This is a genomic window from Streptomyces sp. NPDC058877, assembly GCF_042742855.1.
In the GTDB taxonomy this organism is placed as follows: Bacteria; Actinomycetota; Actinomycetes; order Streptomycetales; family Streptomycetaceae; genus Streptomyces.
In genome coordinates this window covers 1-54,640 of record NZ_JBHYMF010000020.1, presented here as the reverse complement: position 1 = coordinate 54,640, position 54,640 = coordinate 1, and the positions used below count along the sequence as shown (strand labels likewise).

At 71.7% G+C, this 54,640-nt stretch carries 53 protein-coding genes, 1 tRNA gene and 1 pseudogene (1 of these 55 cut by a window edge); 24 read left to right on the top strand and 31 right to left on the bottom strand.

Features of this window, described 5'->3' with window-relative positions:
* Nucleotides 1–7 carry the 5' portion of an ArsR/SmtB family transcription factor gene (locus ACFW2Y_RS07540; protein WP_384874930.1) on the bottom strand. Its footprint begins 689 nt before the window's first position, so the window shows 7 of its 696 coding nt (coding positions 1–7); the start codon lies at nt 5–7; the stop codon falls past the left edge of the window.
* Nucleotides 8–25: 18 nt separating this feature from the next.
* On the bottom strand, nt 26–763 hold the full coding sequence (locus ACFW2Y_RS07535) for a TetR/AcrR family transcriptional regulator (RefSeq protein ID WP_384874928.1): 738 nt from the start codon (nt 761–763) through the stop codon (nt 26–28).
* Between the two features lie 70 nt (nt 764–833).
* On the opposite strand from ACFW2Y_RS07535, the gene ACFW2Y_RS07530 reads away from it, so the two are divergent.
* The 3 genes from ACFW2Y_RS07530 to ACFW2Y_RS07520 all read left to right on the top strand — a co-directional run bounded on the left by ACFW2Y_RS07530 (nt 834) and on the right by ACFW2Y_RS07520 (nt 3,102).
* Nucleotides 834–1,985: an acyl-CoA dehydrogenase family protein gene (locus ACFW2Y_RS07530; RefSeq protein WP_384874925.1), complete on the top strand. Its 1,152-nt coding sequence runs from the start codon at nt 834–836 to the stop codon at nt 1,983–1,985.
* A 61-nt stretch (nt 1,986–2,046) separates the two neighbouring features.
* Nucleotides 2,047–2,334 (top strand): YiaA/YiaB family inner membrane protein, encoded by a 288-nt coding sequence (locus ACFW2Y_RS07525; protein ID WP_384874923.1) that lies wholly within the window; start codon nt 2,047–2,049, stop codon nt 2,332–2,334.
* Between the two features lie 141 nt (nt 2,335–2,475).
* Nucleotides 2,476–3,102, top strand: coding sequence for a TetR/AcrR family transcriptional regulator (locus ACFW2Y_RS07520; RefSeq protein WP_384874920.1), 627 nt, complete (start codon nt 2,476–2,478; stop codon nt 3,100–3,102).
* Here ACFW2Y_RS07520 and ACFW2Y_RS07515 read toward each other — a convergent pair.
* Nucleotides 3,093–3,554 (bottom strand): MaoC family dehydratase, encoded by a 462-nt coding sequence (locus tag ACFW2Y_RS07515; RefSeq protein WP_384874919.1) that lies wholly within the window; start codon nt 3,552–3,554, stop codon nt 3,093–3,095. The genes ACFW2Y_RS07520 and ACFW2Y_RS07515 overlap by 10 nt on opposite strands.
* A gap of 118 nt (nt 3,555–3,672) precedes the next feature.
* Here ACFW2Y_RS07515 and soxR point away from each other — a divergent pair, with 118 nt between their 5' ends.
* Nucleotides 3,673–4,152, top strand: a complete 480-nt coding sequence (soxR, locus tag ACFW2Y_RS07510; RefSeq protein ID WP_384874916.1) for a redox-sensitive transcriptional activator SoxR — start codon at nt 3,673–3,675, stop codon at nt 4,150–4,152.
* Between the two features lie 108 nt (nt 4,153–4,260).
* On the opposite strand, the gene ACFW2Y_RS07505 is transcribed toward soxR, so the two are convergent.
* The 6 genes and pseudogenes from ACFW2Y_RS07505 to ACFW2Y_RS07480 all read right to left on the bottom strand — a co-directional run bounded on the left by ACFW2Y_RS07505 (nt 4,261) and on the right by ACFW2Y_RS07480 (nt 10,973).
* Complete coding sequence (locus tag ACFW2Y_RS07505) at nt 4,261–5,946, bottom strand: alpha/beta fold hydrolase (RefSeq protein ID WP_384874914.1); 1,686 nt, start codon at nt 5,944–5,946, stop codon at nt 4,261–4,263.
* A 71-nt stretch (nt 5,947–6,017) separates the two neighbouring features.
* Nucleotides 6,018–6,575 carry a TetR/AcrR family transcriptional regulator gene (locus ACFW2Y_RS07500; RefSeq protein ID WP_384874911.1) on the bottom strand — a complete coding sequence of 186 codons (558 nt, stop codon included), beginning with the start codon at nt 6,573–6,575 and terminating at the stop codon, nt 6,018–6,020.
* A 145-nt stretch (nt 6,576–6,720) separates the two neighbouring features.
* Nucleotides 6,721–7,436, bottom strand: a pseudogene (locus tag ACFW2Y_RS07495) (hydrolase); the annotation flags it as partial.
* 49 nt (nt 7,437–7,485) lie between these two features.
* Nucleotides 7,486–8,100: a hypothetical protein gene (locus tag ACFW2Y_RS07490; RefSeq protein ID WP_384874908.1), complete on the bottom strand. Its 615-nt coding sequence runs from the start codon at nt 8,098–8,100 to the stop codon at nt 7,486–7,488.
* 172 nt (nt 8,101–8,272) lie between these two features.
* A complete protein-coding gene (locus ACFW2Y_RS07485; RefSeq protein WP_384874905.1) occupies nt 8,273–9,499 on the bottom strand; it encodes a serine-threonine protein kinase in 1,227 nt (408 codons plus the stop codon).
* 229 nt (nt 9,500–9,728) lie between these two features.
* A complete protein-coding gene (locus ACFW2Y_RS07480) occupies nt 9,729–10,973 on the bottom strand; it encodes an exo-beta-N-acetylmuramidase NamZ domain-containing protein (RefSeq protein WP_384874902.1) in 1,245 nt (414 codons plus the stop codon).
* A gap of 142 nt (nt 10,974–11,115) precedes the next feature.
* Between ACFW2Y_RS07480 and ACFW2Y_RS07475 the strand changes: the two genes are divergently transcribed.
* Nucleotides 11,116–11,892 (top strand): SDR family oxidoreductase, encoded by a 777-nt coding sequence (locus ACFW2Y_RS07475; RefSeq protein WP_384874900.1) that lies wholly within the window; start codon nt 11,116–11,118, stop codon nt 11,890–11,892.
* An 83-nt stretch (nt 11,893–11,975) separates the two neighbouring features.
* Entirely contained in the window at nt 11,976–12,569 is a 594-nt protein-coding gene (locus ACFW2Y_RS07470; RefSeq protein ID WP_384874898.1) for a TetR/AcrR family transcriptional regulator, read from the top strand.
* Between the two features lie 80 nt (nt 12,570–12,649).
* Here the strand turns inward: ACFW2Y_RS07470 and ACFW2Y_RS07465 are convergent, their stop codons facing one another.
* From ACFW2Y_RS07465 to ACFW2Y_RS07455, 3 genes are all read right to left on the bottom strand, one after another.
* Nucleotides 12,650–13,864 carry an acyl-CoA dehydrogenase family protein gene (locus tag ACFW2Y_RS07465; RefSeq protein ID WP_384874895.1) on the bottom strand — a complete coding sequence of 405 codons (1,215 nt, stop codon included), beginning with the start codon at nt 13,862–13,864 and terminating at the stop codon, nt 12,650–12,652.
* 6 nt (nt 13,865–13,870) lie between these two features.
* Nucleotides 13,871–14,893, bottom strand: a complete 1,023-nt coding sequence (locus tag ACFW2Y_RS07460) for a phosphotransferase (protein ID WP_384874892.1) — start codon at nt 14,891–14,893, stop codon at nt 13,871–13,873.
* A gap of 200 nt (nt 14,894–15,093) precedes the next feature.
* On the bottom strand, nt 15,094–16,005 hold the full coding sequence (locus tag ACFW2Y_RS07455) for an MBL fold metallo-hydrolase (RefSeq protein ID WP_384874889.1): 912 nt from the start codon (nt 16,003–16,005) through the stop codon (nt 15,094–15,096).
* A gap of 168 nt (nt 16,006–16,173) precedes the next feature.
* Between ACFW2Y_RS07455 and ACFW2Y_RS07450 the strand changes: the two genes are divergently transcribed.
* Nucleotides 16,174–17,103 carry an NADP-dependent oxidoreductase gene (locus ACFW2Y_RS07450; protein WP_384874886.1) on the top strand — a complete coding sequence of 310 codons (930 nt, stop codon included), beginning with the start codon at nt 16,174–16,176 and terminating at the stop codon, nt 17,101–17,103.
* A gap of 3 nt (nt 17,104–17,106) precedes the next feature.
* On the opposite strand, the gene ACFW2Y_RS07445 is transcribed toward ACFW2Y_RS07450, so the two are convergent.
* The 5 genes from ACFW2Y_RS07445 to ACFW2Y_RS07425 all read right to left on the bottom strand — a co-directional run bounded on the left by ACFW2Y_RS07445 (nt 17,107) and on the right by ACFW2Y_RS07425 (nt 19,989).
* The gene (locus ACFW2Y_RS07445; RefSeq protein WP_384874884.1) at nt 17,107–17,418 is read right to left on the bottom strand and encodes a DUF202 domain-containing protein; all 312 of its coding nucleotides are present in this window, start codon (nt 17,416–17,418) and stop codon (nt 17,107–17,109) included.
* Nucleotides 17,419–17,420: 2 nt separating this feature from the next.
* Nucleotides 17,421–17,816 carry a YidH family protein gene (locus ACFW2Y_RS07440; RefSeq protein ID WP_384874883.1) on the bottom strand — a complete coding sequence of 132 codons (396 nt, stop codon included), beginning with the start codon at nt 17,814–17,816 and terminating at the stop codon, nt 17,421–17,423.
* A gap of 148 nt (nt 17,817–17,964) precedes the next feature.
* Nucleotides 17,965–18,489, bottom strand: a complete 525-nt coding sequence (locus ACFW2Y_RS07435; protein ID WP_384874880.1) for an NUDIX domain-containing protein — start codon at nt 18,487–18,489, stop codon at nt 17,965–17,967.
* 21 nt (nt 18,490–18,510) lie between these two features.
* Nucleotides 18,511–19,275 (bottom strand): glucose 1-dehydrogenase, encoded by a 765-nt coding sequence (locus ACFW2Y_RS07430; protein ID WP_384874877.1) that lies wholly within the window; start codon nt 19,273–19,275, stop codon nt 18,511–18,513.
* Nucleotides 19,276–19,359: 84 nt separating this feature from the next.
* Nucleotides 19,360–19,989, bottom strand: a complete 630-nt coding sequence (locus ACFW2Y_RS07425) for a TetR/AcrR family transcriptional regulator (RefSeq protein ID WP_384874874.1) — start codon at nt 19,987–19,989, stop codon at nt 19,360–19,362.
* Between the two features lie 84 nt (nt 19,990–20,073).
* Here ACFW2Y_RS07425 and ACFW2Y_RS07420 point away from each other — a divergent pair, with 84 nt between their 5' ends.
* Nucleotides 20,074–21,732, top strand: coding sequence for an FAD-binding dehydrogenase (locus ACFW2Y_RS07420; RefSeq protein WP_384874871.1), 1,659 nt, complete (start codon nt 20,074–20,076; stop codon nt 21,730–21,732).
* A 137-nt stretch (nt 21,733–21,869) separates the two neighbouring features.
* On the opposite strand, the gene ACFW2Y_RS07415 is transcribed toward ACFW2Y_RS07420, so the two are convergent.
* From ACFW2Y_RS07415 to ACFW2Y_RS07405, 3 genes are all read right to left on the bottom strand, one after another.
* The gene (locus ACFW2Y_RS07415; RefSeq protein WP_384874869.1) at nt 21,870–22,307 is read right to left on the bottom strand and encodes an ASCH domain-containing protein; all 438 of its coding nucleotides are present in this window, start codon (nt 22,305–22,307) and stop codon (nt 21,870–21,872) included.
* A 50-nt stretch (nt 22,308–22,357) separates the two neighbouring features.
* The gene (locus ACFW2Y_RS07410) at nt 22,358–23,755 is read right to left on the bottom strand and encodes a gluconate:H+ symporter (protein ID WP_384874866.1); all 1,398 of its coding nucleotides are present in this window, start codon (nt 23,753–23,755) and stop codon (nt 22,358–22,360) included.
* 90 nt (nt 23,756–23,845) lie between these two features.
* Entirely contained in the window at nt 23,846–24,370 is a 525-nt protein-coding gene (locus ACFW2Y_RS07405) for a gluconokinase (protein WP_384874865.1), read from the bottom strand.
* A gap of 163 nt (nt 24,371–24,533) precedes the next feature.
* Here ACFW2Y_RS07405 and ACFW2Y_RS07400 point away from each other — a divergent pair, with 163 nt between their 5' ends.
* From ACFW2Y_RS07400 to ACFW2Y_RS07385, 4 genes are all read left to right on the top strand, one after another.
* A complete protein-coding gene (locus ACFW2Y_RS07400; RefSeq protein ID WP_384874862.1) occupies nt 24,534–25,235 on the top strand; it encodes a FadR/GntR family transcriptional regulator in 702 nt (233 codons plus the stop codon).
* Between the two features lie 179 nt (nt 25,236–25,414).
* A complete protein-coding gene (locus ACFW2Y_RS07395; protein WP_384874859.1) occupies nt 25,415–26,869 on the top strand; it encodes an amino acid permease in 1,455 nt (484 codons plus the stop codon).
* Nucleotides 26,870–26,998: 129 nt separating this feature from the next.
* Nucleotides 26,999–28,084, top strand: a complete 1,086-nt coding sequence (locus ACFW2Y_RS07390) for an S-(hydroxymethyl)mycothiol dehydrogenase (protein ID WP_384874857.1) — start codon at nt 26,999–27,001, stop codon at nt 28,082–28,084.
* Nucleotides 28,084–28,713, top strand: coding sequence for an MBL fold metallo-hydrolase (locus tag ACFW2Y_RS07385; protein ID WP_384874855.1), 630 nt, complete (start codon nt 28,084–28,086; stop codon nt 28,711–28,713). The genes ACFW2Y_RS07390 and ACFW2Y_RS07385 overlap by 1 nt, the downstream gene beginning before the upstream one ends.
* Here the strand turns inward: ACFW2Y_RS07385 and ACFW2Y_RS07380 are convergent.
* Nucleotides 28,697–29,623 (bottom strand): pseudouridine synthase, encoded by a 927-nt coding sequence (locus ACFW2Y_RS07380; protein ID WP_384874852.1) that lies wholly within the window; start codon nt 29,621–29,623, stop codon nt 28,697–28,699. The two genes, ACFW2Y_RS07385 and ACFW2Y_RS07380, sit on opposite strands and share 17 nt — an antisense overlap.
* Nucleotides 29,624–29,674: 51 nt before the next feature.
* Nucleotides 29,675–29,762, bottom strand: a tRNA-Leu gene (locus ACFW2Y_RS07375).
* A 212-nt stretch (nt 29,763–29,974) separates the two neighbouring features.
* On the opposite strand from ACFW2Y_RS07375, the gene ACFW2Y_RS07370 reads away from it, so the two are divergent.
* From ACFW2Y_RS07370 to ACFW2Y_RS07360, 3 genes are all read left to right on the top strand, one after another.
* Complete coding sequence (locus tag ACFW2Y_RS07370; protein WP_384874850.1) at nt 29,975–31,300, top strand: M20/M25/M40 family metallo-hydrolase; 1,326 nt, start codon at nt 29,975–29,977, stop codon at nt 31,298–31,300.
* Nucleotides 31,301–31,428: 128 nt separating this feature from the next.
* Nucleotides 31,429–31,662, top strand: a complete 234-nt coding sequence (chpH, locus tag ACFW2Y_RS07365) for a chaplin ChpH (RefSeq protein WP_015032475.1) — start codon at nt 31,429–31,431, stop codon at nt 31,660–31,662.
* 140 nt (nt 31,663–31,802) lie between these two features.
* On the top strand, nt 31,803–32,594 hold the full coding sequence (locus ACFW2Y_RS07360) for a chaplin family protein (protein ID WP_384874848.1): 792 nt from the start codon (nt 31,803–31,805) through the stop codon (nt 32,592–32,594).
* Nucleotides 32,595–32,667: 73 nt separating this feature from the next.
* On the opposite strand, the gene ACFW2Y_RS07355 is transcribed toward ACFW2Y_RS07360, so the two are convergent.
* Entirely contained in the window at nt 32,668–32,856 is a 189-nt protein-coding gene (locus ACFW2Y_RS07355) for a DUF5703 family protein (protein ID WP_030692832.1), read from the bottom strand.
* A 47-nt stretch (nt 32,857–32,903) separates the two neighbouring features.
* Here ACFW2Y_RS07355 and ACFW2Y_RS07350 point away from each other — a divergent pair, with 47 nt between their 5' ends.
* The gene (locus ACFW2Y_RS07350) at nt 32,904–33,566 is read left to right on the top strand and encodes a hypothetical protein (RefSeq protein WP_384874845.1); all 663 of its coding nucleotides are present in this window, start codon (nt 32,904–32,906) and stop codon (nt 33,564–33,566) included.
* Nucleotides 33,567–33,654: 88 nt separating this feature from the next.
* On the opposite strand, the gene ACFW2Y_RS07345 is transcribed toward ACFW2Y_RS07350, so the two are convergent.
* Together ACFW2Y_RS07345 and ACFW2Y_RS07340 are read right to left on the bottom strand one after the other, a co-directional pair.
* Nucleotides 33,655–35,856 carry a helix-hairpin-helix domain-containing protein gene (locus tag ACFW2Y_RS07345; protein WP_384874842.1) on the bottom strand — a complete coding sequence of 734 codons (2,202 nt, stop codon included), beginning with the start codon at nt 35,854–35,856 and terminating at the stop codon, nt 33,655–33,657.
* Nucleotides 35,853–36,830: an aldo/keto reductase gene (locus ACFW2Y_RS07340; RefSeq protein ID WP_384874839.1), complete on the bottom strand. Its 978-nt coding sequence runs from the start codon at nt 36,828–36,830 to the stop codon at nt 35,853–35,855. Before ACFW2Y_RS07340 ends, ACFW2Y_RS07345 begins: the two co-directional genes overlap by 4 nt.
* Nucleotides 36,831–36,959: 129 nt before the next feature.
* Between ACFW2Y_RS07340 and ACFW2Y_RS07335 the strand changes: the two genes are divergently transcribed.
* Both ACFW2Y_RS07335 and ACFW2Y_RS07330 read left to right on the top strand, forming a co-directional pair.
* Nucleotides 36,960–38,009: an LLM class F420-dependent oxidoreductase gene (locus ACFW2Y_RS07335; protein WP_384874837.1), complete on the top strand. Its 1,050-nt coding sequence runs from the start codon at nt 36,960–36,962 to the stop codon at nt 38,007–38,009.
* A gap of 373 nt (nt 38,010–38,382) precedes the next feature.
* Complete coding sequence (locus ACFW2Y_RS07330) at nt 38,383–39,168, top strand: ferritin-like domain-containing protein (RefSeq protein WP_384874835.1); 786 nt, start codon at nt 38,383–38,385, stop codon at nt 39,166–39,168.
* A gap of 16 nt (nt 39,169–39,184) precedes the next feature.
* On the opposite strand, the gene ACFW2Y_RS07325 is transcribed toward ACFW2Y_RS07330, so the two are convergent.
* Complete coding sequence (locus ACFW2Y_RS07325; protein WP_384874833.1) at nt 39,185–40,177, bottom strand: magnesium and cobalt transport protein CorA; 993 nt, start codon at nt 40,175–40,177, stop codon at nt 39,185–39,187.
* A gap of 53 nt (nt 40,178–40,230) precedes the next feature.
* On the opposite strand from ACFW2Y_RS07325, the gene ACFW2Y_RS07320 reads away from it, so the two are divergent.
* The 5 genes from ACFW2Y_RS07320 to ACFW2Y_RS07300 all read left to right on the top strand — a co-directional run bounded on the left by ACFW2Y_RS07320 (nt 40,231) and on the right by ACFW2Y_RS07300 (nt 46,955).
* Nucleotides 40,231–40,920: a histidine phosphatase family protein gene (locus tag ACFW2Y_RS07320; protein ID WP_384874830.1), complete on the top strand. Its 690-nt coding sequence runs from the start codon at nt 40,231–40,233 to the stop codon at nt 40,918–40,920.
* 67 nt (nt 40,921–40,987) lie between these two features.
* Nucleotides 40,988–41,578: a DUF3090 domain-containing protein gene (locus ACFW2Y_RS07315; protein ID WP_384874827.1), complete on the top strand. Its 591-nt coding sequence runs from the start codon at nt 40,988–40,990 to the stop codon at nt 41,576–41,578.
* A complete protein-coding gene (locus ACFW2Y_RS07310) occupies nt 41,575–42,381 on the top strand; it encodes an SCO1664 family protein (protein WP_384874824.1) in 807 nt (268 codons plus the stop codon). Before ACFW2Y_RS07315 ends, ACFW2Y_RS07310 begins: the two co-directional genes overlap by 4 nt.
* Before the next feature lie 163 nt (nt 42,382–42,544).
* A complete protein-coding gene (gene mshC / locus ACFW2Y_RS07305; protein WP_384874822.1) occupies nt 42,545–43,774 on the top strand; it encodes a cysteine--1-D-myo-inosityl 2-amino-2-deoxy-alpha-D-glucopyranoside ligase in 1,230 nt (409 codons plus the stop codon).
* 115 nt (nt 43,775–43,889) lie between these two features.
* Nucleotides 43,890–46,955 carry an NPCBM/NEW2 domain-containing protein gene (locus ACFW2Y_RS07300; protein ID WP_384874819.1) on the top strand — a complete coding sequence of 1,022 codons (3,066 nt, stop codon included), beginning with the start codon at nt 43,890–43,892 and terminating at the stop codon, nt 46,953–46,955.
* A 62-nt stretch (nt 46,956–47,017) separates the two neighbouring features.
* On the opposite strand, the gene ACFW2Y_RS07295 is transcribed toward ACFW2Y_RS07300, so the two are convergent.
* The 5 genes from ACFW2Y_RS07295 to ACFW2Y_RS07275 all read right to left on the bottom strand — a co-directional run bounded on the left by ACFW2Y_RS07295 (nt 47,018) and on the right by ACFW2Y_RS07275 (nt 53,281).
* Nucleotides 47,018–48,031: a PAC2 family protein gene (locus tag ACFW2Y_RS07295; RefSeq protein WP_384874816.1), complete on the bottom strand. Its 1,014-nt coding sequence runs from the start codon at nt 48,029–48,031 to the stop codon at nt 47,018–47,020.
* A gap of 298 nt (nt 48,032–48,329) precedes the next feature.
* Nucleotides 48,330–49,934, bottom strand: coding sequence for an FAD-dependent oxidoreductase (locus ACFW2Y_RS07290; RefSeq protein WP_384874813.1), 1,605 nt, complete (start codon nt 49,932–49,934; stop codon nt 48,330–48,332).
* Between the two features lie 6 nt (nt 49,935–49,940).
* Nucleotides 49,941–51,467, bottom strand: a complete 1,527-nt coding sequence (gene glpK / locus ACFW2Y_RS07285; RefSeq protein ID WP_384874810.1) for a glycerol kinase GlpK — start codon at nt 51,465–51,467, stop codon at nt 49,941–49,943.
* A 35-nt stretch (nt 51,468–51,502) separates the two neighbouring features.
* Nucleotides 51,503–52,261, bottom strand: coding sequence for an MIP/aquaporin family protein (locus ACFW2Y_RS07280; RefSeq protein WP_384874808.1), 759 nt, complete (start codon nt 52,259–52,261; stop codon nt 51,503–51,505).
* Nucleotides 52,262–52,516: 255 nt separating this feature from the next.
* On the bottom strand, nt 52,517–53,281 hold the full coding sequence (locus ACFW2Y_RS07275; RefSeq protein WP_384874805.1) for an IclR family transcriptional regulator: 765 nt from the start codon (nt 53,279–53,281) through the stop codon (nt 52,517–52,519).
* Between the two features lie 244 nt (nt 53,282–53,525).
* Here ACFW2Y_RS07275 and ACFW2Y_RS07270 point away from each other — a divergent pair.
* The coding region (locus ACFW2Y_RS07270; RefSeq protein WP_384874802.1) for a homocysteine S-methyltransferase family protein at nt 53,526–54,640 on the top strand (1,115 nt) is incomplete at its 3' end.

Here is a 54,640-nt window from a genome sequence, read left to right as displayed (position 1 = left end):
CTGCCATGGGGCAAGCCTGCCCCACTCATGTTTCGGTGGCGGCCGACGTGTCCTGCGGGGCCGGGGCCGGGGCCGTCGCCCGTGGAGGTGCGGCGTTCGCCTGCGGGGCCGTTCCCCGGCGGGCCGCCGGGATCGCTTCGTACTGCAGCCGCAGTCCGTCGAGCAGGGCCCGCAGTCCCGTTTCGAAGGCGCCCTCGTCGACCTTCTGGCGGTGCTCGGCGAGGAGGTGGGCCCGTCCGAGGTGGGGGTAGTCGGTCGGGTCGTACGCCGTCTCGTCGTCGACGAAGCCGCGGGCGAAGGACCCGAGGGCGGAGCCGGTGATGAAGTACCGCATCAGCGCGCCGATGGAGGTGGCCTGGGCCGGGGGCCAGCCCGCGCGGACCATGGAGCCGAAGACGGCGTCGGCCACCCGCAGGCCCGCCGGGCGGCGGCCGGGTCCCTGGGCGAGGACCGGGACGATGTGCGGGTGGTCGGCGAGGGCGGCGCGGTAGGAGACCGCCCAGTCGTGCAGTGCCGTGTGCCAGTCCCGGCCGTCCTCCTCCGCGAACATCGACAGGTCGATCTTGGCGCTCACCGCGTCCGCGACCGCATCGAGGATCTCGTCCTTGGTGCGGAAGTGGTTGTAGAGCGAGGGCCCGCTCACCCCGAGTTCGGCGGCGAGCCGCCGGGTGGAGAGGGCGGCGAGCCCCTCCTCGTCCACGAGTGCACCCGCCGTCTCGACGATGCGTTCTCGGCTGAGCAGGGGCTTGCGCGGTCGGGCCATGGCGCACATAGTAGGCCTGCACAAGGAAAACTAGCAGTGGTAATTTAATGGTCGAGTGGGGTGGCACCGCATGGATCTGGAGCTGAGCGAGGAGCAGGAGGCCGTACGGCGGCTCGCCGAGGAATTCGTCGCGCGCGAGGTCGCTCCGCACGCCGTGGCCTGGGACCGTGCCGAGGAGGTCGACCGGGGCATCGTGAAGAAGCTGGGCGCCGTCGGCTTCCTCGGGCTCACCCTCCCGGAGGAGTACGGCGGCTCGGGCGGCGACCACCTCGCGTACTGCCTGGTCACCGAAGAGCTGGGGCGCGGCGATTCCTCCGTGCGGGGCATCGTCTCCGTCTCGCTCGGCCTGGTCGCCAAGACCATCGCCGCCTGGGGCAGCGAGGAGCAGAAGCGGGCGTGGTTGCCCCGGCTGGCGACCGGTGAGGCGCTCGGCTGCTTCGGCCTCACGGAGCCGGGCGCCGGCTCCGACGCCGGAAACCTCGCCACCCGCGCGGTCCGTGACGGTGACGCGTACGTGATCAACGGCAGCAAGATGTTCATCACCAACGGCACCTGGGCCGATGTCGTGCTGCTCTTCGCCCGCACGAACGACGCCCCGGGGCACCGCGGCGTCTCCGCCTTCCTCGTCCCGGCCGATGTCGCCGGCCTCACCCGCCGCCCCGTCCACGGCAAGCTCGGCCTGCGCGGTCAGGCCACGGCCGAACTCGCCCTGGTCGACGTCCGCGTCCCGGTCGATGCGATGCTCGGTCCCGAGGGCAAGGGGTTCGCCGTCGCCATGTCCGCCCTCGCCAAGGGGCGCATGTCCGTCGCCGCCGGCTGCGTCGGCATCGCCCGGGCGGCCCTCGACGCCGCCGTGCGGTACGCGGGGGAGCGCGAGCAGTTCGGCAAGCCCATCGCCTCGTACCAGCTCGTCCAGGAACTGATCAGCGACATCGCGGTCGACGTGGACGCGGCCCGGCTGCTCACCTGGCGGGTCGCCGACCTGATCGACCGCGGCCAGGACTTCGCCACCGCCGCCTCCATGGCCAAGCTGTACGCCTCCGAGGCCGCCGTCCGTGCGGCGAACAACGCCCTCCAGGTCTTCGGCGGCTACGGCTACATCGACGAGTACCCGGTCGGAAAGCTGGTCCGCGACGCCCGCGTCATGACCTTGTACGAGGGCACCAGCCAGATCCAGAAGCTCATCATCGGCCGTGCGCTCACGGGCGTTTCGGCGTTCTGAGTACTCCCCTGAGTATCCGGGCGGATGTGGCGGGGGCCACGTCCGCCCGATGCTGTGGGGCATGAGCGACACACCGGTCAAGCAGCAGAACACCGCCGCCTACTACGCCCAGGCCGTCGTCTCCTTCGGGATCGCGATCGCCGCCGTGACCGTCGGCATCTACCGGCTCGACGCCGACGCCTGGGTGCGGGCCTTCCTCGCCGTCTCGGTCCTCTACCTCACGACCTCCGCCTTCACCCTCGCCAAGGTCGTCCGCGACCGCCAGGAGGCCGGCCAGATCGTCAGTCGGGTCGACCAGGCCCGCCTGGAGAAACTCCTCGCCGAGCACGATCCCTTCCAGAAGCTCTGAGGGGCCGCCCCCGGGTGTCGGGCCGCCGCCCGGAACCCCGCAGCACCCCCTTCCGGGAGTCCGGAGGGGCCAGAGCCCTAAGCGCTTGCTCACCCTCGTTGTATGGTGTTGTTCTCTACGGGGTCCGAGGAGGAGTGTGGGATGAGCGCGGCGGAGGAGACGCCCGGGGGCGAGGACGTGTCCTGGGGCGAGGTCACGCCCGAGGCGGCCCGACGGCTGCTCGTGGCCGCGGTCGAGGCGTTCGCCGAGCGCGGCTACCACGCCACCACCACCCGGGACATCGCGGGGCGCGCCGGGATGAGTCCGGCCGCGCTCTACATCCACTACAAGACCAAGGAAGAGCTGCTCCACCGGATCAGCCGCATCGGCCACGACAAGGCCCTGGAGATCCTCCGGGCGGCGGCCGACGGAGACGGCACGGCCGCCGAGCGGCTCGCCGACGCCGTGCGTTCCTTCGTCCGTTGGCACGCCGAGCGCCACACGACCGCGAGGGTCGTCCAGTACGAGCTCGACGCGCTCGGTCCCGAGCACCGCGCCGAGATCGTCGAGCTGCGCCGCGAATCCGACGCGGCGATCCGTCGCATCATCAACGAGGGCGTCGCCGCGGGTGAGTTCGTGGTGCCGGACGTGCCCGGCACCACGGTCGCCGTCCTCTCCCTCTGCATCGACGTCGCGCGTTGGTTCAATGCGCAGGGGCGCCGGACGCCGGACGAGGTCGGTGCCCTCTACGCCGACCTCGTGCTCAGGATGGTCGGCGCTCAGAAGTAGTAGCGGGACACCGATTCGGCGACGCACACCGGCTTCTCCCCGCCTTCGCGCTCCACGGTCACCGTTGCCGTGACCTGGACGCCGCCGCCCACCTCCTCGACCTTCGTCAGCACGGCCGTGGCGCGCAACCGCGAGCCGACCGGAACGGTTGCCGGGAAGCGCACCTTCTCGGTGCCGTAGTTGAGGCCCATCTTCATGCCCTCGACCCGCAGCACCTGCGGGACGAACAGCGGCAGGAGCGACAGGGTCAGATAGCCGTGCGCGATGGTCGTGCCGAACGGGCCGGAGGCCGCCCGTTCGGGGTCCACGTGGATCCACTGGTGGTCCCCGGTGGCGTCGGCGAACAGGTCGATGCGCTTCTGGTCGATCTCCAGCCAGTCGCTGTGCCCCAACTGCTCGCCGACCCCCGCGCGCAGTTCCTCGGCGGAGGTGAAGATCCTCGGCTCGGCCATGTTCCTCGTCCCTTCTCGTACGGCATACCTAGTGGTCGGTATCTAAGCGCTTGCTCAGCATGTGGGGTGCGCGGGCCGCTGTCAACGCCCGGAGGGGGCGGGACAGTAGGGTCGCCGGGTGTCGCAGATCCCAGAGAAGATCCACGAACTCACCGTCGGCCAGCTCTCCGCCCGCAGCGGGGCCGCCGTCTCCGCCCTGCACTTCTACGAGGCGAAGGGCCTCATCACCAGTCGCCGCACCAGCGGCAACCAGCGCCGCTACGGTCGCGATGCCCTCCGCCGGGTCGCCTTCGTCCGTGCCGCACAGCGGGTCGGGATCCCGTTGGCCACCATCCGGGAGGCGCTCGCCCGGCTTCCCGAGGAGCGCACCCCCACCCGTGAGGACTGGGCCCGGCTCTCCGAGGCGTGGCGGGCCGAACTCGACGAACGCATCACACAACTGGGCCGGCTCCGCGACTACCTGACGGACTGCATCGGTTGCGGCTGCCTCTCCTTGGACACCTGCGTGCTGTCCAATCCCGACGACCGCTTCGGACGGAGCATGGCGGGCTCGCGCCTGCTGCCGGTTCGGCATCCGGAGGGAAGCGCCGAGGACTAGCCCGACCCTCCGGGGGCGGACGCGCTCTCGGCGCCCCTCACCGGTGGGGTCGCCGTCGAGCGGGTGCTCGGGCCGGAGGGGCACCGCAAGGCCTCCGGTGGGGCCGGGTCATCCGCCGGTCGGGACGGGGACGGCATCGAGGTGCCGTGCGACCTGGGAGGGGTGGGTCAGCTGGGGGTAGTGCCCGGCCCCGGCGATCTCGGCCACCGGGAAGTCGACGGCCGTGACCAGAGGGTCCGTCGAGCCCACGATGATCTGGACCGGGACGGTCAGCCGGTCCAACAGGGCCTGCGACCGCCGGCGCTCGGCGAGGTCCGTGCGCAAGGCCGCGGTCACCCGGCGCGCCACCCCGGGGCGGTGCAGATCGGCTGCGGCGCTCTGCACTTCCGGGCCTTCGGGGGCACCGATCGTCCGGGCCAGCCGGGCGGCGGGCATCCGGCGGAGTAGGGGCACTGCCAGACCCGAGCGGGCGAACCGCGGGGCGGGTTCCTGGAGGAAGGCCGGCGAGACGAGCACCAGCTTGCTGATCCGGTCCGGGTGGTCGACGGCGAAGCGGACCGCGGGGCCGCAGGCCAGGGAGTGCGCGACCAGCACGGGGCGGGTCTGCGTCGGGCCCAGCAGGTCCGCCAGCCAGGCGTCCGTCGCCCGGGTGGTGGCCGCCGAGCGCCCCAGGCCGGGGAGGTCGGGGGCGAGGACCGGTCCGGGGAGGTGGGCGGCGAGCCGTGTCCAGAGGTCCGCGTTCATCGGCAGCCCGTGCAGCAGGACGTGGCCGGGGCGGCGCCGCTCTCCGGCCACCCAGGTAGGGCTGCCCGCCACGGTGTGGAAACCGTACGGGCGCAGCCAGGGCGATGCGGCGCCGAAGCGGGTGGCGACCAGGTCGTCGGCCCAGGTGCGCAGGGCGTCGGCGGCCGGTGGTGTTTCCAGGCCGACGCTCGCGGCGAAGGCGCGGGCGGAGGCCGTCGGGTAGCGGTCGGTCGACAGGAAGGACAGCGTCTCGGGGTCGACGCCGGTCAACCGTCGGGGCAGCCGCCGCAGCAGACCGGTGGGAACGGTCCGGCGGGGTGCCCGCACACCGGTGTGGTCGGCGATCGTGCCGATCAGTTCGGGCAGCAGCGGGGTGTCGTCGTCCAGCACCCAGTAGTGCTCGCCCGCGGGCGACGCGGGGACCTCCGCCAGGAACCGTGCGAGGTAGTCGATCGTGGTGATCGGCAGGAAGGTGTCCGGGCCGCCCGGCAGGGCGGGGAGCCGCCCGTTCCACAGGTCCTCGACGAGGGCGGCCATGCCGATGTACTGGCCCGGCCCGATCACGGTGCTGGGGTTGGCGATGGTCAGCGGGACCGACAGCGCTTCGGCCCGGGCGCGCACCGCGAGGTCCCCCTCGAGCTTCGACGCTTCGTAGGCTCCCAGGGCGGCGTAGTCGGGGTGGTCTCCGGCCGCGCTCACCCGGTAACCGCTGATGTGCACCAACCGTCGCAGCCGGGGCAGTGCGGCGGCCCATTCGACCACGTTGAGCGCCCCGGTGACGTTGGTCGCCCGCGCCTCCTGCTCGCTCAGTCCGAAGGCGAAGCGTGCGGCGGCGTTGTAGACGTCCCGGACCTCGGGCAGCCCTGTCAGCGGTCGGGTGACGTCGGCGGTGACGACGTCGAGCCCGCCGGTGTCGACCCCCTGGGAGGCCAGCCAGGGGGTGAGGGTGTCGCGGCGCACGGCTGCTGCCACCCGCTGACCCCGGGTGAGCAGTTCGGCGACGAGGGAGCGGCCGATGAAGCCGGTCGCTCCGAAGACGATCGCGTCCATGGAATCTCCTTAGTAGATCGGTCTACATATTTTTTGGGCAGCGAAGGACCCGCCGGAACCGGCGGGTCACATCAGCTCAACAGGACGCCGATCTGGCGGGAGACCCGGTCCAGCGGCTCCCTGCTGCGGTGCGTCCGGGCCAGCAGGAGCGCCCCCTCCACGAGGGCCAGGACCGTGACCGCGAGGTCATCGGCGTCCGAGCGGTCCGCCAGGTGTGCGCGCAGGGCCTCCTCCCACGAGGCGTAGACCTCCGAGCACGCTTCCTGGAGCGGGTCGCTGGTGCTGGCCATCTCCAGCGCGACGGTGGCCACCGGACATCCCTTGCGCCAGCCCGATTCCTCCAGTCGGTCGCCCAGGTGCTGCAGCACCGCCTCGACGAACCCCGCCACCGACGGACGGGAGTCGGCCAGGCCCTCCAGTGCGTCGCCGATCGTCCGCCCGGCCCGCCGGAGGGACTCGCCGACCAACTGGTCCTTGCCGCCGGGGAAGTGGAAGTAGAGCGAGCCGCGCGGCGCGCCGCTGGTCGCGATCACCTGGTTGAGCCCGGCGCCGAGGTATCCCCCGGTCTCGATCAACTCCTGTGTCGCGTCCAGCATCCGGTCCCGCGTCTCGGCGCCCTTCAGTCCCATGGGAGCACAGTAGACCGATCTACATATTCTCTCAACCGTTCTCGTGCCGATCCGCGTCGGCCCGCCACCGTTTCGCGCCGGGTTCCGCGCGACGGTCGCCCGGTCCCTCCTGGAGGTTCCGGGCGACCGGGCGGACGCCAGCGGATCAGGAGGCCGGGGCCTCGTCCACGAAGGTCGTGCCGGCGCTGCGCAGGGCGACCGCCTCCGCGGCCACCCGGGCGGGGCCGAGGACCCGGTCCTCGACGTGCAGGACGTAGTCGACCTGCTGGCCATGGGCGCGCGGCGCGGTCGACGGCTGACCGTTGGGGTCGATCAGCCACTGGTTGAAGTTGATGGACATGGGGCGCTCGGGCAGGTGGGCGGCGGCGTGCGCGCCGAAGAGCGCCCCGTCCACGCAGGGGGTGATGGCGTTCCCGCCGATGGTGACGACGAAGTCGTCCTCGGCGTAGTCGTCGGCCACCGGCGCCTTGAGGTCGTTGATGGTGAAGAAGGTCCGGACGACGCGGTCGCCGTCGGGTCCGTGCGGGGAACGTCGGAGGGCTTCACCCGCGCCGCGTACGTTCCGTTCCGGAACGTCGTCGCCTTGGTGAGGACTTCGGTCCGGACGGTGCTGGAGCCGGTGCCGGCGCTGGAGGTCTCCGGGTTCCTCACCGTGTTGCCGCCCCGGGCGACGAGGGTGACCTTCGAAGGGTCCCAGGTGGCACCGGGAACGCCCGGGCCGCCGGAGTCGGAGCGGACGCCCCAACCGTGGGAGGACAGGACGGGATCGGTGTGCGAGGCGCACGAGAAGCCGTCGAAGAGGGTCCGGCCGGCCGGCGGGTCCGTGGGCGGGTCGGTAGGCTCGGGCCCGGGTGCCGTCCCCTGAGGGGAGCGGGTCGGACGGCCTGGAGCACCGAAGGGGAGGCGCCGCTCAGGCCGCCGAAGCGAACGGACGGCGCCGGTCCCCGCGCGCCCGTGCCAGTGCCCCGGAGGTCAGCACGGCCCGCGGGACGCCCACCCCGCAGTCCCCGCACACCGGGCCGAGCCACGGCTCATGCGGATCGCCCGGACCTGACCACTCGATCCGTGGTCCCGCACACACCGGGCACGCCTCGCCCGGGCCCCGCTCCAACGCGGCGATCAGACGCCGCAGCACCTCGGGCAACGGCTCTGCGGGGTGAACCGCCGGATTGCCGCACCGCACCACCCCGTTGCCGCCCCAGACGCGGTGGTGCCAGCGGTCGAGCGCCGCGAGCCCGCGCAGCCCCTCCTGCTTCTCGCGCCGTCGTCGGGCGGCGAACCGCTGCTCGTAGGCGAGCCACACGGTTCTGGCTTCCTCCAACTCGTCGAGCGCGGCCACCAGTCTTCGCGGGTCGAGATCCCGGTCCTCGGGTCCGAACCTGTGCCTGCGGCACAAGTGGTCCCAGGTGGCGCGGTGCCCGTAGGGCGCGAACCTCTCCAGGCACTTGCGCAGCGAGTACCTGCGCAGCGCCGTGTCGCACCCCGGATCGCGCACCTGTCTCGCAAGACTCCGGAAACCGGCCATTCCCTCGCCACCTCCGTCGCTGGTCCTTCCGCGCTATCAGGAGGGACGAACGGGAGCCCCGCTGCGTTCCATCGGCACTTCGCGGGATCCGTCCCCGAGATGCCCGCGCGGCTCGGAGCCGGGGCGGCGGGCGTGTCCGACCGGGCCCGTCGCCCCGGCTCCGGAGCCCTGCCTACCGTCCCGTCCGGGCGGCCGAAAGGATCACCCGGGCCAGGTCGGCGTGGCGGATGTCACTGTGGGAGCGGACCGCTTCCGCCGCATCCACGCTGATGCACCCCGAGCGCGGTACGCCCTCCCGAAGGGCCTCCGCGAGGGTGCGCCGGACCGTTCCCGGCACCGCCTGCACGCCGTCGTGTCCGACGGCGCCCCAGCGCGGGTCGTCCGTGCCGAGCAGCCCCGCGGTGCCGCCGGCCAAGGACGCGGAGTCGTTCGCGAGCCGGGAAGCCAGCGGGTACATCACCCCGAGCGCGGTGTCGTGCCGCGAGTAGCAGGCCAGCACCGGCCCCCGGACCCGGTGCTGGAGGTCCCGCAGCGCGCCGGACCGTTCGGGAGCGTGCGGCAGGCGCGCGGCGAACGCGTAGTGGGAGAAGGCGCCTTGGAGCAGGGTCACGGAGGCGACCGGTCGCGCCCCGGCGGGCAGGCCCCGCAGGGCGTACGCGACGAGCCGGGCGCCCATGCTGTGGCCCACGAGGTGGACCCGCAGCCCCGGGGCGGTGCGTGCGACCTCGCCGAGCAGCGGTCCGAGCCCGTGCTCGCCGACCTGACCGGCCCGCTTCTTCATCACGTAGTACGTTGCTTGGCGCAGTGCTTCCTTGGCACCCTTCCAGTACCGCTTCAGCCCCTCGCCGAAGCCCTCCGCCGGCTCCGCGTCCGGGCCCTCGACGGCGTCCGTGAACAGCGCGCACACGGCCACCGGGTCCGCGACCAGGAACTCCGGCACCGGTGTCGAGGTGCCGGCGCCACCACCCGCGAACCCGGCCGGACCCGCCCCGGGGACATCCGCCAGGGCCCGCAACAGGTCCCCGAACTCCGCGAACGCGGACTCCGAAGCCGGTGCCGCGGCCAGGAGTTCGGTGAGCCGGCCGATGACCGGTTCCTTCTCGGGGAGGGTCGTCACGAGGGCCCGGTAGTCGGGGACCGGCTCGTCCGTGAACATCATCGAAGGCCAGATCACCCCCGCGTAGCCCGCCTCGACCCCGGGCGCGAGCAACCCGGGGAAGGGGGCGAAGAAGTCGGAGTAGAGACGGGTCGCGCCGGACGGGGAGTTGTTCCACCCGTGTGCGAACACCACCAGGTCGTCGACGCCCTGCCGCGCCAGCGCGGCGAGGGCCGATGCCTGGCCCGGCGGCCCGTCGCCGTCCTTGTCGAAGGTGATCTCCCGGTACGGCTCCACACTCATCCCGGCCACGGTCCGACCGTCCCTCCACGTCGAGGGGCCACAGCGCCGATGCGCCCCGTGCGCGGGCGGCGGCTCCCCGGCCAGCATGCCCACGTACGGTCCCGTCCAGACGTGCGACGGGGGGGCGGCAGGGCAGGGCCGTCGAAGCCCCCGGCAAGGAGGGGCCCAAGGGACGAGCGCGAGGAGCGGGACGCCCGGGAACGCCCGGCCCGCCTCCACCCGGTACGGGTCAGCGGTAGAGCAGGTGGGCGCTCCGTACCGCCCGGAAGGCCGCCAGGTCCGTCTGCCAGGCCCCGACCACCTCGTCCACGCCGGCGCCCGCGTCGATCAGCGTCCGCACCCGGGAGGAACCGGTCAGCTTGTCGATCCAGTGGTCCGGGCGCCAGGCGAAGCCGGACCACGAGGTGCGGGCGGTGACGAGGAGCCCGATTCCGGTCCGCACCGGGTCGAAGGCGTCCCGATCGTGGACGTGCAGTTGCACCCCGCCCACGGTCCTTCCCCGGAACTTGGAGAAGGTCGGGGCGAAGTAGGCCTCGCGGAAGTGCACCCCGGGCAGGTCGAGCGCGTTCGCGGCCCCCGCCCACCGACGGTCGATCCCCTCGGCGCCGAGGAGTTCGAAGGGGCGGGTGGTGCCGCGCCCTTCGGAGAGGTTCGTGCCCTCGAAGAGGCAGGTGCCGGAGTAGACGAGCGCGGTTTCGGGCGTCGGCATGTTCGGGCTGGGCGGTACCCAGGGGAGCCCGGTCGCGTCGAAGAACCCGGTCCGTCGCCATCCCGTCATCCGCACCGTCTCCAGGGGGACGGGCGAGGGCAGGAAGGCGTCGTTGAAGAGCCCGGCCAGCTCTGCCACCGTCATGCCGTGCGCCTGTGCGATCGGCTCCCGCCCGACGAAGCTCGCGTACTCCCGTTCCAGTACGGGGCCGAGTGCCGCCCGCCCGCTGACCGGGTTCGGCCGGTCCAGGACCACGAAGCGCTTTCCGGCGAGCGAGGCGGCGGCCATGCAGTCGTACAGCGTCCAGACGTACGTGTAGAAGCGCGCCCCGACGTCCTGGATGTCGAAGGCGATCACGTCCGCCCCGGAGGCGGTGAAGACGTCTGCCAGCGACTGCCCGCTCTTCAGGTACGTGTCGTAGACGGGCAGCCCCGTCGCCGGGTCGTCGTGCCGTCCCTCGGAACCGCCGGCCTGGGCGGTTCCCCGGAATCCGTGCTCGGGGCCGAAGACGGCGACCAGGTCGACCCGTTCGTCGGCGTGCATGACGTCCACCACGTGACGTGCGTCCGGGGTGATGCCGGTCGGGTTGGTGACGATGCCGACCCGATCGCCCGCGAGCAGGGCGTACCCGTCCGCCGCGAGCCGCTCGAAACCCGTGCGCACCCGGCCGTGCCCGGGGGATGGTGCGGCAGCGGCCGGGGCGGTGGCCGCCGCCGCCCCGAAGGCGCCTCCCGCCGCCAGTAGGTTCCGTCGGGACAGGCTCATGCGGGACCTCCTCGGAGTGGCACGGGCCCGCACGCTAGCGTTTCCGGCCGTCCTGCGGAACGAGGCGTGCGGGGCGGGTCTTCCGTCGCTCCATACCGACTGGTTAGTCTGTCCTGGTCGTCACAGCCGAGAGGGTGGGTCCATGACCGCGGACACGAACGAGCTCCGGGGCGCCGGCATCGTCGTCACCGGAGCGGGCGGCGGCATCGGAGCCGCGCTCGCCCGCCGCTTCGCCGCCGAGGGTGCCAGGGTCGTCGTCAACGACCTCGATCCGGGGCGCACCAAGGCCGTCGCCGAGGAGATCGGTGGCGTTCCCGTCCCCGGTGACGCCTCCGCCGTCGTCGCCGAGGCCCGTGAGGCACTCGGGGGCACCGTCGACGTCTGGTGCGCCAACGCCGGACTCTCCTCGCCGGGGGACGCCCTCGTCGACGAAGACGTCTGGGCCGCCGCCTGGGACGTCAACGTCATGGCCCACGTCCGTGCGGCCCGCGCCCTGCTCCCCGAGTGGCTGGAGCGGGGCCGTGGCCGTTTCGTCTCCACCGTCTCCGCCGCCGGACTGCTCACCATGATCGGTGCGGCGCCGTACAGCGTCTCCAAGCACGGCGCGTACGCCTTCGCCGAATGGCTTTCCCTCACCTACCGCCACCGCGGACTCAAGGTCCATGCCATCTGCCCGCAGGGCGTCCGCACGGACATGCTCACCGCCGCGGGGTCCGCCGGCGAGCTCGTCCTGGCCCCCACGGCCATCGAGCCCGAGGACGTCGCCGACGCCCTCCTCGACGCCATGCGCGCCGACCGCTTCCTCGTCCTCCCGCACCCCGAGGTCGCCGGCTACTACCGCAACCGTGCCACCGATCCCGAGCGGTGGCTCGACACGATGAACCGCGTCCAGCAGACCTGGGAGACGGGCACCCGTTAAACGGGGCGCGGACTGATGGGAAGATCTCCTGGCGGGAACGAGTTCCCCTGACTGAAAACGATCACTAAGGAAGGTGGCGGAGCATGGCCAGGACGACGGACGAGAGCGGCGCCCCCGTCCCCCAGAGGCTCCTCGCCGCCGCCACCCGGCTCTTCGCCGAGCGGGGCTACGACCGCACCTCCGTCCAGGAGATCGTCGAGGCCGCCGGAGTCACCAAAGGGGCCCTCTACCACTACTTCGGCTCCAAGGAGGACCTCCTCCAGGAGGTGTACTCCCGGGTCCTGCGCCTCCAGCAGGAGCGGCTCGACGCCTTCGCGGACGCCGAAGCGCCCGTCGAGGAGCGACTGCGGGCCGCTGCCGCCGACGTCGTCGTCACCACCATCGAGAACCTCGACGACGCCGCCATCTTCTTCCGCTCCATGCACCACCTGAGCCCCGAGAAGAACAAGCAGGTCCGGGCCGAGCGGCGCCGCTACCACGAGCGCTTCCGGGCCCTGGTCGAAGAGGGGCAGCGGTCGGGCGTGTTCTCCGACGCGACCCCCGCCGACCTGGTCGTGGACTACCACTTCGGCTCGGTCCACCACCTCTCCACCTGGTACCGCCCGGACGGCCCGCTCGCTCCCGAGCAGGTCGCCGGACACCTCGCCGACCTGCTCCTCCGGGCCCTGCGTCCCTGATCGGCCCGCGGGCGTGCCGGCATCGAGCCCGAGCCGCCCCCTCTTCCCGGAGGGGGCGGCCGGTCGTCGGGAGGGACCGCCTACCGGTACTTCTTGAGTTCCCGGCGCGCCAGCGACCTCTGGTGCACCTCGTCCGGTCCGTCCGCGAGCTTCAGCGTCCGCGCCGCCGCCCACAGCTCGGCGAGCGGGAAGTCCTGCGAGACGCCGCCCGCCCCGTGCGCCTGCACGGCCCTGTCGATGATGTCGACGACGGCGCGCGGGGTCGCGATCTTGATGGCCTGGATCTCGGTGTGGGCCCCCCGGTTGCCGACGGTGTCCATGAGCCAGGCGGTCTTGAGGACGAGGAGCCGCAGCTGCTCGATCGTCACCCGGGCGTCGGCGATCCAGTTCTGCACGACGCCCTGCTGGGCGAGCGTCTTGCCGAAGGCGGTACGGGAGACGGCGCGCCGACAGGTCAGTTCGACGGCCCGTTCCGCCATGCCGATGAGCCGCATGCAGTGGTGGATGCGGCCGGGGCCGAGCCGGGCCTGCGCGATGGCGAAGCCGCCGCCCTCCTCGCCGACGATGTTCGCGGCCGGGACCCGGACCCCGTCGAAGACCACCTCGGCGTGACCGCCGTGGTAGTGGTCCTCGTAGCCGTACACCCGCATCGCGCGCCGGACCTCGACGCCCGGGGCGTCGCGCGGCACGAGGATCATCGACTGCTGGCGGCGGAGGTCGGCCCCCTCCGGGTCCGTCTTGCCCATGACGATGAAGACCTTGCAGTCGGGGTTCATCGCCCCGGAGATGTACCACTTGCGGCCGTCGACCACGTACGCGTCGCCGTCCCGCCGGATCCGGGTCTCGATGTTCGTCGCGTCGGAGGAGGCGACCTCGGGTTCGGTCATGGCGAAGGCCGACCTGATCTCGCCGGCGAGGAGCGGCTCCAGCCACTGCTTCTTCTGCGCCTCGTCGCCGAACTGGGCGAGCAGTTCCATGTTCCCGGTGTCCGGGGCGGCGCAGTTGAGGGCGGTCGGGGCCAGCTGCGGGCTGCGACCGGTGATTTCGGCGAGCGGCGCGTACTGGAGGTTGGTGAGCCCGGCGCCGTAGTCCGCGTCGGGCAGGAAGAGGTTCCAGAGGCCCTGTCGCTTGGCTTCGGCTTTGAGGTCCTCGACGATCGGAGGGGTGTCCCAGGGGGAGGCGAGCAGGGCGCGCTGCTCCTCGGCGACGGACTCGGCCGGGTGGACGTGTTCGTCCATGAACGCGAGGAGCCTGGTCCGCAGCTCCTCGGTGCGGGCGTCGTAGGAGAAGTCCATGACGGTTCAGCCTTCCTGAAGGGTGGTCAGGCCGTGCTCGATGAAGACGGGGACGAGGTCGCCGATGCGGTCGAAGCCGGCGCCGACCGTCTGGCCGAGGGTGTAGCGGTAGTGGATGCCCTCCAGGATCACGGCGAGCTTGAACCAGGCGAAGGCCGTGTACCAGGAGAGGGCGCTGACGTCCCGGCCGGAGCGGGCCGCGTAGCGCTCGACCAGCTCGGTGGCGCTCGGATGGCCGGGGGCCGCCGCGGTCGTGGAGACGGGTGATTCCGGTAGGTCGAGCGGCGTGCTGTACATGACGAGGAGGCCGAGGTCGGTGAGCGGATCGCCGAGGGTGGACATCTCCCAGTCGAGGACGGCCCGGATCCGGTCGTCCTCGCCGATGAGGACGTTGTCGAGCCGGTAGTCGCCGTGGATCACGGTGGGCGGGGGAGAGGCGGGCAGCGCACCGCCGAGGGTCGCGTGGAGCTGCTCGATGCCGGGCAGTTCCCGACCGCGTGAGGCGTCGAGCTGCTTGCCCCAGCGGCGCAGCTGTCGGTCGAGGAAGCCCTCGGGCCGCCCGAAGTCCCCGAGCCCCACCGCCTCCGGGGCGACGGCGTGCAGATCGACGAGCGTGTCGACCAGGCCGAGGACCGCGGCGCGGGTGCGCTCGGGGCCGAGCGGGGCGAGTTGGCGGGCCGAGCGGTACGGCGTGCCCTCGACGAACTCCATGACGTAGAACGGTGCGCCGAGCACCGATTCGTCCTCGCTGAGCAGGACCGTCCGGGGGACCGGCACGTCCGTCGGGTGGAGGGCGCTGATGACGCGGTGCTCGCGCCGCATGTCGTGGGCGGTGGCGAGGACGTGTCCGAGCGGGGGGCGGCGGACGACCCAACGGTCGGTGCCGTCGCTCACGACGTACGTCAGGTTCGACCGGCCGCCCTCGATGAGTCGGGCTTCGAGGGGGCCGGACACCAGGCCCGGCCGCTCGCGGTCGAGGAACCGGCGCAGCTGTTCGGGGTCGAGGCCAGGCGGTGGGGCGGAACTCATGCGGGCGTACCTCCGGATCGACTTCGGTCGCCGTTCATGATGACCGACCAGTCGGTATGTCGTCCAGAGGGGTGGAGAAGCACACCCGCGCTCCGGTGGCGCCGCGCCCCCGGCGGGAGGCGCGGACGGCACCGGAGGGAGGCGCGGACGGCACCGGAGGGAGGCGCCGCCCGCTGCCCACCGGGGGTCGCGGGCGGGCCTCAGGCGTGGCAGGCCACCGGCATCCCGCCGTTCATCGCCGCCATGTCCCCGAACACCGCCACCGGGTCGAGCGGGTGCCCCTCCGGCAGGCCCTCCAGCTCCGCGTACGCCCGGTGCAGGTTCGCCACCAGTCGCTCGCTCTCCCGCCACGCGGCGAACTCGCCCAGCTCGGTCCGCCGTGCCGTCTCCAAGGGGGTCGCTCCCCTGGCGTACCCCTCGGCCGCCACTTCCCGCACCCAGCGCAGGTACCGTTCCGTGGCCTCGTACACGGAGGGGTCGGTCACCCGCCCGTGCCCCGGCACCACCGTCGGGGCGTCGAGGGACCGCAGCAGGTCCAGCGCACGCAGCGAACCCGCCAGCGAGCCCATCGGGAGGAACGGCGTCCCGCCGTGGAAGACCAGGTCGCCGGTGAAGACCACGCCCTGCTCCGGGAGGTGCACGATCGAGTCGCCCGTGGTGTGCGCGGCACCCGGGTGGAGCACCCGCACCTCCGTGCCGCCGACGTGGAGCGTGAGCCGCTCGGCGTAGGTGACGGAGGGCGGCAGGATGTCGACGTGCCCGAAGTCGGTCCGGGGCCACAGCAGGTGGAGCTGGTGCCCGGCCGCGAGCTGCTCGGCGCGGCAGTTCTCGTGCCCCACGATCCGGGCCTCCGGCCGGAAGACCCCGTTGCCGTAGGTGTGGTCGCCGTGGTGGTGGGTGGAGACGATGGTCCCCGGCAGCGGCAAGCCCTCGGCGAGCACTGCTCCGCGCAGCAACCGCGCCCGCCGTTCGGTGGCCGCGGTGTCGACGAGCAGGGACTCGTCCGCGTCGCCGAGGAACCCGGCGTTGTTCAGGCACCAGCCGCCGTCCGGCTGGACGAAGGCGTGCACGTTCGGAGCGAGCTGGACCACGTAAGGGTCGTTGACGGACAAGGGATTCCCCCCGGATGAGAGCCCGACTGGACAGGGGAAGGGTGCCAGTTGCCGCACCCCGGTGAAAACCGGTGGGCCGGCCCGTCCCCGCACCCGGGAACCGGCTTCCGGCCCGGCCCGGGTCCTCCCGGCTTGCGGGTGGGCCCGGACGCACCGAGGGTCGAGGGTATGAAGGCGATCAGCTACAGCCGGTACGGCGGTCCCGAAGTCCTGGAGTACGGCGAACTGCCCGACCCCAAGGTCGGCCCCGATGACGTCCTCGTCAAGGTGCGGGCCGCCGCGGTCAACCCCGTCGACTGGAAGGCACAGGCGGGTTATCTCGACGGCATGCTCGACACCGTGTTCCCGGTGGTCCCCGGCTGGGACGTCTCCGGGGTGGTGGTCCGTCCGGGCGTCTCCGTCACCGAGTTCGCCGAGGGCGACGAGGTGATGGGGTACGTGCGCGAGGACTTCCTCGCGCACGGCACCTTCGCCGAGTACGTGGCCGCGCCCGTCCGCACCCTCGCCCGCAAGCCCCGTGCCTTCGGGTTCGAAGAGGCCGCCGCGCTGCCGCTCGCCGGCCTCACCGCGTACCAGGTGCTCCGCCAGGCCCTCGCGGTCGGCCCCGGGGACACCGTCCTGGTGCACGCGGCGGCCGGCGGCGTCGGCTCGATGGCGGTGCAGATCGCCCGTCACTTCGGCTGCCGGGTGATCGGCGCGGCCAGGGACGCGGGCCTGGAGCGGGTCGCCGAACTCGGCGCGGAACCCGTCCGGTACGACGAGGACACCTTCGCCGACCAGGTCCGGGCCCTTGCCCCGCTGGGCCTGGAGGCCGTGCTGGACACCATCGGAGGGCCCTTCCTGAAGCTCTCCGCCCAACTCCTCGCCCCACGGGGGCGACTGGCCTCCATCGCCGACGGCGAGGTCCTCGCCCTCGGCGGTCGCTACTTCTGGGTCCGTCCCGATGCCGCCGACCTCGCGGCCCTCGCCGACCTGGTCGACGAGGGCGCCCTCACGGTACGGGTGGCCCGGACCTTTCCCCTGGAGCGGGCGGCCGACGCCCAACGCGTCAATGCGGCCGGCGGCCTCAACGGCAAGGTCGTGGTGACGGTCCCCTAGGACTCACCAGATCACCGCGACCCCGAAGGCGGCGAGCGCGATCGTGCACCCCGCCGCGAGCAGCGCCCCCCGGTGCGAGAGCGGGAGCGGCCGGGCCGTCCCCAGCGAACGGATCCGTTGGTGGGCCACGCCGAGGAAGGCGATCCACACCAGTGCCGAGAGTGCGAGTCCGGTCAGTTCCTTCGCCGTGAGCTCGTCGCTGACGGTCAGCTTCACGGCGAGCACGGCGACCACCGTGCACGACAGGGTCGTCCGCCGCCAGGCGAGCCTGGTCCGTTCCGGCTGGAGACCGGGATCGCGGGATCCGTCCGCCACGCTCACCGTCCGGCCCGGCCGAAGACGACGAGGAGCACCATGGCGAGCGCCACCGCGGCCACCGCGAGGCTGAGGACCGCGGGGAACCGGGAGGCCGGCAGGTCTTCGCCGCGTCGCATCGCCCGCTCGCAGCGCACCCAGTGGTTGACCGCCCGCAGGGAGCACAGCACCCCTGCGGCGAGCAGCGCGAGCGCCAGCCCGACCCGTACCCCCCATCGCAGGTCCGGCAGGAACTGGTCGACGGCGAAACCGCCACCGACCAGGGCGAGAGCGGTTCGGAGCCAGGCCAGGAAGGTCCGCTCGTTGGCGAGGGAGAAGCGGTAGTCGGGGGTCTCGCCCTCGTCCCGGATCTTCTGCGGCGCGAACCACAGGCGCAGACTCTGCACGAAATCGCTCACCCGTGCACCCTAGCCGCCAGTCGAGCGCCCCGCCCGCACGGAGCCAGGGGCTCCGCCCGGTGGGCCGACCCCCGCCGCGTCCTTCCGGCGGTCACCCCGGCCCCGGCTCCTGAGGACCTCCTGCCCTCCCGGAGGAGCCGAGCCCGCTTCACGCACCGAGCGGAGGCATCATCGCGTGCGCGGCGAGGCCGTCCGGAACCCACTCCCAGGCGCCCTCCGCCCCGGGCAGTCGTTCCGCCAGCTCCGCCTCCGTCAGGAAACCGTGCCAGGCGACTTCTTCCGCTTGAGGGTGGACCGGCAGCTCGCAGCGGACCTCGTAGACCGCCGACCACCACTTACCGGCCACGCCTCCGGAGTCGTACAGGAACCTCAGGACCGGTTCGGGGCGGGGCAGCCCGGACACCCCGAGCTCCTCCTCGGCCTCCCGCAACGCCGCCGCGTCGTAGGACTCGCCCGCGCCGACCACCCCGCCGACGAACATGTCGTACAGGGAGGGGAAGAGCAGTTTCGTCGGTGTCCTCCGGTGGACGAAGAGCCGCCCCCGGGCGTCCCGCACCCGGACGAAGGCGCACCGGTGGATCAGACCCCGTGCGTACACCTCACCGCGCGGGGCCCGACCGACCACCCGGTCGTTCTCGTCGACGACGTCGAGCAACTCATCAGCAGGGTCCATGTCTCCATGAGAACACCGGATTCACTGCCCCATGACGTACTTCACGGTCGGACCGGCCGTCCAGCCGCCGTCCACGGCGAGCTCCGCACCCGTCACGTACGCGGCGGCGTCCGAGAGCAGGAAGACGACCGCACCGGCGATCTCGTCGGCCTCGCCGACCCGGCCCATCGGCGTGTTCGGGTACTTTCCTTCGCCGCGCTCGATGCCGACGGCGGCGGTCATCGGGGTGTACGTCATGCCGGGGTGGACGGAGTTCACGCGGATCTTCGCCGTGCCGAGCTCCACCGCACCGATCTTCGTCAGACCGCGCACGCCCCACTTCGACGCGCCGTACCCGGCGGTGAGCGCCAGGCCCATCAGGCCCGCGGCCGAGGAGACGTTGACGATCGAGCCGCCGCCCGCCTCCCTCATCGCGGGGACCGCGGCCTTCATGCCGATGAAGACCCCGGTCAGGTTGACGTCGAGGACCTTGCGGAAGTGTGCGACCGACTCGCCCTCCAGGAAGGCGCCGGTGGAGATCCCGGCGTTGTTCACCAGTCCGTGCAGGCCGCCGAACTCCGCCACCGCGAAGGCGACGGCCGCCGCCCAGTCCTCCTCGGAGGTCACGTCGTGGTGGAGGAAGCGCGCCCGTTCCCCGAGTGCGTCGGCGGTCGCCCTGCCCTCCTCGTCGAGGAGGTCGGTCACCAGGACGTTGGCTCCGGCCGCCACGGCTTGCCGGGCCGCCTCGGCACCCAGGCCGCGGCCGCCGCCGGTGATGAGCACGGTCTTGCCGGTGAGGTCGTTCAAGGGGGTTCCCTTCGAGGTGTGCGGGGTCCGCGGGACGAGGGAGGTCCGCGAGGCCTTCCGGAGCGTGCGGCCCTCCGGACCCCCTCAGGAGGCCCGGGGGCGTGCGGCGCGGAGGAGCGCGGTGGTGGTTCCGACCAGGTCGGCGAGGAAGAGCCCTTCGTCGATGATCGGCTCGACGCCGTCGAGGTACTGCCGGGCCCGGTCCGCCATGGCCGCGCCCACCACGGTCAGCGCCAGGTCCAGTCGCTCCAGGAGGAGCGGTTCGGGGAGCCCGCCTTCGGCCAGGCGGTCGGCGATCCGTTCGATCAGATGCCAGTACGCGGTGCCGGCGAGCGTCGGATGGGGGGTGCGGGTCCGGATGCCGCTCTCATGGCTGAGCTGTGCGGAGATCCGCAGACAGCGCCGGCCCCGGTCGGTGCGCAGTTCGCTGGCCTCGGCCGTGACCAGGGCGCCGACCAACTCCTCCAGCTCGCCGCCGGCGGGCGGGAGGAGGTGGGCGAGCACCTGCTCGGTGCGGGCCTGGCGGCCGGCCATCACCGCGTCGAGCAGTCCGGCGCGCGAGCCGAAGTGGTACTGCACCGCGGAGGGGTTGGCCTGTCCGGCCAGCGCCACGACGTCACGCAGTTGGGCTCCGTCGACGCCGTGTGCGGCGAAGAGTTCCTCCGCCGCGCGGATCAGCTTCTCCCGGGTCTCGGGGCCTGACGTCCTTGCCATGCGTTCATATTAATGTCTGGCATTAAAAATCGGAAAGGGTGCGGACGGTTGACTCGATACATCCGTGTATCCAAGATGCGGTCCATGTCCTACGACGCTGATGTGATCGTGATCGGAGCGGGCCTGGCGGGTCTCGTCGCCACCGCCGAGCTGGTCGACGCCGGCCGCACCGTGATCCTTCTCGACCAGGAACCCGAGCAGTCCCTCGGTGGCCAGGCGCACTGGTCCTTCGGCGGTCTGTTCCTCGTCGACTCGCCCGAGCAGCGCAGGATGCGGGTCAAGGACAGCCGTGACCTGGCGCTCCAGGACTGGTTCGGCACCGCGGGGTTCGACCGCGAGGAGGACCACTGGCCGAGGAAGTGGGCCGAGGCGTACGTCGACTTCGCGGCGGGGGAGAAGCGCGCCTGGCTCCACTCGCGCGGGGTGCGCTTCTTCCCCGTCGTCGGTTGGGCCGAGCGCGGCGGCTACGACGCGAACGGCCACGGCAACTCCGTGCCCCGTTTCCACATCACCTGGGGAACCGGCCCCGGCCTCGTCGCCCCGTTCGAGCGCAAGGTGCGCGAAGGGGCCGCCCGCGGCCTGGTGGACCTCCGCTTCCGCCACCGCGTCACCGCGCTCGGCCGTACGGCCGGAGCGGTCGACACGGTCTCGGGCGAAGTGCTGGAACCCTCCGACGCCGCCCGGGGCACCGCGTCGGGGCGTGAGGTGGTCGGCACCTTCGACCTGCGGGCCCAGGCCGTGATCGTCACCTCCGGGGGCATCGGCGGCAACCACGACCTCGTCCGCGCCCAGTGGCCGGCCCGGCTCGGCACCCCGCCCGCCACCATGCTCTCGGGGGTCCCGGCCCACGTCGACGGCCTGATGCTCGGCATCGCCGAGAAGGCGGGCGCCCACCACATCAACCGCGACCGGATGTGGCACTACACGGAGGGCATCGAGAACTGGAACCCCATCTGGGCCCGGCACGGCATCCGGATCCTGCCCGGCCCGTCCTCCCTCTGGTTCGATGCCACCGGCAAGAGGCTCCCCGTACCGCTCTTCCCGGGATTCGACACCCTGGGCACCCTCGAACACATCATGCGCACCGGCCACGACCACACCTGGTTCGTCCTTGACCAGCGGATCATCGGCAAGGAGTTCGCCCTCTCCGGCTCCGAGCAGAACCCGGACCTCACCGGCAAGTCCGTCCGTGGCGTCCTCGGCCGCGCCCGAGCCGATGTGCCGGCCCCGGTCCGGGCCTTCATGGAGCACGGCGTCGACTTCGTCGTCGAGAAGGACCTCCCGGCCCTCGTCCGCGGCATGAACGCGCTCACCGACGAACCGCTGATCGACGAGGCGGCCCTGCGCCGCGAAATCACCGCGCGCGACCGCGAGATCGCCAATCCCTTCACCAAGGACCTCCAGGTCACCGCGATCCGAGGGGCCCGCAAGTACCTGGGCGACAAACTCATCCGCACCGCCGCCCCGCACCGCATCCTCGACCCCGGGGCCGGCCCGCTCATCGCGGTGCGCCTCAACATCCTGACCCGCAAGTCCCTCGGCGGCCTGGAGACCGACCTCGACTCCCGTGTCCTCACGGACCGCGGCGAACCCCTGGACGGCGTGTACGCGGCCGGAGAAGCGGCCGGCTTCGGCGGCGGCGGCGTCCACGGCTACCGCTCGCTGGAAGGCACCTTCCTCGGTGGCTGCATCTTCTCGGGCCGTGCGGCGGGGCGGGCGGCGGCGCGGGCGATCGGCGGTTGAGGCCTCCGGGGCGGACACCGGTCGGCCCGCGCCACAAGGGCCGGGAAGGAACGCCCGGCTCCCGGGAGGCGGCGGGCCGCGGCCTCCCGGTGTCGAGGAAAGGGGACGGGATGCGTCGGCCGCCCCTGCCGGGGCCGTCAGTCGGCGTCGTGCGGGAGGACCTCCACCACCCGGAACCGCTCCACCACCAACATCGTCCCGTCGTCCACGGTGAACTCCGGGTCCCCGATGCCCTCCCGCACCTCCTCGCCGTGCCAGAAGCGTTCATGGGCCTCGCGCCACTCCGCGACCGACCGGTACCCCTCGCCCTCGTCGAGGGCCAGGCGCAGGTCCGCCTCGCCGAGGGGGAGGACCCGGACCTCGGTGATCTCCACGACCGCGACCTCGCGACCGTCCGAACCGATGACGGCCGAGCGCTCGCCGACCTCCGGCAGGTCCTCGTCCTCCACCTCGTACTCCACGAGGAGCCCGGTCGTGGCCACCTTCTCGCCGGAGAGCACGGCGGCGACGAGTCGGTCCCGGAGCGGGCCGGGGAAGGCGAGGAGGAACGGCTTGAGCGCGTGGGGGCCGGTCATGGCCGACAGTCTGTCAGCCCCGACCGGCCCCGCCGCCCGTTTCGGCGCGGCTACAACACCAGCGACAGCAGCAGGACGAAGACGATGCCGACGACCGAGATGATCGTCTCCATCACCGACCAGGTCTTGACGGTCTGGCCGACGGACATGCCGAAGTACTCCTTCACCAGCCAGAAACCGGCGTCGTTGACGTGGCTGAAGAAGAGCGAACCGGCGCCGATCGCGAGGACCAGCAGCGCCGTCCCGCTGGTCGACATGCCCTCTGCCAGCGGAGCCACCAGCCCCGCAGCCGAGATCGTCGCCACCGTGGCCGAGCCCGTCGCCAGCCGGATCGCGACCGCGATCAGCCAGGCGAGCAGCAGCGCCGGTATGGACCAGCTCCGGGAGAAGTCCAGGATCATCCGGCCCACGCCGAGGTCGATGAGGGTCTGCTTGAAGCCGCCGCCCGCTCCGACGATCATCAGCACGCCCGCGATCGGGGCGAGGGACCTCTCGACGGTCGACGACAACCGCTCCTTGGTGAAGCCGGCGGCCCGCCCCAGCGTGAACAGGGCGACCAGCACGGCGGCGAGCAGCGCGATCAGCGGCGACCCGATGACGTCGGTGACCTTCTGCAGGCCGTTCGCCGGGTCGTCCACGACGATCTCGACGAGTGCCTTGACCAGCATGAGGACGACGGGCAACAGCACGGTCGCGACGGTGGCGCCGAAGCCGGGACGCCTCTCCAGCTCTTCGGAAGGGCGCGTGGGGACCATGTTCTCGGGGGCCGGGACGTCCACCCAACGCGCGGCGTACCGGGAGAAGAGCGGTCCGGCGATGATGACCGTGGGGACGGCGACGACGAGGCCGAGGGCCAGGGTGACGCCGAGGTTGGCGTCGACCGCGTCGATCGCGACCAGCGGTCCGGGGTGCGGCGGGATGAGCCCGTGCATCACGGAGAGGCCGGCGAGGGCCGGGATGCCGATGCGCATCAGGGAGTAGTCGCCGCGCTTCGCGACCAGCAGCACGACCGGGATCAGCAGCACGATGCCGACCTCGAAGAAGAGCGGGAGACCGATCACGGAGGCGATGAGGACCATGGCCCAGGGCATGGCCCGACCGCCGGCCCGGGCGAGGATCGTGTCGACGATCTGGTCGGCGCCCCCGGAGTCCGCGAGCAGCTTGCCGAGGATCGCGCCGAGGGCGATCAGCACGCCCACGCCCGCCACGGTGTTGCCGAGGCCGGTGGTGAAGGAGGTGATGGCGTCCGCGAGCGGTGCGCCGGCGAATGCGCCGAGCGCGAGCGATCCGATGGTCAACGCCAGGAACGCGTGCAGTTTGAACGTGGTGATGAGCAGGACGATGAGGGCGATGCCGGCGAGCACGGCGATCCCGAGCTGGGCGTTGCCGGCCGAGGTGATCGGTTCGGCGGCGTCCGCTGCCAGGGCCTCGACACTGAGACTGGTCACGGTGGTGTCCTTCGTACGGGCAGGAAGGGGGACGGGGCGCGGCGACGGGACGCGCGGCGGTGCGGGAGGGGCGGAGGGGAAGCGGAGGGGTCAGTCGGTCAGGGCGCGCAGTGCGGCAACGGCCCGGGCGCCGATCTCCTCGGGAGTGCCGGTGACGTCGACGGCGACGCCCGCCTCGTCGTCCTGTAGGGGTTGCAGGACGGCGAACTGCGAGTCGAGGAGAGCAGCGGGCATGAAGTGGCCCTTGCGCGCGGCCATCCGCTCCTCGATGAGCTCCCGGTCACCGGTCAGGTGCAGGAAGACGACCCCGGGAGCGGCGGCACGCAGCCGGTCACGGTAGATCCGCTTCAATGCGGAGCTGCTCACCACTCCACCGAGCCCGGCCCGGCGCTGCGCCCACGCCCCGATGGCGTCGAGCCAGGGCCCCCGGTCCGCGTCGTCCAGGGGGACGCCGGCCGACATCTTGGCGACGTTGGCCGCCGGGTGGAAGTCGTCGCCCTCTGCGTACGGGAGGGCGAGCGCCTTCGCGACCAGCGGACCGACCGTCGTCTTGCCGGTTCCGGCGACGCCCATCACGACGACGACGGGGGGAGTGGTGCCGGGGGTGGTGCTCATGGGGTGCCTCGCTGTCTTCATCGACATCGATCCGGTGCGTCGGTGGATCCGTCGCGCTCATGAAACCCATTGAGTACGACGTATTCAAGAGCCTGTGACATAAAAGTCGTACTTTTAATTCCCGGCTGGGGGAGCGGGTCGGAGCGCGCATAGGCTGATCACCATGACGACACCGGCCCAGGGGCTCCACTCGCACGTCCTCGCCGCCCTGGGTCTTGCGATCACCGCCGGGGAGTGTCCGCCGGGCACCGTGCTGCGCACCGATGAGCTCGCCCAGCGCTTCGACGTGTCCCGCACCGTGGTCCGGGAGGTGGTGAGGGTCCTGGAGTCCATGCACCTCGTCGAGTCACGTCGGCGCGTCGGCGTGACCGTGCTCCCCGCGGCCAGCTGGAACGTGTACGACCCCCAGGTCATCCGCTGGCGCCTGGCGGGCGCCGACCGCCCCCGCCAACTCCGCTCGCTGACGGTGCTCCGCTCGGCCGTCGAACCCGTCGCGGCCGGACTGGCCGCCGCGAACGCCACTCCGGAGCAGTGCCGCGAGCTCACCGAGCAGGCCCTCGGGATGGTCGCCACCTCGCGCGGCCGGCGCCTCGAGGAGTACCTCGTCCATGACGTCGCCTTCCACCGGGTCGTCCTCAACGCCTCGGGCAACGAGATGTTCGCCCGCCTCGGCGACGTCGTCGCCGAGGTCCTGACCGGTCGCACCCACCACCACGTGATGTTCGAGGATCCCGACCCGGCCGCCGTGACCCTGCACGTCCAGGTCGCCGAGGCCGTGCGGGAGCGGGACGCGGTCCGCGCGGAGGAGCTCACCCGTCAGATCGCCGTCGGGGCCCTCCGGGAGTTGGACGTCCTCGCCCCCTAGGGGCCGTAGATCGCCCTTCAAGCTCTGAACTAGCTCAAATGTGGGCGTTCAGTGACATGCGCCACAGTCAGTTGCACGTCGTTGCCGTGAGGATGTGCGCTGGTCGTGCCGGGGACACCCCCCTGCCAGGTGCACGGCCGAGCACCGCACAGCTCCCCCTCACGAAGGCGAACAACTCCATGAGTGACCGCGTCATCGCGGCCGAGCCGCCGTCCGCCGCACCGGCGAACCCGGCTGCTTCCCCCCACGTGGACGCCGGCGACGCCGGATACCGCAAGGACCTCAAGTCCCGGCACATCAACATGATCGCCATCGGCGGTGCCATCGGCACCGGGCTCTTCCTCGGTGCCGGTGGCCGCATGTCCCAGGCCGGCCCGTCCCTCTTCATCGCGTACGCCGTCTGCGGCGTCTTCGCCTTCTTCGTGGTCCGCGCCCTCGGCGAACTGGTGCTCTACCGTCCCTCCTCCGGCGCCTTCGTCTCCTACGCCCGTGAGTTCATGGGCGAGAAGGGGGCCTACACGGCCGGCTGGCTCTACTTCCTCAACTGGTCGACCACCGCCGTCGCCGACATCACCGCAGCCGCCACCTACGCCCACTTCTGGGCCATGTTCAGCGACGTCCCGCAGTGGGTGCTCGCCCTGATCGCCCTCGCGGTCGTCCTCGCCGCCAACCTCATCTCCGTCAAGTACTTCGGCGAGATGGAGTTCTGGTTCGCGATCGTCAAGGTCGCCGCCCTGGTCGTCTTCATGCTCGTCGGCGTCTTCCTCATCGTGACCTCGCACGAGATCGGCGGCCACACCCCGGGCCTCGCCAACATCACCGACAACGGCGGCATCTTCCCCCACGGCGTGATGCCGATGCTGCTGCTCGTCCAGGGGGTCGTCTTCGCCTACGCCTCCGTCGAGCTCTGCGGCGTCGCCGCGGGCGAGACCGAGAACCCCGAGAAGATCATGCCGAAGGCGATCAACTCGATCATGTGGCGGGTGGGCCTCTTCTACGTCGGATCGGTGGTCCTGCTCGCGCTGATCCTCCCGTACACCGTTTACTCGGGGGACCAGAGCCCCTTCGTCACCGTCTTCGACAAGCTCGGCATCCCCGGTGCCGCCGGCGTGATGAACCTCGTCGTCCTCACCGCCGCCCTCTCCAGCCTCAACTCGGGCCTCTACTCCACCGGACGCATCCTGCGCTCCATGTCGCTCGCCGGCTCCGCGCCCAAGTTCACCGGCGTCATGAACAAGGGGGGCGTGCCCTACGGCGGCATCCTGCTCACCGCGGGCTTCGGCGTCCTCGGCGTCGTCCTCAACTACGTCATGCCCGGCGAAGCCTTCGAGCTGGTCCTCAACTTCGCCTCGATCGGCATCATCGGCACCTGGGCGATGATCATGATCTGCTCCCTGCTCTTCTGGCGCAACGCCGAGCAGGGCAAGGTCACCCGCCCCGGCTACACCCTGCCCTGGGCCCCGTACACCCAGGTCGTGACCCTGGGCTTCCTCGCGTCCGTCCTCGTCCTGATGTGGATGGACGGCGGCGTCGGCCGCACCACCGTCGCCTGTCTGCCGCTCATCGCGGCTGCCCTGACCGGCGGTTGGTTCCTGGTCCGCCGCCGGGTCCGCGAGGACGCTGCGGCGCAGTAGGGCCGAGACCCCCCCCACGGGGTGTGGCGGGACCCCCACGGGCACGGCCTGCGGGGGTCTCGCCTTTTGTCGGGAGATAGTGGTACGCAGGAGCCTTACAAGATCCGTTCGGAGGAAGGGAAGTTCGCGATGCCACAGCACGTCCAGGGGGTCGTCGCCCCGGGCAAGAACGAACCGGTACGGGTCGAGACCATCGTGATCCCCGATCCCGGTCCCGGCGAGGCCGTCGTGAAGGTCCAGGCCTGCGGGGTCTGCCACACCGATCTCCACTACAAGCAGGGCGCGATCAACGACGACTTCCCCTTCCTCCTCGGACACGAGGCCGCCGGGATCGTCGAATCCGTCGGCGAGGGCGTCACCGACGTCACCCCCGGCGACTTCGTGATCCTCAACTGGCGCGCCGTCTGCGGGAACTGCCGCGCCTGCACCCGCGGTCGCCCCTGGTACTGCTTCGCCACCCACAACGCCCAGCAGAAGATGACACTGCTCGACGGCACGGAGCTCTCCCCGGCACTCGGCATCGGCGCCTTCGCCGAGAAGACCCTCGTCGCCGCGGGCCAGTGCACCAAGGTCGATCCGGCCGTCGCCCCCGAAGTCGCGGGTCTCCTCGGCTGCGGCGTCATGGCCGGCATCGGCGCCGCCCTCAACACCGGGAACGTCGGTCGCGGCGACACCGTCGCCGTCATCGGTTGCGGCGGGGTCGGCGACGCAGCCGTCGTCGGCTCCCGCCTCGCCGGAGCCGCGAAGATCATCGCCGTCGACATCGACGACCGGAAACTGGACAAGGCCCGCGAGATGGGCGCCACCCACACGGTCAACTCCCGTTCCAGCGACCCCGTCGAGGCCGTCCGCGAGCTCACCGGCGGTTTCGGCGCCGACGTCGTCATCGAGGCCGTCGGCCTCCCGGAGACGTACCGGCAGGCCTTCTACGCCCGCGACCTCGCCGGCACCGTCGTCCTCGTCGGCGTCCCCAGCCCCGAGACGAAGCTCGAACTCCCGCTCCTCGACGTCTTCGGCCGGGGCGGCTCCCTCAAGTCCTCCTGGTACGGGGACTGCCTGCCGTCCCGAGACTTCCCGATGCTCGTCGACCTGCACCAGCAGGGCCGCATCGACCTCGGGGCCTTCGTCACCGAGACCATCGGCCTCGGTGACGTCGAGAAGGCCTTCGCCCGCATGCACGAGGGTGACGTCCTCCGCTCGGTGGTGGTCCTCTGATGGCCGCCCGCATCGACCACCTGGTCACCTCCGGCACCTTCAGCCTCGACGGCGGCACCTGGGAGGTCGACAACAACGTCTGGATCGTCGGCGACGACACCGAGGCCGTCGTCATCGACGCCGCCCATGACGCCGAGGCGATCCTCGCCGCGCTCGACGGCCGATCCCTGCGCGCGATCATCTGCACCCATGCCCATGACGACCACGTCGGAGCGGCGCCCGCCCTCGCTGCCGCGACCGGCGCCCGCATCCTGCTCCATCCGGCCGACCAGCCGCTGTGGAAGCTGACCCACCCCGACCACAGCCCCGACGGCGAGCTCGCCGACGGTCAGGTCCTCACCATCGCGGGCACCGACCTCACGGTCCTCCACACCCCGGGGCACGCTCCCGGGGCGGTCTGCCTGTACGCCCCCGACCTCGGCACCGTCTTCACCGGAGACACCCTCTTCCGGGGCGGCCCCGGGGCGACGGGCCGGTCCTACTCGGACTTCCCGACGATCGTCGACTCGATCCGCGAGAAGCTCCTCACCCTGCCGGCGGACACCGTCGTGCGCACGGGCCACGGCGACACCACCACGATCGGAGCGGAGGCCCCGCACCTCCAGGAGTGGATCAACCGGGGCCACTGAGCGTCGAGCGGCTCTCGAAGCGCACCGCTCCACCCGTGAACGGGTCGGTGAACTCCAGCGTCCGCGCCAGCAGGTGCAGCGGACGCGAGAAGTCCTCCGGCCCGTCCGGGCGGACCCGCGGGTAGATCGGGTCGTTCAGGATCGGCAGCCCGAGGCCGTTCATGTGGACCCGCAGCTGATGGGTCCGTCCGGTGACCGGAACCAAGCGGTACCGCCCGATCCCGTCGGCGTGCGCGAGCAGTTCGATCCGGCTCTCGGCGTTGATCTCACCGGGCACCTCCCGGGCGGCCATCACCCCGCGCTCCTTCTCGATCCGGCTCCGCACGGTCACCGGAAGCGCCACCGCCGGGTCGTGCGGCGCCACCGCCTCGTACTCCTTCCGCACGGCCCGGTCCCGGAACAGCGTCTGGTAGGCACCCCGGTCGCCGGACCGTACGACGCAGAGCACCAGCCCCGCGGTGAGTCGGTCGAGCCGGTGCGCGGGTTGCAGCTCGGGCAGCGCCAGCTCCCTGCGGAGTCGCGCGAGCAGGGTCTCGGTCACGTGCCGGCCCCGTGGCATGGTGGCCAGGAAGTGCGGCTTGTCGGCCACCACGATCCGTTCGTCCCGGTAGACCACGCCGATCCCGAAGGGGACGGGCCGCTCGGCGGGGAAATCCCGGTGGAACCAGACGTACCGCCCCGCAGCGTACGGATCGTCCCCGTTCACCGGCCCGTCCGTCCCCACGAAACGGCCGCTCTTCAGCATCTCCTCGACCCGCTCGGTGCCGATGGCGCCCGCGTACCGGTCGATCAGGTGCTCCCGCACGGTCTTCCAGAGCCGCTCGGGGTCCTCGGGCAGCCGCACCCGCACCGGGTCGACCCCGTCCCGTTGGGGGAGGGGGGAAGAAGGGGCCTTGGTTCTGCGCCGCACCGGTCCTACCGACGTAACGAGAAGGACCCCACGAGACGTGGGGTCCTTCGCTGGTGTCCGAGGGGGGACTTGAACCCCCACGCCCGATAAAGGGCACTAGCACCTCAAGCTAGCGCGTCTGCCATTCCGCCACCCGGACAAGGTGTCTGTCTTCCCGGCCGCTGGGCCCTTCCGACGAGGAAAACCATAGCAAACATTCGGACGGGTCGATCACCATCCCCGTTCATCCCCCCGTGGCCGTACGACAGCCGGATGCCGGTCGACCGGCGCCCTTGGGGGTCGAGGGGGCCGCGCGGGAGGATGGGGGCGACCACCAGTCATCACGTGGGGCACGTAGTGGGAGGAAGTAGCGTGAGCGAGTCGAAGACCGCCCGGAGCATCAGCGGCGAGGACGAGGTGGTGGACCTCTGCCGTGACCTCATCCGCATCGACACCAGCAACTACGGAGACCATTCCGGCCCGGGGGAGCGGGCGGCGGCGGAGTACGTCGCCGAGAAGCTCGCAGAGGTCGGGCTCGAACCCAAGATCATCGAGTCGCACAGGGGGAGGGCCTCCACCGTGGCCCGGATCGAGGGCGAGGACCCGTCGCGCCCGGCCCTCCTCATCCACGGCCACACCGACGTCGTTCCGGCCAATGCCGAGGACTGGACCCACCACCCCTTCTCGGGGGAGGTCGCCGACGGCTGCGTCTGGGGTCGCGGTGCGGTCGACATGAAGGACATGGACGCGATGACCCTCGCGGTCGTGCGGGACAGGTTGCGCAGCGGGCGCAAGCCCCCGCGTGACGTCGTCCTCGCCTTCCTCGCCGACGAGGAGGCCGGCGGCACCTACGGCGCCCGGCACCTGGTCGACAAGCACCGGGACCTCTTCGACGGGGTCACGGAGGCGATCGGCGAGGTCGGTGGCTTCTCCTTCACGGTCAACGAGAACCTGCGGCTCTACCTGGTCGAGACCGCGCAGAAGGGCATGCACTGGATGCGGCTCACCGTCGAGGGCACGGCCGGCCACGGCTCCATGACCAACGACGACAACGCCATCACGGAGCTCTGCGAGGCGGTGGGCCGCCTCGGCCGCCACCAGTGGCCGGTGAGGGTCACCAAGACCGTGCGGTCCTTCCTGGACGAGCTCTCCGACGCCCTGGGCACCCCGCTCGACCCCGAGGACATGGACGCCACCCTGGCCAAGCTGGGCGGCATCGCCAAGATGGTCGGGGCCACCCTCCGCAACTCGGCCGCCCCCACCATGCTCGGCGCCGGATACAAGGTGAACGTGATTCCCGGCCAGGCCACCGCGCACGTCGACGGCCGCTTCCTGCCCGGGTACGAGGAGGAGTTCCTGGCCGACCTCGACCGGATCCTCGGCCCCCGGGTGAAGCGCGAGGACGTGCACGGCGACAAGGCCCTGGAGACCAGCTTCGACGGCGCCCTGGTGGACGCCATGCAGTTGGCGCTGCGCGCCGAGGACCCGATCGCCCGTGCCGTGCCGTACATGCTTTCCGGCGGTACCGACGCCAAGTCCTTCGACGACCTCGGCATCCGCTGCTTCGGCTTCGCCCCGCTCCAGCTGCCGCCCGAGCTCGACTTCGCGGGAATGTTCCACGGCGTGGACGAGCGCGTCCCGGTCGACGGCCTCAGGTTCGGCGTCCGCGTCCTGGACCGCTTCCTCGACGCCTGCTGAATTCGACCACGCGTTTGTGCGTGACCGGAAAGGGTGAATGCGCCGGGGGGCTCGTAGCTCCCACCACTCCCCCTCGTTACAGGTGATGCGGTCCGCGGCTGGGACCGCATTGCCAACTAGGAGGAATAATGATCAAGAAGGTCGTCGCTGCTGCGGCTGCCACCGGCGGTCTCGTTCTCGCGGGCGCGGGCATGGCCGTTGCCGACGCGGGTGCCCAGGGTGCCGCCATCGGTTCCCCCGGCGTGCTCTCGGGCAACGTCGTCCAGGTTCCCGTTCACGTCCCCGTGAACGTGTGCGGCAACACGGTCTCCGTGATCGGCCTGCTGAACCCCGCCTTCGGCAACACCTGCGTCAACGCCTGACGTTGTGCCTCGCCCCGTGAGGGTGTGAGCCGGCCCGGCCCCGGAGTGCGTGCCATGCACTCCGGGGCCGGTGGCCATTTCCGCCCCGGGCGCTTCGCCCGGTGGCACTCTTTCGAAGCCGAGCAGGCAGGAAACGAACTATGCGACAGGTCACACGCAAGGGTCTCATCACCGTCGCGGCAGCCGGAGGCGTCTTCGCCGCCGTCGGCGGCTACGCACAGGCCGACTCCGGCGCCTACGGTACGGCCACCCATTCCCCGGGCGTCGCGTCCGGAAATTCCGTCCAGGTCCCGGTGCACGTGCCGGTGAACGCCTGCGGGAACACCGTCAACGTCGTCGGGCTGCTCAACCCGGCGATGGGCAACAGCTGTGCCAACACCTCCCCGTCGGGAAGCGGTTCTTCCGCCGGAGCGCACACCGGTGACTCTCCCGGCGTGGGCTCCGGCAACAACGTCCAGGTGCCGATCGACGTGCCGGTGAACGCGTGCGGCAACAACGTCACGGGAGTCGGCCTGGGCAACGCCGCCGCGGGCAACGACTGCACGAACGGCGGGGACACGGGGTACGGGGAGGAGACGCCGGAGACCCCCGGGAACCCGGGCACCCCCGAGAATCCGGGTACTCCCGAGAATCCGGGTACTCCCGAGAACCCCGGCACCCCGGGCAACCCCGGCACCCCGGGCACCCCCGAGAACCCCGGCACCCCCGAGAACCCGGGCACTCCAGGGAACCCCGGCACCCCCGGACAGCCGGGCACCCCGGGCAATGAGAGCGGGCCGAACGCTCCCGGTGTGCAGGTCGTCACCCAGCCGCGTGCCATGGAGGAGCTCGCCGACACGGGCGCCGGTCCGCTCGGCCTGATCGTTCCCGCCGGTGCAGGGCTGCTGCTCGCCGGTTCGCTGATCTACCGCCGGGCCCGCGCCGCGGCCTGAGCCCCGCCGGACGCGTCCGCCACGCACGGGGGCCCCGCACACCGCGGGGCCCCTGCTCGTGGAATGGTTCCCGCTACCAGGTCGCCCGGACCTGGCGGATGATCCGCCGCTTCAGCCGTACTCTGCGGCTCCCGTCCCGGTGCAGGCTCAGACGGTCCAACTCCCAGTGTCCGTACTCGGCATGGTCGGTCAGCAGCCGTGCGGCCTCCTTGCGGGAGACACCGCGCGGCACGTACACGTCGACGAATTCGTATTCCGGCATCGCATCTATTGTGCGGGCACCGGCCCGGTACGGATAGCGTCTGTCCCATGTCTGATGCTGCGCAGCCCACCGCTGCCGAGGTACGTGCCGCCGCAGAGGCGGTCAAGACCGCACTGGACCGTCACCTCGCGGCGGTCGAACGCCGCACGGGGGACGACGACACGGCCGTCTACGAAGCCTTCAACGACCTCGCCGCTGCCGCCGAGGCCTACGACGAGATCCTCTACGACCGCTACGACGAGGTCACGCCCTTCGAGATCCCCGGAGCCGACGGCGCCCTGCCGCCCTACGCCGGGCCTGACGAGCCCCATGCCGTCAGCCTCCTGATCCGCCGCGACTACGCCGTGGCCGAACCACAGCGGCTGCTCGCCCAGGCGCGTCGCGTCGCCGCGCTCGACGGCGACGAAGCCGCCGCCCGGGCGGCGAACCGGGCCGGTCTCTCGCCGCTGGCCGCGCTCGGCGTGCTCTTCAACGAGTACGAACCGGACGAGATCGCCTCCCGACACAAGGACTTCGGTCTTGAGGAGGGCGACTCCACGCTTTGGGTCACCGCGGCCGAGGAACTCCCGGAACCGGGGGAGTGGCTCAACGCCCCCTTCGACCAGGCCGATCCGGAGCGGATCGTCTGCCGCTTCGACGTCAGCTCCGTCTTCGATGAGGACGACGAGCCCGAGCCCGAGCCCGTGGTGGTCCGCGGCGCGGAAAGCTGACGGAACGAGACGAGACGGGGCGAGGGGGAGGAGGGGCGGGGCGCCAGGTCTGGTGCCCCGCCCCTCCTTTCGTTCTCCCCTCCGGCCGCTAACCCTCCTCGGCAGCCAGCAGCCCCTCCAGAAGGGGGCGGAGCCGTGTCGTGGGCTCCGGGGCCACCCCCTCGGCCACCGCACGCACCAGGGCCTGCTCCACGCCGTGCACGACCGACAGATGTCGCTCCGCCCGCCCGAAGGCCGTGTACACCCACGGTCGGCTCAGGCCGCCCACCGCGTCCCCGGGCAGCACCACGACCACTGCGGGCCAACGGGTGCCGCCCGCCTGGTGCGCCGTGAGAGCCCAGCCGTGCCGCAGCACGGCTGCCACCCGTTCCACCGGCACGAGGAGCTCCTCGTCCCCGCAGCGCAGTCGCAGCCCCTCGGCACCGGCTGACAGGACCGTGCCCGTCACCGTCCGTCCCGGCGCGGGCGTGTACGCCACCCGGTCCCCGGGGTCGTAGCCGCCGAACCGGCCCGGCCCGGGGTTGAGCCGCTGCTTCAGGGCGGTGTTCAGCGCACGCGTTCCGGCGGAACCGCCGTGGCCGACGGTGACCACCTGCGTCTCCTCAGGCGGTACCCCGATCACCCGCGGCACCGAGTCCGCCACCAGCTGGACCGCACGGTGCACCGCTTCGCCCGCGTCCCGCACCGGCACGATCACGACCTCCTTGCCGGGGGCCTCGACCTGGTTCAGCTCGCCGATCCCGATCCCCGACACCAGTTCGCCGAGCGGCCCCGGATCGGGGAGGCGCGAGGCGACCCGCGGGCACACCCGCGCCGCCAGCAGGTCCGCGAAGACCCGGCCGGCCCCCGGCGCGCCGAGCACCTCGGGATCGCCGCTCAGCACGAGACGGCAGCCATCCGGCAGGGACTCCACGAGTCCGACGCCGGTCTCCACGTCCAGCTGGGGCGCGTCGAGCACCACGAGCAGGTCGAGGGCGAGGGCGCCGTCCTCGTCCCGGCCCGGACCCGCGGCCCCCGACAGCACGGCGGCGACCGTCACCGCCTCCGTGCCCGCAGCGGCCAGGGCGCGTCGCGCACCCTCGCCGTGGACGGCGACCAGGGTGCGCAGTCCACGGTCACGGGCGGTCGCCGCCAGCGCCACCGGCTCGGCACGGGCGGCCTCGCCGCCGGTGTGCAGCACCAGGCCGTGCGCACCGGTGGCGCGTTCCAGTTCGCCGCCCTCCCAGACGTCCGCCTCCACCGTCCGCACCAGCCGGGCGAAGCCCTCCGCGAGGCTCTCCTCCGCCAGTGCGTACCGGTCCAGGCCGAGCAGTACGGGTTCGCCCGGCTCCTCCGGCGCGGCGGACCCCTCCGTCTGTTCCTCGGCGTGCTCGGCGCCCTCGGCGCCCGGGGCCGTCTCGTCATCCTCCTGGAAGAGGAGGACCGCACCCTCGGAGACCGCCGTCTCCACGGCCCGCTCGGGATCGGGCACCGCGTGCTCGGCGAGCCCGGCGCACACGGCCCGGACCTCCAGGGCGGTGTGCCCCTGGAGGGCGGCCCGCTCCAGCAGCCACACGGTCAGGGAGACCGTCCGGCGCGGGTCGTCGGGACCGCAGGCAGGACCGAGCAGCGCCCGTGCGAAACCGTCGGCCCGTTCCGGCCGGACCCCGGGCACCGCCAGCAGCTGCCAGGGGTCCTCGCGCAGCGCCGCGGCTGCGCCCTCGCCGAGCGCGGCGGCGGCCCGGGCCGCCAGCGCCTCCGGAGCGCCCCCTTCGAGGAGCACCGCGCGCACCGCGGCCGTGGTGGTGGGGGCAGGGTCCGCGGTGCGCTCCGGGGCGGAGGGGCGCACGGTCGTCGTGGGGGGCGTTCCGGCGGCGGGGCGGCGGGGCTCGGGCTCGGGCTCGACGGCCCCGTAGAACGTGCCGGCCGGTGCGGTGCCCCCCTCCACGGCCCGGACCGCCGCCAAGAGGTCGGCCGCCGTGCCGCTGAGCTTGGCGCCGCTCGCAACCGGGCCGTCCCGCCCGGCCTTCCGCGCCTCGATCTTCGCCCGTAGTTCGCGCTGCGCGGCCAGTTCGGCCTGGGCCTCGCTCACCCCGGGCGCGTCGGAGCCGTCGGCCGCACCCGACTCCTCGGCCGCACCCGACTCCTCGGCGGAATCCGGTTCCCCGGCGGAATCCGGTTTTCCGGGCGGCGTCGCCCGTGCGGCGGGCTCCTCGTCCGTGTCGGTGCCCTGCGCCTCGACGGCTCCCTCCTGCTGGTCCTCGGCGGGCTCCACGGCCTCGGGCGCGGTCTCCCCGGAAGGCTCGGTCACAAGGTGCTCCAGTCGTGATCCGGATAACGGTGCACGGGCGCCGACACGTCGTCCAGCGCCCGACAGATCTCGTCAGGAAGACTAAGGGTCTCCACCGACAATGCGGCCGTGAGCTGCCGTGCCGTGCGCGCGCCGACGATCGGTGCGGCCACTCCGGGGCGGTCCCGCACCCAGGCGAGCGCGACGTGGAGCGGGGTCGTCGCGAGCCCGTCGGCCGCCGTGGTCACCGCGTCGACGATGCGGCTCGCCGCCTCGTCCAGGTACGGCTCCACGAACGGGGCCATGGTCTCCGAGGCGCCCCGCGAGTCCGCCGGGGTGCCGCTGCGGTACTTCCCCGTCAGGACCCCGCGCCCGAGCGGGGAGGAGGGCAGCAGGCCCATCCCCAGGTCCAGCGCGGCCGGCAGCACCTCGCGCTCGACGCCCCGTTGGAGCAGCGAGTACTCCAGTTGGGCACCGGCGAGCCGGGTCCGGTCGCCGCCGAGCTGCCAGGTGCCTGCCTTGGCGAGCTGCCAGCCGCAGAAGTTCGCCACGCCCGCGTACCGCGCCCGGCCGCTGCGCACCGCGATGTCGAGGGCCTGGAGCGACTCCTCCAGGGGCGTGTACGGGTCGAAGGCGTGCAGCTGCCAGAGGTCCACGTGGTCGGTGCCCAGCCGGGCGAGCGAGGCGTCGAGGGCGGCGAGCAGGTGGCCGCGCGAGCCGTCCGTGCGCCGGTCGGGGTCCGGGACGCTGCCCGCCTTGGTGGACAGGACGAGATCGTGCCGGGGCACCAGGCGCTCCATCAGGCGCCCGAGCAGGTGCTCCGCCTCGCCGCCGCCGTACACGTCGGCGGTGTCCACGAGCGTGCCGCCCGCGTCCCAGAACGACTTCAACTGCTCCGCGGCGTCGTGCTCGTCGGTGTCCCGCCCCCAGGTGAGGGTGCCGAGTCCGATGCGTGACACGCGCAGGCCGGTCCGTCCGAGATGCCTCTGCTCCATGGCCGCGAGAGTACTGGCCATGACAGCACGCGGAGAGAACCCGTGGGCAACGGCTTCCTGACGGATGCCCGGTGCGCGCGCTAGAGTCCCGCACACAGGGACGTTACCGATGGGTAAGGGGTGCGTGGAATGCGGCTCGGCATCAACCTCGGCTACTGGGGCGCCGGCATGGACGGCGACAACCTCGCCGTCGCCCAGGAGGCGGACCGCCTCGGCTACGACGTCTGCTGGGCCGCCGAGGCCTACGGCTCCGACGCCCCCACGGTCCTCTCCTGGGTGGCTGCGAAGACCGAGCGGATCGACGTCGGTTCCGCGATCATGCAGATCCCGGCCCGTCAGCCGGCGATGACGGCGATGACGGCCGCCACCCTCGATTCGCTCAGCGGCGGTCGCTTCCGCCTCGGCCTCGGGGTGTCGGGGCCCCAGGTCTCCGAGGGCTGGTACGGCGTGAAGTTCGACAAGCCGCTCGCCCGGACCCGTGAGTACGTCGAGATCGTCCGCAAGGCGATGACCCGGGAGCGGCTCAGCTACGAGGGCGAGCACTGGACCCTGCCGCTCCCCGGCGGCCCCGGCAAGCCCATCAGGCTCACCGTCCACCCGCAGCGCGAGCACATCCCGCTCTACATCGCCGCGATCGGCCCCAAGAACCTGGAGCAGACCGGTGAGATCGCCGACGGCGCACTGCTGATCTTCCCCTCCGCCGAGCACCTGGAGGAGACCGCGTTGCGGCACCTGCGCGCGGGCCGGGAGAAGGCCGGACTGACCATGGACGGCTTCGACGTCTGCCCGACCCTGCCGCTGGCCCTCGGCGAGGACGTCGACGCGCTCGCCGACGTCTTCCGCCCGTACACCGCGCTGTACGTCGGGGGCATGGGTAGCCGCAAGCAGAACTTCTACAACCAGCTCGCACAGCGCATGGGGTACGAGAAGGAGGCCTCCGAGATCCAGGACAAGTACCTGGCCGGCGACAAGGCGGGGGCCGCTGCCGCGGTGCCCCAGTCCCTGATCGACCAGACCGCCCTGTTGGGGTCCGTCGAGCGGATCGCCGAGCGGATGACGGCCTACGCGGAGGCCGGCGTCACCACCCTCACGCTCGCACCTGCCGGCTTCACCCTCGACGAACGGCTGGCCGCCCTGCGCGCCGGCGTCGAGGCCTCGGAGCGGGCCGGGCTGGCCTGAGCACCGTCCCGCCGTCCCCGGTGGGCGCACCGCTGCGGCACCCCGCCAGGGACGGCGGGACGGGCCACCTGGATGCGCCCGGTACGGGGACGGTCCTCCGCCGTGCGGTGCACCGCACGGCGGCCCCGTGTGCCGGTCCACCGCGGATGACGGGGCGCTCCTCGGGAAGCCTGCGGCCGTGGTGGGGGCTCGGGGGTCTTCCCCGCCACGGCCGTCATGCAGCACAACGCGCCGCCGGGCCTTCGGTTACGGCCCCGCGCCTCACTCCTTCGGCCGAGCGCCCGGGCGCTCGTGTTGCCCATCGCCCGGGACCCCACTTGACTGACTTCCTCGGGCGTACCGGAGTGTGGACGTCCGCACGGAGGTGGCGGCGATGCTCACGGCCAAGGGGCTGTTCCAGGAAATCATCGACAACGACGAGTCCTTCCGGCTCTTCTGCTCCATCGCCGCGAGCGGCGAGTCCCAGGGCGGCTGGGAGAACGCCCGGATCGCGGCCCTCGTCGCACCCGGCATGCGTGCGCTCGCGCCCAAGATCACCCGGCACGGCGCAGACGAGGACAAACACGGTCGGATCTTCAACGCCCTGATGAAGAAGCGCGGTCTCGAACCCGTCCCGGTGCCTCCCGACACCGACTACACGATGCTGCTGGAGCGGCGCGGCATCGGCCTGGCGCACGAGAAGCTCCGCGCCGACCGGCCGCTCACCGAGGAGGACGTCATCGTCTACCTCGCCCACAGCCGGGTCACCGAGCAGCGCGCCGCCGACCAGATGGACATGCTCGTCACGCACTTCGGGGACCACCCGGAACTGGGCAAGGCCATCCACATGATCGACAACGACGAGGCCAACCACCTCGCCTACTGCCACGAGGAGCTGCTCGGGCTCGCCCGCCAGGGCCACGGCCGCCTCATCCAGAGGACCCTGCGGGAGTCGGCCCTCGCCGAGATCCGGGTCTACCGTGACGTCAGCCTCGCCGTCATGCGCCACATGGGCCGGATCCTGGGCTGGTCCAAGCCCAAGGCGTTCGCCCTCGCCGCTGGGATCCACGGCATGTACGTGTGGGAGCGGGCCGCGGGCTGGCACCGGATGGTCGACCTGAAGATGCCCGACCGCCGGAACGCCCTCGGCGGCGCCGGGGCCCCCGCCCCCGCCCTCTGAGGGCCCGGGGCCGGCGTCACATCCAGCCGCGTCGCTTGAACACCCGGTACAGCGCGGCGACGATCCCCGCCATCAACACGATCACCACCGGGTACGAGCCGGCCCAGTGCAGCTCCGGCATGTGCGTGAAGTTCATCCCGTAGATCCCCGCGACCATCGTGGGGACCGCGGCCATGGCCGCCCAGGCGGAGATCTTCCGCATGTCGTCGTTCTGCCGCACCCCCATCTGTGCCAGATGGGCCGAGAGCACGTCGGAGAGGAGCCGGTCGAGCCCCTCCACCTGTTCGTTGGAACGCAGCAGGTGGTCGTTGACGTCCCGGAAGAACGGCTGGGAACGTTCGTTCACGAACGGCACCGAACCTGCCGTCAGCCGGGCCATCGGCCCCGCCAGCGGACCGCTCGCCCGCCGGAACTCCAGCACCTGCCGCTTCGCCGTGTAGATCCGCTCCGCGGTGTTGGCCGGATTGCCCCCGCTGGGTGCGAAGACGTCCGCCTCCAACTGCTCCAGGTCAACCTGGAGTTCGCCCGCCACGTCCAGGTAGTGGTCCACGATCGCATCGCTCACCGCGTACAACACCGCCGTGGGGCCGTGCTTCAGGACCTCCGGATCGGCTTCCAGGCGTCGGCGCACCTCGGCCAGCGGCGCGCCCTCGCCGTGCCGGACCGTCACCACGAACGAGTCGCCCATGAACACCATCAGCTCGCCGGAGGAGACCCGGTCGCTCTGCGGCTCGTACACGATCGGTTTGAGCACGACGAAGAGCGAGTCGTCGTAGACCTCCAGCTTGGGTCGCTGGTGGGCCTTCAAGGCGTCCTCGACGGCCAGCGGATGCAGCGCGAACTCCGAGGCGACGTGGTCGAACTCCGCCGCGGAGGGTTCGTGCAGCCCGACCCACAGGAACGCGTCCCCCGCCGCCCGTGCCTCCGCCAGGGCGTGGGAGAGGTCGGCGGGGCCGTCCGAGCGGCGCCCGTCCCGGTAAATGGCAGAGTCCACGATCACGCGGCGCATTGTCCCCCGTACGGCAGCGCGCCGCACGTGTGCGGCGCTCTACGCTGGCGCCCATGGCCACGTTGATCCTCGTCCGGCACGGACGTTCCACCGCCAACACCTCCGGGGTCCTCGCCGGGCGCCTGCCCGGGATCGCGCTCGACGAGCGCGGCGCCGGGCAGGCCGCCGCGCTGCCCGGGCGCCTCGCGGACATCCCGCTCGCCGCCGCCGTCACCAGCCCCCTCCAGCGCTGCCGGGAGACCCTGGGGCCGCTCCTGGACGCCCGCCCGGACCTTCCGCTCCACGTCGAGGACCGGATCAGCGAGTGTGACTACGGAGACTGGTCCGGTCGCAAGCTGTCCGAACTCAACGAGGAGCCCCTGATGGAGGTCGTCCAGGCGCATGCCTCCGCCGCCGCCTTCCCGGGCGGTGAGTCCATGCGCGCCATGCAACAGCGCGCCGTCGAGGCCGTACGGGAGTGGAACGTCCGGATCGAGGCCGAGCACGGCGAGGACGCCACGTACCTCATATGTTCCCACGGCGACATCGTGAAGGCGATCGTCGCCGATGCGCTCGGCCTCCACCTGGACCTCTTCCAACGTCTCCACGTCGACCCCTGCTCGGTCAGCGCGATCCGCTACACCCGGGTGCGCCCCTTCCTCCTCCGCCTCGGCGACACCGGGGACTTCGCCGGTTTCGCGCCACGCGAGCACCCCGATGGCAGGGGGACGGCCGAGGTCGGTGGCGGTGCGGGCGCACCGTGATCCCTTTGCGCAGTAGGGTGGACGCGCCGTTGTCGTACGACCGTCGAGAGCCAAGGGAGCCGGGAACGTGTCCCGTCAGGTGTACCTCTACGACCCACCGGAGCGTTTCGTGGCCGGCACGGTCGGGCTGCCTGGCCGCCGTACGTTCTTCCTCCAGGCGTCCGCCGGCGGCCGGGTCACCAGCGTCGCCCTGGAGAAGGCGCAGGTCGCGGCCTTGGCCGAGCGCATGGACGAGCTCCTCGACGAGGTGGTCCGCCGCACCGGGGGCAATGCGCCCGTACCGGCCGTCGCGCCCGCCGAGATCGCGGACACCGCACCGCTCGACGTGCCGGTCGAGGAGGAGTTCCGGGTCGGCACCATGGCCCTCGCCTGGGACGGCGAGGAACAGCGCATGATCGTTGAGGCGCAGGCGCTCGTCGAGCTCGACGTGGACTCCGAGGAGGACCTCGCCGAGGCCGAGGAGCGGCTGCTCCAGGACGAGGAGAACGGTCCGCCGATGCTCCGCGTCCGGCTCACCGGAGCCCAGGCGCGTTCCTTCGCCAAGCGCGCCCTGGACGTCGTCAACGCGGGCCGGCCGCCGTGTCCCCTGTGCAGCCTGCCGCTCGACCCCGAGGGGCACGTCTGTCCCCGCCAGAACGGATACCGCCGCGGAGCATGAGCAGCAGCCCCTCGACCCCGTCGGACGCCGAACTGCTCCTCCACGGTGAGCTGACCGTGCGCGGTCGGGTCCGCGAGGCGTCCAACGCCGTGCTCTACTGCTCCCTCGCCCACGGGGGCCGTGAGGCCGCCTGCGTCTACAAACCGGTTGCGGGAGAACAGCCGCTCTGGGACTTCCCCGACGGCACCCTCGCCCAGCGCGAGGTCGCCGCGTACGAGGTCTCGGAGGCCACCGGCTGGGGCCTGGTCCCGCCGACGGTGCTCCGCGACGGCCTGTACGGACCGGGCATGGTCCAGTTGTGGATCGAGGCGGACCCCGGGGCTCCCTTGCTCGCCCTCACGGACGAGGACGAGCCCGGCGACGGGTGGCGGGCGGTCGGACCCGCCGAGGTCGGCGAGGGGCGCACGGCGCTCCTCGTCCACGCCGACACCCCCGGGCTCCGGAGGCTCGCCGTCCTGGACGCCGTCATCAACAACGGTGACCGCAAGGGCGGCCACCTGCTCCCCGCGCCCGGCGGACGCCTGTACGGCATCGACCACGGGGTCAGCTTCCACGTCGACGACAAGCTGCGGACCCTGCTGTGGGGCTGGGCGGGCGAGGAACTGACCGCGGAGGCCCTGGAGGTCCTCGACGGGCTCCACCGTTCGTTGGCGCCCGAGGAGCCGCTCCTCACCCGTCTGGCCGAGTTGCTGACCGGCGCCGAGGTGGACGCGCTGCGGGCCCGTGTGGGGGCGCTGAGGGAGAGCGGACGGCATCCGGAGCCGTCGGGGCACTGGCCCCCGATCCCGTGGCCTCCCGTGTGAGATCCCGCTCACGCCCGCAGCCGTGCGTTTTCGGTCGGATCCCCGGCCGAGGCGTGCACCCCTGGGGGTATGCACGGACACGGCCTTCCCGCAAGAGCACCTAATCGGTCAAGATCCCTGATCCGGTTCGTATCCGGAACACCTGTCCGGTTACGCTCGGCTCATGCATGCCTGGCCCGCTTCTGAGGTCCCCGCCCTTCCCGGCAAGGGCCGCGACCTCCGGATCCACGACACCGCGACCGGCGGACGAGTGACCCTCGCCCCCGGCCCCGTCGCCCGCATCTACGTCTGCGGCATCACGCCCTACGACGCGACCCACATGGGTCACGCGGCGACCTACAACGCGTTCGACCTCGTGCAGCGCGTGTGGCTCGACACCAAGCGGCAGGTCCACTACGTCCAGAACGTGACGGACGTCGACGACCCGCTCCTGGAGCGCGCGATCCGGGACGGCATCGACTGGGTCGGCCTCGCCGAGCGCGAGACCGCCCTCTTCCGCGAGGACATGACCGCCCTGCGGATGCTGCCCCCGCAGCACTACATCGGTGCGGTCGAGGCCATACCGGGCATCGTCCCCCTCGTCGAGCGCCTCCGGGACTCCGGAGCCGCCTACGAGCTCGACGGTGACGTCTACTTCTCCGTCGAGGCGGACCCGCACTTCGGACGGGTCTCGAACTACGACACCGAGCTGATGCGCCACCTCTCCGCGGAGCGGGGCGGCGACCCGGACCGTCCCGGCAAGAAGAACCCGCTCGACCCGATGCTCTGGACGGCCGCGCGCGAGGGCGAGCCGAGCTGGGACGGCGCCAGCCTCGGCCCCGGCCGACCCGGCTGGCACATCGAGTGCGTCGCCATCGCCCTCGACCACCTCGGCATGGGCTTCGACGTCCAGGGCGGCGGCTCGGACCTGATCTTCCCGCACCACGAGATGGGTGCCTCCCACGCCCAGACCCTCACGGGCGAGTACCCGATGGCCAAGGCGTACGTGCACGCCGGCATGGTCGCGCTCAACGGCGAGAAGATGTCGAAGTCCAAGGGCAACCTGGTCTTCGTCTCCGCGCTGCGCCGCGAAGGCGTCGACCCGGCCGCCATCCGGCTGGCACTCCTCTCCCACCACTACCGCGCTGATTGGGAGTGGACCGACCAGGTCCTCCAGGACGCCGTGGAGCGGCTGGGGCGCTGGCGCGCGGCCGTCTCGCGCCCCGACGGGCCGCCCGCCGACGCGCTCGTCGAGGAACTCCGCGAGGCGCTCGCCGACGACCTGGACGCCCCCGCCGCACTTGCCGCCGTCGACCGCTGGGTCGCGCTCCAGGCGACCGAAGGCGGCACGGACGAGTCCGCGCCCGGTCTCGTTTCGCGGGCCGCCGACGCGCTCCTCGGGGTCGCCCTGTAACGGACGGCCGGGAACAACTCCCTTCTGCCCAACCGCCCTCGGACTTCAAGACGAAGTCCGAGGGCGGTTCCTTTTTGTCCTGTCGCAATGCTCGAAACTGCGCTAAAGAAGCCACATGCAATCATCAATGCGCATGAGAGCTGCAGTTGCCGGTGCACTGCTCGGGTTGCTCACCGCCTTCGCGGGACCCGGTGGCAGTGCCACGGCAGAGCCCATCGACAACCCGGACACCACGGTCGGAGAGGTCACCGGCTTCGCCGCCGACGGAGCCGTCTACCGGCTGACCGCCGGCCGTACGGAGGCCCGCGTCTCCTTCGTCACCGCCGACACCTTCCGCATCGAACTCGCCCCCGACGGCACGTTCACCGACCCCACCGGCACCGACATCACGCTGCCCCAGGGGCCGCCGCCGACCACCCACTGGCGCGACCTCGGCGACCGCTACGAACTCGGCACCGCCGAAGTGACCCTCCGCGTCACCAAGTCACCGCTGCGCTTCGCGGCCGTGCGCTCCGACGGCACCCCGCTCTGGAACGAGACCCGGGGCCTCAGTTGGAACCGGGACCGCACCGTCCAGACCCTCGCCCGCGGCGCCGACGAGCAGTTCTACGGCGCCGGCATGCAGAACGGCCGCGGCAACACCTCCCACCGCGGCAGGACCGTCGAGGTCGGCGTCGACTACAACTGGAACGACGGAGGCCACCCCAACTCCGTCCCCTTCTACCTCTCCTCCGCCGGTTACGGCGTCTACCGCAACACCTACGCCCCCAACACCTACGCCTTCACCGAGCCCGTCACCACCAGCGCCGAGGAACGACGCTTCGACGCCTACTACTTCACCGGCAGCGGCCGTGACGCCCTCAAGGACGTCATCGGCCAGTACACCCGGCTCACCGGCAAGCCCTTCATGCCCCCCGTGTACGGCCTGGAGATCGGCGACGCCGACTGCTACCTCCACAACGCCAACCGCGGCGAGCGCCACACCCTCGACGCCCTCGAGGTCGCCGACGGCTACGTCGCCCACGACATGCCCAACGGCTGGATGCTCGTCAACGACGGCTACGGCTGCGGCTACGAGAACCTCGCGGAGACCTCTGCGGGACTCGGCGAGCGGAACATGAAGCTCGGGCTGTGGACCGAGGACGGCATCGCCCGCCTCGGCGAGCAGGTCAGGGCCGGCCAGCGGGTCGCCAAACTCGACGTCGCCTGGGTCGGCGAGGGCTACAAGTTCGCCCTCGACGGCTGCAAGGACGCCCACGCCGGCATCGAGGCCAACAGCGACGCCCGCGGCTTCACCTGGGCACCCGAGAGCTGGTCGGGAGCGCAGCGCTGCGGCGTCCAGTGGTCCGGCGACCAGTCCGGAAGCTGGGAGTACATCCGCTGGCAGATACCCACCTACGCGGGCGCTTCCATGTCCGGACTCGCCTACACCACCGGTGACGTCGACGGCATCTTCGGAGGCAGCGCCAAGACCTACGCCCGCGACCTCCAGTGGAAGACCTTCCTGCCGGTCACGATGACCATGGACGGCTGGGCCGCCAACGACAAGCAGCCCTTCCGGTACGGCGAGCCCTACACCAGCATCAACCGTGCCTCCCTCAAGCTCCACGAGGCCCTGCTGCCCTACATCTACAGCCACGCCCACCGGGCCACCGAGACCGGCATCGGCCTCGCCCGGCCCCTCGCCCTGGAGTACCCGGACGACCCGAAGGCCGCGACCGACGCGGCGAAGTACGAGTTCCTCAGCGGCGAGGACTTCCTCGTCGCCCCCGTCTACCGGGACGCCGTCGAGCGCGACGGCATCTACCTCCCGGAGGGCACCTGGATCGATTACTGGAGCGGGCGCACCTACCGGGGCCCCGTCACCGTCGACGGCTACGGCGCCCCGCTGGACACCCTGCCCCTCTTCGTCCGGGCCGGGGCGGTCGTCCCCCTGTGGCCGGGGGCCATCCGGTCCTACCAGGACCGCGCCCCCGGTGACCCCGTCGCCTGGGACGTGTACCCGGAGGGGAACTCCTCCTTCGAACTGTACGAGGACGACGGCGTCACCCGCGAGCACCGCACCGGCCGGTACGCCATCCAGCGCGCCGACGTCAGCGCCCCGGAATCCGGCCCCGGCGACGTCAGCATCCGCATCGGCGCGAGCGTCGGCACGTACACCGGCAAGCCGGCCGCCCGACCGTACGCCTTCACCGTCCACACCGGCGACGCCCCCCGCACCGTCCGGCTCGACGGCGCCAAGCTGCCGGCCCTCACCTCCCGCGCCGCCTTCGACGCCGCGGACCGGGGCTGGTGGTACGACCGCGACGAGCGCGGGGGAGTGGTCCGCGTGAAGACCACCGCCCTGTCCACCGACCGAGGCTTCGAGCTGCGCCTGACCGACACCAGCGCCGTCGGCGGTGCCGTCCCCGGCGCCTCCGCCGTCCTCGCCGTCCCCAGCGGCCAGGAGCTCGGCGCCGGCACCCCCGGCACCGTCGCGGTGGACGTCACCGCCGGCACCCGGGACGCCACCGACGTACGGGTGTCCCTGGACGTTCCGGCCGGCTGGCGGGTCACCCCGCCGGCCTCCCTCGCCCGCGTCCGGGCCGGCACCACCCGCCGGGTCGAGGTCGCCGTCACCCCGGCGGCGGACGCGGAGCCCGGCGAGGACACCCTCACCGCCACCGTCCGCCACCGTGCGGCGGGCGTCGACCGCACGTCCGTCCAGAGGTTCGCCGTCGGAGTGATGCCCCCGGCGCCGATGAGCGACGCCTGGGCCAGCGACCTCGTGTGGCTCCGCGCGAGCAACGGCTGGGGACCGCCCGAGCGCGACCGTTCCAACGGCGAGTCGGGCGCCGCGGACGGCCACGTCCTCACCCTGGCCGGGAAGACCTACGAGAAGGGCATCGGCGCCCACGCCGACTCCGACATCGAGGTCTACCTCGGCGGCCGGTGCACCGCGTTCACCGCCGACGTCGGCATCGACGACGAGATCGACGGCTACGGGGACGTGGCCTTCTCCGTCGAGGCGGACGGCCGGGTCCTGTGGACCTCGCCCCGGCTCACCGGTGCCTCCGCGACGGTGCCGGTGGACGTCGACGTGACCGGCGCCCGGCACGTCAGGCTCCGCATCACGGACACCAACGGATCCAAGAGCGGTGACCACGGCGACTGGGCGGCGGCCCGGTTCCGCTGCGCCTGACCCCTCTGCTCCCCGGGCCGAACGCGTGCGGGAGGGGTGGTCGCACCACCCCTCCCGCACGCCTACTCCTCTTCGGAGCCGTTCCCGTCCCCGCCGTCCTCCTCCGCGGGACCGGACGGCTCCGCACCCGGGACCGCTTCCGGGCCCGGCTGGTCCGGTTTCGGCGGACGGGTCCGACCGCCCCCGGAATCCCGCAGGAACTCGCCGCCCTCCGTGGCCACCCCCGGGCCCGAGCCGGGCTCGCGCCGCCGCAGGTAACGCTCGAACTCACGGGCGATCGCCTCGCCCGAGGCCTCCGGCAGTTCCGCCGTGTCCCGAGCCTCCTCCAGGGTCTGCACGTACTCGGCGACCTCGCTGTCCTCTGCCGCCAACTGGTCCACGCCCAGCTGCCAGGCCCGCGCGTCCTCGGGCAGCTCGCCCAGCGGGATGCGCAGTCCGATCAGGTCCTCCAGGCGGTTGAGGAGCGCCAGCGTCGCCTTGGGGTTCGGCGGTTGCGACACGTAGTGCGGCACCGCGGCCCACAGGCTCACGGCCGGAACCCCCGCGTGCGTGCACGCCTCCTGGAGGATGCCCACGATGCCCGTCGGCCCTTCGTACCGGGTCTCTTCCAGGTCCATCGTGCGGGCCAGGTCCGGATCGGAGGTCACCCCGCTGACCGGAACCGGTCGGGTGTGCGGGGTGTCCCCGAGCAGCGCGCCCAGGATCACCACCATCTCCACGCCCAGTTCGTGTGCGAAGGCGAGCAGTTCGTTGCAGAAGGAGCGCCAGCGCATGGACGGCTCGATCCCGCGCACGAGCACCAGGTCGCGCGGCTTCTCGCCGCCGACCCGGACCACGGAGAGCCTGGTCGTCGGCCAGGTGATCTTCCGGACGCCGTTGTCCAGGAAGACCGTGGGCCGGTTCACCTGGAAGTCGTAGTAGTCCTCGGCGTCCAGTGCCGCGAACACCTCGCCCTTCCATTCCCGATCCAGATGGGCGACCGCGGTGGAGGCGGCGTCGCCGGCGTCGTTCCAGCCCTCGAACGCAGCCACCATGACCGGGTCGATCAGCTCGGGTACCCCCTCGAGCTCGATCACCCAGCGCCTCCTTTTCGAAGTTCCTGTCGTACGGCCCCACCTTACGGCTTTCCGGTGGTCCGCCCGCAGTCCCCGGACACCACCGAAAACCCGTGCGGCCTTGATCGACTACCCAGGAACTCCCCTTCGCACACGGTGCACCCGCACCTCGGGCCGCTTCCCGTCCGTTGCTCCCGGCGCACGCGGACGGCCGGGGGCGTCCGCACCCCCGACGCCTGGTGCCCGTCCGTCGGGCGCCATGCGGACGGGGCGGCCCCCCGAAGGGAACCACCCCGAACCACCCCCGTCCGCGCGGGAGTTACTTGCGCAGCATGGATTCGACCTCGGTGCGGATCTCGTCCGTCGCCAGGCCGCGGATGGTCAGTGTCGTACGGCGGCGCAGCACGTCGTCCGCCGTCTCGGCCCACTCGTGGTCACGGGCGTAGGCGACCTGCGCCCAGATCTCCGGCGCGTCCGGGTGGATCCGCCGGGCGAGCTCCGGGTCCTCGTTCGCCATCCGGGCGATGTCGAAGGAGAGGGAGCCGTAGTGCGTGGCCAGGTGCTTGGCGGTGTCGGCGGCCATCCGCGGGCCGGGTGCCGGACCGTCGACGAGCAGGCGGTGGGCGACCGCGTTCGGATTGGCGATGCCGGGCAGCGGCAGCCGCTTCGGCAGCGCGGAGACCGGCTCGTAGTCCTCGCCGAGAGGGTGGCCCGGAAGGGACTCCAGCTTCTTCATCACCGTGCGCCCGATGTGGCGGAAGGTCGTCCACTTGCCGCCGGCCACGGACAGCATGCCCCCGCGGCCCTCGGTGACGACCGTCTCGCGCTTGGCCTTGGAGGTGTCGCCAGGGCCGCCCGGGAGCACCCGGAGACCGGCGAAGGAGTACGTGATCAGATCGCGCGACAGCTGCTGGTCGCGGATGGAGAAGGCCGCCTCGTCCAGGATCTGGGCGGTGTCCTGCTCGGTCACCTCGACCTGGCCGGGGTCGCCCTCGTACTCCTCGTCGGTGGTGCCGAGGAGCAGCATGTCCTCCCAGGGGAGGGCGAAGGTGATGCGGTACTTGTCGATCGGGGTGGCCAGTGCGGCCTTCCAGGGGGAGGTGCGCTTCAGGACCAGGTGCGCGCCCTTGGAGAGGCGGATGGAGGGGGCCGCGTTCGGGTCCTCCATCTTGCGCAGGTGGTCGACCCACGGGCCGGTGGCGTTGAGCACGAGGCGGGCGTTCACCCCGAACTCGTCCCCCGTGGTGCGGTCCTTGAGCTCCGCGCCGGTGACCCGGCCCCGGGTGAAGCGCAGTCCCGTGACCTCGGCGTGGTTGAGGACGGTGGCACCGGCGTCGACGGCGGCGCGGACCGTCATCAGAGCCATGCGGGCGTCGTTCATCTGGTCGTCGCCGTAGACCGCGACGGCCTTGAGGTTGTCGGTGCGCAGCTCCGGCACGTCCTGCGCGGCCTTGGCGGGGGAGAGCAGGTGCCCGACGCCGTCGCCGAACGCCGAGAGCGCGCTGTAGGCGAAGACGCCGGCACCGAGCTTGGCCGCGCCGTGCGGGCCGCCCTTGTAGACGGGCAGGTAGAAGGTCAGGGGGTTGGCGAGGTGCGGTGCCACCTGACGGGAGACCGCACGCCGCTCGAAGTGGTTCTCCGCCACCAGCTTCACCGCGCCGGTCTGCAGGTAGCGCAGACCGCCGTGGAGCAGCTTGGAGGAGGCGGAGGAGGTGGCGCCGGCGAAGTCGCCGGCGTCCACCAGGGCCACCCGCAGGCCCGACTGCGCGGCGTGCCAGGCGGTGGAGATGCCCAGGATGCCGCCGCCGATCACCAGGAGGTCGTACGTCGCCTTGGAAAGCTGTTCCCGGGTCGCGGCACGGCTCGGCAGGGAACCGGCAGCCGGGTGCGTCCCCAGGGCAGGGACGCTCTGCAGGGTGGTCATCTCGATTTACTCCTCGTCCTCGATCCAGCCCATGGTCCGCTCGACGGCCTTGAGCCAGCTCTTGTACTCGCTGTCACGCTTGTCGGCGTCCATGCGAGGGGTCCATTCCGCGGCCCGGCGCCAGTTGGCGCGCAGGGCGTCGGTGTCCGGCCAGAAGCCGACGGCCAGGCCGGCGGCGTAGGCGGCGCCGAGGCAGGTGGTCTCGGCGACCATCGGACGCACGACGGGCGCGTCCAGGAAGTCCGAGAGGGTCTGCATCAGCAGGTTGTTGGAGGTCATGCCGCCGTCGACCTTGAGCGCGGTCAGCTCGACGCCGGAGTCCTTCGTCATCGCGTCGGTGATCTCGCGGGTCTGCCAGGCGGTCGCCTCCAGGACGGCACGGGCGATGTGGGCCTTGGTGACGTACCGGGTGAGGCCGGCGATGACGCCGCGGGCGTCGGAGCGCCAGTAGGGGGCGAACAGGCCGGAGAAGGCCGGCACGAAGTAGGCGCCGCCGTTGTCCTCGACGGAGGAGGCGAGGGTCTCGATCTCGGCGGCGGACTTGATCAGGCCCATCTGGTCGCGCATCCACTGGACCAGCGAACCGGTGACGGCGATCGACCCCTCCAGGGCGTAGACCGGCTTGGCGTCGCCGATCTGGTAGCCGACCGTGGTCAGCAGACCGCTGTAGGAGTTGATGATCTTGTCACCGGTGTTCATCAGCATGAAGGTGCCGGTGCCGTACGTGGACTTGGCCTCGCCCTCGGCGAAGCAGGTCTGGCCGAACAGGGCGGCCTGCTGGTCGCCGAGCGCGGAAGCGACCGGGACGCCGTCGAGGACGCCGCCCTTGACCGTGCCGTACACCTCGGCGGAGGAGCGGATCTCGGGCAGCACGGCCGCCGGGATCTCCATCGACGCGAGGATGCGCTCGTCCCACGCCATGTCGTGGAGGTTCATCAGCAGGGTGCGGGAGGCGTTGGTGACGTCGGTGACGTGCACGCCGCCGTTCACGCCGCCGGTCAGGTTCCAGATGACCCAGGAGTCCATGGTGCCGAAGAGGATGTCGCCGCGCTCGGCCCGCTCGCGCAGGCCCTCGACGTTGTCGAGCAGCCAGCGGACCTTCGGGCCGGAGAAGTAGCTCGCGAGCGGCAGGCCGGTCTCGCGGCGGAAACGGTCCTGGCCGACGTTGCGGCCGAGCTCCCGGCAGAGGGCGTCGGTGCGGGTGTCCTGCCAGACGAGGGCGTTGTGGACGGGCTCGCCGGTGTTCTTGTCCCACATCAGCGTCGTCTCGCGCTGGTTGGTGATGCCGATGGCCTTGACGTCGGCGGCGGTGATCTCCGCCTTCTCCAGGGCGCCGGCGACCACCTCCTGGACGTTGGTCCAGATCTCGGCGGCGTCGTGCTCGACCCAGCCCGGCTTCGGGAAGATCTGCTCGTGCTCCTTCTGGTCGACGGAGACGATCCGGCCGTCCTTGTCGAAGACGATGCAGCGCGAGGAGGTGGTGCCCTGGTCGATGGCCGCGATGAAGGGGCCGGAGGTGTGTGCGTCGGTCACGGTGTGCTCCAAGGGAAGTCTGGAAGAAGGACGTCTCAGGCGAACGCGATGTTGTAGATACCCGCGGCGAGGGCGCCACCGATCAGCGGACCGGCGACCGGAATCCAGGCGTAGCTCCAGTCGGAGCCGCCCTTGTTCGGCAGCGGGAGCAGGGCGTGCACGATGCGCGGACCGAGGTCACGGGCCGGGTTGATGGCGTAACCGGTCGGACCGCCGAGCGAGAGGCCGATGGAGACCACGACGAAGGCGGTGATGAGGGCGCCGATGACGCCGAGGCCCTTGCCGCTGTCGTTCAGGCCCTGGGTGAGCACGGCGAGGACCAGCACGACGGTGCCGATGATCTCGGTGGTCAGGTTCTGCCAGGTGTTGCGGATCTCGGGGCCGGTGGAGAAGATGCCGAGCACCGGGCCGGGGCCCTCGATCGGCTTCTCGCCGACGGTCTCCGGGTCCGTGAGGTGGGCCTGGAACTGGCCGTAGTAGGCCAACCAGACCAGCGCCGCGCCGATCATTGCGCCGAGCATCTGGCCGGCGATGTAGACGGGGACGTTGCCCCAGTCCCCGTCCTTGACCGCGATGCCGACCGTGACGGCGGGGTTCAGATGGGCGCCCGAGAGGGAAGCCGTCATGTAGACGGCCGTCATGACGGCGAAGCCCCACCCGAAGGTGATCGCGAGCCAGCCCGCGTTGCGGGCCTTGGAGCTCTTGAGCGTGACGGCGGCGCACACACCGCCGCCGAGCAGAATGAGAACGGCGGTACCGATGGTCTCGCCGAGGAAGATGTCGGAGCTGGACACCCGCGACTCCTTTGTCCTTCGTCCAGGGGAAGGCGAACCCCCGGGTCCCTCCGGTGGTCCGCGCCCTCGTGTGAGGGCGTTGCCGGCCCTTGGCACTGCCACACTCTAGCGTGTATTGCCGTTTGGTGTTCGACAATGCCGACCGGTGAACGGAAGTTTTGCCCCCGGGTTAACAGCACGTCAAGGGTCTGGGGAACGAAAAACCCGCCGATAACGCGATCGTTACCAGCGGGTTTGGGTCCGTGGGGCAGCGGGTCAGAAGCGCCCCGCTCCCAGGTCCCGGGAGACCGCACGGGCGCAGTCGCGCACGGCCGCCACCAGCTCCGGGCGCAGCTCCCCCTCCGGGCAGAGCCGCTCCACGGCTCCGGTGACCGCCACCGCGCCCACCGGCATCCGCCGCCGGTCGTGGATCGGGGCCGCCACGGAGGCGACCCCCTCCCAGGTCTCTTCCACGTCCGCCGCCCACCCCCGGGCCCGCGTCAGGTCGAGCAGTGACTCGAAGGCGTCGAGCTCCGTGGTCGTCCGGGGGGTGAACGCCTCCCGCTCGACCTCCACCACCTCGCTGTGCGCCACCGGGTCGTACGCCGACAGGACCTTGCCGAGCGCCGTGGAGTGCAGCGGCTGCATGGCTCCCACTTCGAGCACCTGGCGACTGTCGTCCGGTCGGAAGACGTGGTGCACGATCAGTACGCCCTGCTGGTGCAGCACCCCCAGGTGGACGCTCTCCCCGCTGGAGCGCGCCAGGTCGTCCGTCCACACCAGTGCGCGCGCCCGGAGCTCGTGCACGTCCAGATAGCTGTTGCCGAGCCGCAGCAGCTCCGCGCCCAGCTGATAGCGCCCCGAGGCGGTGTCCTGCTCCACGAAGCCCTCCGCCTGGAGGGTGCGCAGGATGCCGTGGGCCGTTCCCTTGGCCAGTCCGAGCGAGGACGCGATGTCGGATAGGCCCAGTCGCCGCTCGCCGCCCGCGAGCAGTCGCAGCATGGCCGCTGCTCTTTCAAGCGACTGGATGTTCTTCGCCATCGCCTGGCCCCTCACCCTTCTCACACTGTTCGACAATGCTGAACACTATCGGTCGATGCCGACCTAGCGTCACACCACTCAGTGTCGGCCAAGAAGGGGCAGGACCGGGAGTCCTCGCACACAGGATGCCGTCCGGCCCGTGGGACGCCTTGTCCACCCCGGCCGCTACACGGTTACGCTGACCCCGTGCACCCTCCACCGGGGGCGCAAAGCCGACAGCCGTCGCATCCCAGGGAGCTCATCCATGGCCTCGTTGCCGACCCCTTCCGCTGACAGCCGGATCCGTGTTGCCGCTCTTCGTGAGGCGCTCGCTCGTCGAGTGGTCGTTGCGGATGGAGCGATGGGCACGATGTTGCAGGCTCAAGATCCCAGTCTTGAGGACTTTCAAAATCTTGAGGGCTGTAACGAGATTCTGAATGTGACGCGTCCCGACATCGTGCGTGCGGTGCATGAGGCATATTTCGCGGTGGGAGTGGACTGTGTGGAGACGAACACGTTCGGCTCCAATCACTCGGCCGCGGGGGAGTATGAGATCGCGGACCGGATTGTTGAGTTGTCGCAGGCCGGTGCGCGGATCGCGCGTGAGGTCGCCGATGAGTTCACGGCGGGTGATGGCCGCCAGCGGTGGGTGTTGGGGTCGATCGGGCCGGGGACGAAGCTGCCTTCGCTGGGGCATGTGGACTTTGCGGTGTTGCGTGATGGGTACCAGCAAAACGCGGAGGGGCTGCTGGCGGGTGGCGCGGATGCGTTGATCGTGGAGACCACGCAGGACCTGTTGCAGACGAAGTCGAGTCTGATCGGTGCGCGGCGGGCGATGGACGCGGTGGGTGTGCAGGTGCCGTTGATTTGTTCGCTGGCGTTTGAGACCACCGGTGTGATGTTGCTGGGGTCGGAGATCGGTGCGGCGCTCACGGCCCTGGAACCCTTGGGCATCGACATGATCGGTTTGAATTGTTCGACCGGTCCGGCGGAGATGAACGAGCACCTGCGGTATTTGGCGCGGCATTCGAACACGGCGTTGATGTGTATGCCGAATGCGGGTTTGCCGGTGTTGACGAAGGACGGTGCGTACTTTCCGTTGTCGGCGTCGGAGATGGCCGATGCGCAGGAGCAGTTCGTGCGGGACTACGGATTGTCGCTGGTGGGCGGCTGCTGCGGCTCCACGCCCGAACACCTGCGCCAGGTCGTGGAGCGGGTGCGGGGCATCGTCCCGCCCGAGCGCTCCCCCCACCCCGAGCCGGGAGCGGCGTCGCTGTATCAAACGGTCCCGTTCCGGCAGGACACCTCCTACCTGGCGATCGGTGAGCGGACCAACGCCAACGGGTCGAAGAAGTTTCGTGAGGCCATGTTGGAGGGCCG

What these genes read in the sequence shown, in the direction of transcription:
- ACFW2Y_RS07535 (WP_384874928.1), bottom strand. Translation starts at nt 763, where the DNA reads ATGGCCCGACCGCGCAAGCCCCTGCTCAGCCGAGAACGCATCGTCGAG.
- ACFW2Y_RS07530 (WP_384874925.1), top strand. Translation starts at nt 834, where the DNA reads ATGGATCTGGAGCTGAGCGAGGAGCAGGAGGCCGTACGGCGGCTCGCC.
- ACFW2Y_RS07525 (WP_384874923.1), top strand. Translation starts at nt 2,047, where the DNA reads ATGAGCGACACACCGGTCAAGCAGCAGAACACCGCCGCCTACTACGCC.
- ACFW2Y_RS07520 (WP_384874920.1), top strand. Translation starts at nt 2,476, where the DNA reads ATGAGCGCGGCGGAGGAGACGCCCGGGGGCGAGGACGTGTCCTGGGGC.
- ACFW2Y_RS07515 (WP_384874919.1), bottom strand. Translation starts at nt 3,554, where the DNA reads ATGGCCGAGCCGAGGATCTTCACCTCCGCCGAGGAACTGCGCGCGGGG.
- ACFW2Y_RS07505 (WP_384874914.1), bottom strand. Translation starts at nt 5,946, where the DNA reads ATGGACGCGATCGTCTTCGGAGCGACCGGCTTCATCGGCCGCTCCCTC.
- ACFW2Y_RS07500 (WP_384874911.1), bottom strand. Translation starts at nt 6,575, where the DNA reads ATGGGACTGAAGGGCGCCGAGACGCGGGACCGGATGCTGGACGCGACA.
- ACFW2Y_RS07490 (WP_384874908.1), bottom strand. Translation starts at nt 8,100, where the DNA reads ATGGCCGGTTTCCGGAGTCTTGCGAGACAGGTGCGCGATCCGGGGTGC.
- ACFW2Y_RS07485 (WP_384874905.1), bottom strand. Translation starts at nt 9,499, where the DNA reads ATGAGTGTGGAGCCGTACCGGGAGATCACCTTCGACAAGGACGGCGAC.
- ACFW2Y_RS07480 (WP_384874902.1), bottom strand. Translation starts at nt 10,973, where the DNA reads ATGAGCCTGTCCCGACGGAACCTACTGGCGGCGGGAGGCGCCTTCGGG.
- ACFW2Y_RS07475 (WP_384874900.1), top strand. Translation starts at nt 11,116, where the DNA reads ATGACCGCGGACACGAACGAGCTCCGGGGCGCCGGCATCGTCGTCACC.
- ACFW2Y_RS07470 (WP_384874898.1), top strand. Translation starts at nt 11,976, where the DNA reads ATGGCCAGGACGACGGACGAGAGCGGCGCCCCCGTCCCCCAGAGGCTC.
- ACFW2Y_RS07465 (WP_384874895.1), bottom strand. Translation starts at nt 13,864, where the DNA reads ATGGACTTCTCCTACGACGCCCGCACCGAGGAGCTGCGGACCAGGCTC.
- ACFW2Y_RS07460 (WP_384874892.1), bottom strand. Translation starts at nt 14,893, where the DNA reads ATGAGTTCCGCCCCACCGCCTGGCCTCGACCCCGAACAGCTGCGCCGG.
- ACFW2Y_RS07450 (WP_384874886.1), top strand. Translation starts at nt 16,174, where the DNA reads ATGAAGGCGATCAGCTACAGCCGGTACGGCGGTCCCGAAGTCCTGGAG.
- ACFW2Y_RS07435 (WP_384874880.1), bottom strand. Translation starts at nt 18,489, where the DNA reads ATGGACCCTGCTGATGAGTTGCTCGACGTCGTCGACGAGAACGACCGG.
- ACFW2Y_RS07425 (WP_384874874.1), bottom strand. Translation starts at nt 19,989, where the DNA reads ATGGCAAGGACGTCAGGCCCCGAGACCCGGGAGAAGCTGATCCGCGCG.
- ACFW2Y_RS07420 (WP_384874871.1), top strand. Translation starts at nt 20,074, where the DNA reads ATGTCCTACGACGCTGATGTGATCGTGATCGGAGCGGGCCTGGCGGGT.
- ACFW2Y_RS07415 (WP_384874869.1), bottom strand. Translation starts at nt 22,307, where the DNA reads ATGACCGGCCCCCACGCGCTCAAGCCGTTCCTCCTCGCCTTCCCCGGC.
- ACFW2Y_RS07405 (WP_384874865.1), bottom strand. Translation starts at nt 24,370, where the DNA reads ATGAGCACCACCCCCGGCACCACTCCCCCCGTCGTCGTCGTGATGGGC.
- ACFW2Y_RS07400 (WP_384874862.1), top strand. Translation starts at nt 24,534, where the DNA reads ATGACGACACCGGCCCAGGGGCTCCACTCGCACGTCCTCGCCGCCCTG.
- ACFW2Y_RS07395 (WP_384874859.1), top strand. Translation starts at nt 25,415, where the DNA reads ATGAGTGACCGCGTCATCGCGGCCGAGCCGCCGTCCGCCGCACCGGCG.
- ACFW2Y_RS07390 (WP_384874857.1), top strand. Translation starts at nt 26,999, where the DNA reads ATGCCACAGCACGTCCAGGGGGTCGTCGCCCCGGGCAAGAACGAACCG.
- ACFW2Y_RS07385 (WP_384874855.1), top strand. Translation starts at nt 28,084, where the DNA reads ATGGCCGCCCGCATCGACCACCTGGTCACCTCCGGCACCTTCAGCCTC.
- chpH (WP_015032475.1), top strand. Translation starts at nt 31,429, where the DNA reads ATGATCAAGAAGGTCGTCGCTGCTGCGGCTGCCACCGGCGGTCTCGTT.
- ACFW2Y_RS07360 (WP_384874848.1), top strand. Translation starts at nt 31,803, where the DNA reads ATGCGACAGGTCACACGCAAGGGTCTCATCACCGTCGCGGCAGCCGGA.
- ACFW2Y_RS07355 (WP_030692832.1), bottom strand. Translation starts at nt 32,856, where the DNA reads ATGCCGGAATACGAATTCGTCGACGTGTACGTGCCGCGCGGTGTCTCC.
- ACFW2Y_RS07350 (WP_384874845.1), top strand. Translation starts at nt 32,904, where the DNA reads ATGTCTGATGCTGCGCAGCCCACCGCTGCCGAGGTACGTGCCGCCGCA.
- ACFW2Y_RS07340 (WP_384874839.1), bottom strand. Translation starts at nt 36,830, where the DNA reads ATGGAGCAGAGGCATCTCGGACGGACCGGCCTGCGCGTGTCACGCATC.
- ACFW2Y_RS07335 (WP_384874837.1), top strand. Translation starts at nt 36,960, where the DNA reads ATGCGGCTCGGCATCAACCTCGGCTACTGGGGCGCCGGCATGGACGGC.
- ACFW2Y_RS07330 (WP_384874835.1), top strand. Translation starts at nt 38,383, where the DNA reads ATGCTCACGGCCAAGGGGCTGTTCCAGGAAATCATCGACAACGACGAG.
- ACFW2Y_RS07325 (WP_384874833.1), bottom strand. Translation starts at nt 40,177, where the DNA reads ATGCGCCGCGTGATCGTGGACTCTGCCATTTACCGGGACGGGCGCCGC.
- ACFW2Y_RS07320 (WP_384874830.1), top strand. Translation starts at nt 40,231, where the DNA reads ATGGCCACGTTGATCCTCGTCCGGCACGGACGTTCCACCGCCAACACC.
- ACFW2Y_RS07310 (WP_384874824.1), top strand. Translation starts at nt 41,575, where the DNA reads ATGAGCAGCAGCCCCTCGACCCCGTCGGACGCCGAACTGCTCCTCCAC.
- mshC (WP_384874822.1), top strand. Translation starts at nt 42,545, where the DNA reads ATGCATGCCTGGCCCGCTTCTGAGGTCCCCGCCCTTCCCGGCAAGGGC.
- ACFW2Y_RS07300 (WP_384874819.1), top strand. Translation starts at nt 43,890, where the DNA reads ATGCAATCATCAATGCGCATGAGAGCTGCAGTTGCCGGTGCACTGCTC.
- ACFW2Y_RS07290 (WP_384874813.1), bottom strand. Translation starts at nt 49,934, where the DNA reads ATGACCACCCTGCAGAGCGTCCCTGCCCTGGGGACGCACCCGGCTGCC.
- ACFW2Y_RS07275 (WP_384874805.1), bottom strand. Translation starts at nt 53,281, where the DNA reads ATGGCGAAGAACATCCAGTCGCTTGAAAGAGCAGCGGCCATGCTGCGA.